Consider the following 56,176-nt stretch of genomic DNA (forward strand, 5'->3'; position numbering starts at 1 on the left):
CTCCCCACGCCGGTTTCGGTCTGGGATTCGAGCGGCTCATCATGTACCTGACCGGCATGGAGAACATCCGCGACGTCATCCCCTTCCCCAGAACGCCTAAACACGCGGAATTTTAGCTTCTTATCCCCTGCCGCCGCCAGTGAGTCGAGAGCAAGCCCCGCGGGAGCTACGTGAAATCGCTATTTTTTACTGCCATTTCACGTAGCTCCTTTGTTACCCTCCTCACATCCCACCGCAATAATTAACAATCTCCAAGATTACTACGGTCGCCAGGCCTCCCCATACGCTCTCACCGGCAAGTACAGCCGTCTCCAACATCCGTATCATGTTAACAATATGGAGCCGGACCAAGGGGTAACGGTGCGGTAGCTCGGGGCAATATACGGATTAATCGATACAGCCGGCGGTACGGTGGCACGCATCGAGCAGACAGGAACACCCCAATCCACTCTTAATTGCATCTTATCTTCAAGCAGGACCAGGTACCGGCGTATCCGCACATTTCCCCCCGGCTTTGCAGCTGGCGGGGCTGCAATTTATTGTATTTTCAGGTAGGGGCTCATGGACACGTTCAGGAACAATCGGGGCAGGGTTGATGCCGCCCTGACCGCACTCGTCGCCGATGGTTGCTTCAGCTTGGCGTTCACCTTCCATCTGCTGACGCGCCAGCCATCCGGTCTCACCCTGGTGGACTTCCTGGCGATGGGGTTTATTCTGTGCGTGCTCGGCACCGCCTGCTGGGTCATCCACCACGACCACTGGCACCACGACTCCGGCCATAAGCTCAAGGTGAAGACCCTGCGGATCAGGGAACTGGAGGAGGGGGCCGCCATCGAATTCGACGGCAAAAAGTACCGGGTCGACGACGTCGATCGCACCCGGGGCGAGATCAGGATCACGCGGGTCGGACGCCCCGGAAACATCATCGTCCAGATCGAAGGACAAAGCTGAAACATCAAAGAAAAAGGCCCCGGACAGACAAGCTGTCCGGGGCCTTTTATCTCTATGCCATTCCAAGGGGCAGGGGTGAGGAAGCCGTCACTCCTCTTGCTTCGGCCAGTAGCTCCCGCCGATCAGGACGGCGGTGATCTTGCCTATCTTCACCTTGGTGGTCATCTTGACCGGAATCCTCAAGGCGTCGTCGGTGATCCAGACCGTCACGTCGCCGGTACGGGCGAAGAATCCTTCCGACCTCAAAAGCGGCTTCACCACCAGGCACTTGAATTTCCCCAGCGGTGTCTTGATCTCCTCGCGCTTCACGATCTGAACTTCGGTCTTCCAGAGTTTCTTGCAGTCGTAGATATCGATGAATATCGACTTCCCGACCGTGAGATCCATCCCCCGCACGGCATAGATGCAGGAAAGACTGTCAAAGGTCCGCGCGCTGATGGGATCGACCTTCTCCGTCTTCTTCAGGAAATCCTTGGTCTCGACTTTCAGCTGCGGGATGTCGAAGACCGCCTCCTTGTTGGTATGGAAGCGCCCTTCGTTGATCTTCTCGCGGTAGATCTTGGGGACCACCAGGTAGTCCGAGCCTCCCCCCTTCTTCAGTATCGCTTCCGCCCGGTCGTTGACTGGAAAGAAAGGGTTCAGCCACTTGGCCGACTTGGTAGTGGACACGATGTGGACTTCGTCCCCCTTGTAATTCACTTCCTGCACGGCGGTGGCGGCGGACAGACCGGTCCAGCTGATGTCGTAGACCAGCCGTTCCGGTGTCGGGGAAAGGGCGGACGCCGGCGACGCGGAGAGAGGAAGGAGAAAAAGGGTGCAAATGGCCAGTAGAGCGAAAGTTTTCATCTTTACAGATTAGCTAAACCAGCCAGTTGTTTTCAAGGAGAAAATTAAAGGTCAGGCGCCGCCGCTCTTAGTAATCATCACGACCCCGACCGCGACCAGCACGGTACCGGCCCAGCGCAGCGGGCTCACCACCTCCTGGAGGAAGTATTGGGAGAGGAAGGCGACCAGGATGTAGTTCAGCGCCTGCATCGGAAGAGCCACCGAAAGGTCCTCCCATGAGAGGACGGCGAGCCAGAGGAAGAAGAAGATGGCGAGCATGCAGGTACCGAGGACGAGCTTCGGGGAGGTGAGCGCCTGCACGGCCACGTTGAGGATACCCTTGAGGTTCATGGTGGAGAGGTCACCCACCTCCTTCATGCCGCGGGCCAGCAGCAGATCCCCGATAGTCCCGGCCGTGACGGCCAGCAGCATGACGACGACGGTTTTAAGCATAGTTTTTAACCTCTCCACGGTAATTTCTGAGCCGGATGCCGAGCTGGGCGAGCTTGCCGGTCACTTTGCTGCTGGTGAGGGCGGCGAGCTCGTCGTCGTGGCGGTAGGTGGGCATCCAGCGGTCGAGTTCGGCGCAGGGGCGGCAGCCGGGGTGGAAGTAGATCTCGGTCAGCCCCTCCCCCACGCTGTCCAGGGCGTTCAACAGGTACTCCTCGGTCATCCGCCCGGAGTTGAGAAGCCCCTTCACCTCTCCGGCATAGCGGAGGCCGAGCCGGTCGAGGTGGGGGCGGCAGCGTTTGGCGAGCGACGCGAAGATGAAGGCGTCGGCGCATTTCCCTACCATCCGCTGGCGGTCCACCGCGAGGTTGGCGGACAGGTTCTCGCGCGACAGCCGGAAGGTAGAGATCCCGTACTTCGGCATCAGTTCGCACAGGATGTCGAAGACCACCGGGTGCATGTGAATGTTGAGGTGCCCGTCCACGTGGGAGAGCTCGATACCCGCCTCGCGGCATTTGAGGATCTGCCCCTCGATCTCCCGGTAGAGCTTCTTTCTCAACGGTTTCAGGAAGTAGTAGCGCATGCCGGCGAAGACCGGATCGTTACCGAAGGCGCCGCTGGCATCGGCAAGGGCGGGAAGGCCTTGGGCGGCGGAGACCGCCCTCCCCTGCACCAGGGTGACATGGAGTCCCACCTGCAGCCCCGGGTTCTCCTTGGCGAGGGCTACCGCCTCCTCGAAGGCCATCCCCCCCGGCATCAGCGAGGTGCTGGTTAGGATCCCGTCCTGCCAGGCACGGATGATCCCCTTGTTGGCCCCGCTAGAAAGCCCGAAGTCGTCGGCATTTATGATCAGCTCTTTCATGCGGCTCTCTTCAACATTTCGAACTAATCCCCCCCTCCCCTCGAGGGAGGGGGGCAGGGGGTGGGGGAAGCCGGAACCACGCGTCATCCCGGCTACCTGCTGTTTCCGGTGGCGGGGCCTACCTAGGCTAAAATCCCCCCTGTCCCCCCTTTGACAAGGGGGGGACGTAGGGGCGGCTTTGCTGGCCAAGGCCAGCGGAGGGCGTGTCGCAATGCCCCCCTCGGCTGAGTTACATCTTGAGCTCTTTGCGCTTTTTCATGTACTCGAAGTACTGGGCGCCTTCCTTGAGGAGCTTCTTCCGGGTCTCGGAATCGACGATCATCTTGAAGATGCTCCGGGCGATGTACTTGGGACGGAAGTAGAACTTCTTGTAGAACATCTCGACGGCGTCGAAGATCTCCTGGTTGGAGAGCCCCGGGTAGTTGATCACGCACTTCTGGTGGCCGGTGGCATCGAGGAAGCTGTCCGAGGCGATCCATCCCTCTTTCTTGGCCATCGCGTAGAACTCGGTGCCGGGATAGGGAGACGCCAGCGAGACCTGGATGGAGTCGAGGTCGAGCTTGATCGCGTAGTCGATGGTCTCCTTGATGGTCTCCTTGGTCTCTCCGGGGAGCCCCATGATGAAGGCGCCGTGGATGGTGATCCCGAGCTTCTTGCAGTTCTTGGTGAACTCGATGGCCTGGGCCTTGGTGACACCCTTCTTGATGTTCTTGAGGATCTGCTCGTTACCGGACTCGAAGCCGACGATGACGTGGTGGAGGCCGGCCTCGCGCATCTCCTTGAGGGTCTCGTAGTCGCAGTTGGCCCGGGCGTTGATGACCCAGGAGACGTTCAAGGGCTTGATCAGGCGCGCGACGGCAATGGCGTGCTTCTTATCGGCCGAGAAGGTGTCGTCGTCGAAGGAGATGTCCTTCACCTGGGGGAGGTTTTCCTTGATCCAGCGGACCTCCTCGTAGACGTTCTCGGGGCTCCTGGTCCTCATCTTGTGGCCGGAATAGGTCTGCGGCCAGAGGCAGAAGACGCAGCGGGCCGGGCAGCCGCGGCTCGTATAGATCGAGACGTACGGGTGCTTGATGTGCGGGATGATGTACTCCTCGATCGGGAGGTCCCGCTTGTAGATCTGGCTGGAGAAGGGGAGGCTGTCCAGGTCGGTGAGAATGGCGCGGTCCTTGGTATGGGTCACCTGGCCGTCTTTCAGGAAGCTGATCCCTTCCACTTCTTCCCAGGGCTTTCCTTCGCAGAGCTCCTTCACCGCGTAGTCGAACTCACCGCGGCAGACGATGTCGACCGCGCCGCTGGCGAAGCGGAGGCTCTCTTCGGGGAGGATGGTGACGTGCGGGCCGGTCAGCACCGTCACCGTCGAGGGTTTGCCGGCCTTGATCTTACGGGCAGTCTCGACATCGATGGCGAGCGTCGGGGTGGAGGTGTACATCACCACCAGGTCGTAATCTTTTGCTATCTCCAGGCAGGCCGCAAGATCGAGCCTCTGCACCGGAGCGTCCACCACCCGCGATCCCGGGATCATGCCGGCCGGGTAGGTCAGCCAGGTGGGAAACCAGAAGGAGGTTACCTCACGGGAGGCTTGGTAGCGGGCGCCGGCACCTCCGTCGAAATCCTCGAAGGTGGGTGGATTGAGAAACAGCGGTTTCATTCTATTTATCCCTCCAGGGGTTGGACTTAGCGGAAAAAACAATCCGTCACAATAGAGCCTGACGTTTTTTTTGTCAAGGCCAAAGCCCCTGTGTCTTTAGCGTTGCGATGCGGGGTTTAGCTCTGTTACAGTTGCGGCTCGCCGTCTGTGAACATCGATATCGCCTGAGAGACGGATTTACGTCTCCTCCTTTGCTAAGGGGGGACTGGAGGAATTCAGAATTGCCCTTGTCCACCAATAGTCGCTGCCTCGGCCTCGTTGCCGCCATGCCGCAGGAGGTCGCCGCACTGCGCGCCCGTATCCCCGCCCTCAAGAAGGAGCGCGCCGGAAGGCTCAACCTGTACCGCGGAGAATTCGCCGGCGCAGCCATCGTCCTGGTGGAATCCGGAATGGGTCCCGCCCACGCCGGGGAGGCAACCGGGGAACTGATCCGGCTCGCCTCCCCTGCCGCGATCCTCAATTATGGATTCGGAGGAGGCGTAGTTCCAGGGCTGAAGGTAGGGGACCTGGTGCTCGCCGAACGGGTGATGACGATAGGAAAGGGAGGAGCCATCGAAGCCCCCTCCCCCGCCCCCCGGTTGACGCAGGTAGTGGCCGGAGCGCCGTCGCCGCAGGGGATGCCGTTTAAGGCCGGAACCTTTCTGACCGCTGCCGCCATCATGAACAAGCAGGACGTAGGAGCCCTCTACTGCGCCGGCCTTGGCAACCCGGTGCTGGAGATGGAAACTGCCGCCGTCCTCGGCACAGCCGCACGATCCGGTGTGCCTGTGGTTGCCATCAGGGGAATCAGCGACGCCGCCGAAGAGGAGCTCGGCTTCTCCATCGAGGAGTTCTGCGACGCCGATCTCAACCTGCGGATCCCGCGCGTGCTGGCTTGCGTGGTGAAAAGACCATGGATCATCCCGCAACTGCTGCGTCTTTCCGCCAACACGAACCGGGCGGGGAAGCTCCTTGCCGAAGGAGTGGAACGCGCGCTAAGGGTGCTGGCGGAAGAACTGTCGCGGAACTGAGGCCTCTTAAAAATCCGGCATCGCTACCAGCTATTTGTATGAAGGCCGCACCCACCGGAAGATGGGCGCGGCCTTTCTTTTATTATTCAAAAAACCGATCCAGCCCATCCACTGGATTAATATTACCCATTAGACTTTCCTTTCTCCCGTCTGGTAGAATCCGCCTTCATTGACACCGCCACATCTTCCCGGGAGTTTCCCATCAACGTCGCCGGCATTGACATAGGTTCACGCAGCATCGAGTTCGTAGTGATGGACGCGGATACGTTCGAAGTCACCGAACGGTTTCGCGGCGCCACCTCGATCGATCTCGCGTCCCAGCTCGCCGGCATCCGCGAAAGCTATAGCTGGGACGCCATCGCTTCCACCGGGTACGGCCGCTTTCTTTCCCAGAAAGTGCTTGGGGGCGAGGCGGCCACCGAAATCAAGGCGTATGCGACCGCCGCCCATCGTTTCCACCGTGAGATCGGGACAGTGATAGATCTCGGCGGCCAGGACACCAAGGTACTCTCCATCGACCGCAACAACGGTCAGCTCCTGAAATTCGAGATGAACGACAAATGCTCGGCCGGGACCGGAAAGTTCTTCGAGATGATGGCGGCCACGCTGGGACTCACCCTCGACGAACTGGTGGCTGCGGCCTTGAGGGGGGAGCGCTCCTTCGAGATCAACAGTACCTGCACGGTGTTCGCGGAATCCGAGGTGATCTCGCTTCTGACCTCCGGCAGGTCGGTGGAAGACATCGCCCGCGCCGTGCATGAGTCGCTGCTGGTGAAGCTGGTCTCCCTTCTCTCCAGGATCCTGACCGCCGATTCGGCCTCGGTCCTCTTCGTAGGGGGAGGTGCCAGAAACGGGACGCTCGTGAAGTTCCTGGCCGACGCACTCGCCAAAGAGGTGGTTGTTCCGGAGTATCCCGATTTTTTCGGCGCCTACGGCGCCGCCATGGTAGCAAAAAACAGCCTGATGCGGCTTGGATAAGGAGGATGGTATGGGTAGCATGACCCCGCTTTTCGACGACGAGTACACCGATCTGCCCCTGAAGAGGGCCCTCGCCCAGGTGCTAAAGAGCCGGGAAGCCGGCGCGAAGGTCGTGGGAGCCTACTGCTCCTATGCACCGGTGGAGCTCGTCTGGGCCATGGGGGGAGTCCCCGCCGTTCTCTGCGCCTTCTCCAACGCCTCGATCCCCAAAGCGGAGGAAACCCTCCCGGTCAACCTCTGCCCGCTCATCAAATCGAGCTACGGGTTCATCGAGCTGAAGACTTGCCCCTTCTTCGAGGTAACCGACGCCGTGGTCGGCGAAACAACCTGCGACGGGAAGAAGAAGATGTTCGAGCTTATCGAGAAGAAGCGCCCGCTGCACGTCCTCGACCTTCCCCAGTGCCCGACCCGGGAAGGAGCCGTAGAGTACTGGCGCCACTCGATCAACGGGTTCAAGAAGTTTCTGGAGACGAGTTTCGATACCGTCATAGGGAACGAAGCCCTCGAAGGAGCTATCCGGGATACCAACAGGAAAAACGCCCTGGTGGAGAAGATCCTGGCCTTCGGCGGGCAACGGCCCGCGGTCATCACCTGGCAGGAGATGTACGACGTAACCACCTACGCCATGGTATCCAACGGTGAAGAAACCGTCGCCAAGCTGGAGGAGATCGTCGCCATACTGGCCGAGCGGCGCGAGAAGAGGGTTTTCACCTCGCCGGAAGGGGCGAAGCGCGTACTGATAACGGGGTGTCCGGTTGGTGGGGACGTCCTGAAGGTGTTGAAGCTGGTGGACGAGGAAGGCGCGGCCATCGTTGGCCTGGACAGCTGCACCGGGCTCAAGGCGTTCGCGGGAAGGATCGAGGAGGGAAGCGGCGACCCGCTGATGGCCATCGCCAAGCGCTATCTGGAAATCCCCTGTGCCTGCATGACGCCTAACACGGGGCGGATGGAGGTTCTCAAGGAGCAGGTCGACCTCCTCAAGCCGGACCTCGTCATCGACCTGGTACTGCAGTCCTGCCACACCTACAACGTTGAAGCGGTAAAGGTAGAATCCCTGGTCCGCAACGAGTTGGGTACCAACTACCTCAAGATCGTCACCGACTTCTCCTCGCAGGACCTGGGCCAGCTGAAGACCCGTATCGGTGCCGCCTTGGAGATGTGCTAGCCTGCTATTCGGGGGGGGCCACCGGCCCTCCCCTTCGTTCCACTCTCCCGCCTGATTCCTTTCCGTTTGACTCTGCAGTACCCCCAGAATTCTTTGCGGTGCCTGCCGCCCCCCAGTCCCCTTCACGATGCCTTTTCCGCGAACGTTCGCCGAATATCCGCAGATGAGCCTGCAAAGGGGACTTTTTTAGGGGCCACGGGGCGGGAGCAGTGTTTTGTTTGAAGGGCAGTCCGAAATGGGCGAACGGGATCAGTCGAAGCTTTCGGAGAAACGGGCGGAGATCTCACCCTTGAGGTAGGCATCGGCCTCTTCGGCGGTGCGGAAGCTCAGGATGCGCTCGACCACCTCACGGGCGGCCTCCATGGTGCAGCGCCTGAGGATCTTCTTGACGCGGGAGATGGAGCCGGCGTTCATGGAGAGCTCGTCGAACCCCATACCCAAGAGAACGGGGAGGAACTCGGGCTCCCCGGCCATCTCGCCGCAGATGCAGGCCTCGATCCCGGCGTGATGGGCGGCGTCCACCACCCGCTTCAAGGAGCGGAGCACCGCGGGGTGCAGCGGTTCGTACAGCGGGGAGAGATGCTCGTTGGTGCGGTCGATGGCCAGGGTGTACTGAATGAGGTCGTTGGTCCCCACGCTGAAGAAATCAACCTCGGCGGCCAACAGGTCGGCGATCATCACCGCCGACGGGATCTCGATCATGATCCCGACCTTGATCTCCTCGTCGAAGGGATGCACGCCGGCCAGTTCCTTCTTGGCCTCCTCGAAGAGGGCCTTGGCCGCCCGCACCTCGGCAATCCCGGAGACCATCGGGAAGAAGAGGCGGACCTTGCCGTAGGCGCTCGCGCGCAGGATCGCTTTGAGTTGCGCCTTGAACGCCTGCGGGTTCCTGAGCGAAAGCCTGATGGCCCTGACCCCCAAGGCCGGGTTCATCTCGTCGCAGACGTTGAGATCGTTCAGGAACTTGTCGCCGCCGATGTCGAGGGTCCTGATGGTGACCGGGTGGGGCGCCATCTGCTTCACGATGGCGGAGTAGGCCTGGAACTGCTCCTCCTCGGTGGGAAGGTGGTCGCGGTTCAAAAAGAGCATCTCGGTGCGGTAGAGGCCGACCCCTTCCCCTCCGTGTTTCTTGAGGGAGGCAACCTCCTCGACCAGCTCGATGTTCCCCTTGAGGCGCATCCGGTGGCCGTCCAGGGTGACGGCGGGAAGGTCCCGCAGCTTCAAAAGCTCGCGTTCGATGTACTCGTAGCGGTGCTTGCGGTTCAGGTACTCGCGGAACTGATCGGCGGTCGGGTTGACGATCACGACGCCGGCGGTGCCGTCGATGATGACCCGGTCGCCGTCGGCGACCTCGGCGGTGATTCGTTCCAACCCCACCACGGCGGGAATCTCGAAGGCGCGGGCGAGGATGGTGGAATGGGAGGTCTTACCCCCCAGCTCGGTCACGAAACCGATCACCTGGGACTTGTCGATCTGCAGGATGTCGGCCGGCGAGAGGTCGTGCGCAGCCACGATGACCCGGCCGTCGCCGGCGCGGATTATCGGCTCCAGCCGCTCCCCCACCATGGTCCTCAGCACCCGCTCGACCACCGTCTCGATGTCGTTGCCGCGCTCCCGGAGGTACTCGTCCTCAACGTTGTTGAAGAACGACTTGACGCGATTGAGCGTCCTCTTGAGCGCCCCCTCCGCGTTGATCCCGAGCTGCTGGATGTACTGGGTGGTCTCGCCCACCAGCGTGTTGTCGTCCAATAGGAGCAGGTGGGCGTCGATCACGCAGAGGTGCTCGGGGCCGTGGGTGGCGGCCAGCTGGTTCTTGAGGGTGGCGAGATCGAGCTTCGCGCGCTCGATAGCCTTGGCGAGCCGGGCCAACTCCACCGGGATCTCGTCGGCCCGGACGGGGTGCTCGGCCACCTGCACGCGGCGGCGGTCGGTGATCCGCACCCGGCCGATGGCGATGCCACCGGAGGCGCCGATCCCCTTCAGCTCTTTGCTGTCACTCCTCTCCGAACCCATTGCGAATCAGTTCCCCGACGGTAGCGAAGGCCTCGGCGTCGTCCGGACCCTCCACCTTGAGCACGACGGTGCTCCCTTTGCCGGCCGCCAGCATCATGATCCCCATGATGCTCTTGCCGTTGACCTCCACCCCCTCCCGCTCGATGCGGATCTCGGAGGCGAAGCGGGTCGCGGTCTTCACCAGGAGCGCGGAGGCCCTGGCGTGAAGACCGAGCTTGTTGGGAATGACGAATTCACCTTCGATCATATATCCTCTCCGGCGGGCATGCCGCCTCGTATCACTTCTTAAGGTAGTCGCCGGCCACCAGGATCCCCTCCCGGCCGCTCTCCAAAAGCTTCACGGCCAGGTCGTGTACCTGGACACGGCTGCGGTCCTGGGTGAAACGGATCAGCATGGGGAGATTCACGCCGGTCACCACCTCGACCTTCCCTTCCGCGAGGAAAGAGAGGCTCATGTTGGAGGGTGTCCCCCCGAACATGTCGGTCATTATGATGGCCCCGTCGCCGGAGACCCGGGCAACCGCCTCCTTGATGGAGTCCATGACGGTAGCTGCCGAGGCCTGCGGGTCGATCCCCACCGCCTCGGCAAGCTCCAGCTTGCCCACGATCATCTCCGCGGCGGCCACCAGCTCGTTGGCCACCCCGGCGTGCGCTACCACGACCAGTCCTATCATCTTCTATCCCTTCTCGATGTCCCTATGGGTTATTTTGATGTTCACGTTTCTCTGCCTGAAGTACTGGTACAGCTCCTGGGCGATGGCCACCGAGCGGTGGCGCCCCCCCGTGCAGCCGATCGATACCGACAGGTACGACTTCCCCTCCCGGCGGTAACCGGGAAGCAGAAATTCCAGCATGTTCCTGAAGCGCTCCAGGAAGACCACCGTCTCCTCGTGCCCCAGGACGAAGTCCCTCACCCCCTGGTCGAGCCCCGAGAACGGCCTGAGCGCCGGGACGAAGTAGGGGTTGGGGAGGAAGCGGACGTCCATCACCAGGTCGCTTTCCAGGGGAAGGCCGTAACGGTAGCCGAAGGATTGCAGGTTCACCTGCATCTCCATCCCCTTCTCGCTTCCCATCACCGTCGAGATCACCACCTCCTTCAGGCGGTGGACGTTCATCTCGGAGGTGTCGAAGATGTTGGTGGCGATCCGCCGGAGCCCGGCCAGCTGGTCGCGCTCGAAGCGGATCCCCTCGGGGACCGTCCCCCCCTCCAGGGCGGGATGGCGCCTGCGGGTCTCGGAGAAGCGCCGGATCAGCACCTCGTCGGTCGCCTCGAAGAAGAAGATCTTCAGGGTGTGGCCGGCCTTGGCGATGCTCTTGAAGACCTTGTCGTACCCCTTGATGAAGTCGCGGCTCCGGATGTCCATCACCATCGCCACGTCCTTGACGCTCTCCCGCGAGTTCTCCACCAGCTCGATGAAGGTGGAGGCGAGCGAGACCGGGAGGTTGTCGAGGCAGAAGAAGCCTTCGTCCTCCAGCGCCCGGACGGCGGTGGACTTTCCGGACCCGGAGAGCCCGGTGATGATCACGATACGCATGCTATTCGACCTCGTTCCCCAGCGGCCTGAACTCCATGCGGGCCAAAAGCTTCTCGTGGAACTCGCGGGCGGAGTGGTACCCCATCCCCTTCAAAAGGAAGTTCCTGGCCGCCACCTCGATAATCGAGGTGAGGTTTCTCCCCGGCCGGACCGGGATCTTCAGGTGGGGGAGATCGACGCCTAAAACGGTCTTCACCTGGTCGTCGATCCCCAGACGCTCGTACTCCTGGTTGGCGTCCCATTCAACCAGCTCCAGCACCATGTCGACGATCTTCTTCTCGCGGATCGAGGAGACCCCGTAGAGGTCCTTGATGTTGATGATCCCCAGGCCGCGGATCTCCATATGGTGCTGGATCGATTCTCCGGCCTGCCCCACCAGGGCGGCCGGCATCTTCTTCTTGATATGGACCACGTCGTCGGCCACCAAACGGTGCCCGCGGATCACCAGGTCGAGGGCGCACTCGCTCTTGCCGATGCCGCTTTTGCCCAGCAGCAAAACGCCCACCCCGAGGACGTCCACCAGGACGCCGTGGATGTGGGTCGAAGGAAGCAGGCTCTCCTCGAGGAACTTGGTGATGAGCGAGATGAAGGTCGAGGACTGGTGATGGGTCGAGAGGAGCGGGATCCCGGCCGCCTCGGCCGACTCCTTGATGAAGGAGGGGGGATCGAGCCCCTTGGTGACGATGAAGCAGGCGATGGGGTAGGAGCAGAGTTTCTCGATGTGGCGGCGGCCGGTCTCTTCGGGCACCTGCGACAGGTAGGAGATCTCGGTGTTGCCCAGCACCTGGACGCGGTCGGGATGGAGGTGCTCGGTGTACCCGGTCAGCGCCAGCCCCGGTTTCTGGATGCGGGAGCTGAAGAGCCGGTTGCCCAACCCCGCCTCTCCCCCGATGAGCTGGAGATCCAGCCCGTAGGCCTTGTCTTCCAGGAGATCCTTGATGCTCAGGCTCATTATCGTCACTGCATATGACCTTTCAGGGAGCCGGTGGTCCGGTGAGAGGAAGGGGGGCGCGCCCGGCGCGCCCCCCTAGCGCGGGTTAGGGATTCTCGGTGGCGATCAGCCCGTAGTTGCCGTCTTTTCTGCGGTAGACCACGCTGATGGTCTCGGTGGATGCCTCGGTGTAGACCAGGAAGTCCTTGTGGAGGAGCTCCATCTGCATGACGGCCTCTTCGACCGACATCGGCTTCATGGTGAAGCTCTTGGTCTTGACGATGACCGGCTCCTTGCTCTCGTCGATGCTTTTGGCTTCGACGATGGCCTTCTGGACGTTGCGCTCGCGGGCCTCGGACGGCTTGTGGGCCTTGATCCGCTCCTTGAAGCGGCGGAGCTGGCGCTCGATCTTGTCGGCGACCGCGTCGAGGGAGGCGTACATGTCGTTCGATTCTTCAGCGGCCTTGATGGTGATCCCCTTGGCCGTGATGGTGACTTCGGCCAGGTGGCGGATCTTCTCGACGGTAAGGAATACCTGGACGACGATGGGTTCGTCTATATATTTCTTAACCCTCTCCAGCTTTTCCTCGGCATACCCTTTCAGGGCGTCGCTGGGCTCCATGTGCCTGAATGTGGTGGTGATCTGCATACCTCGTACCTCCCTGTATTGTAATACACGCCCCAGCCCCGCGGATTCGGGGAGCGGCGTCAGAAATGCTTCTTGCGCTCCGAGGACGACCCGATCCGGAGCATCTCGCGGTACTTGGTAACGGTCCTTCTGGCAATGACGATGTTGTGGGTGGAAAGGAGTTCGGCCAGGCGCTGGTCGGAATAGGGGCGCTTGGGATCCTCCGCATCCACCAGTTCCTTGATCTTGCTCTTCACGCTCTCGGAGGCGATGAAATCCCCCTCGCCGGTGGAGATGCCGGAGTTGAAGAAGTATTTCAGCTCGAAGAGCCCCTGGGGGGTCTGCATGTACTTGTTGGTGGTGACGCGGCTGATGGTCGACTCGTGCATCCCGATGTCCTCGGCGATGTCGCGCAATACCAGCGGTTTCAGGTACTCGATGCCGCGGTCCAAAAAGTCGCGCTGGAACTTGATCAGGGACTTGGCAACCTTGAAGATGGTGCGCTGGCGCTGCTGGATGCTCTTGATGAGCCAGATGGCGGAGCGCATCTTCTCGCCGATGTACTCCTCGGCCTGCTTGTCGACCGAGCGGGAGCTCTTGGCGTCGGGGGAGTAGAGCGGGTTGATCCGGAGGTTGGGCATCCCCTCGTCGTTCAAGACCACCACGTACTCGTCGCCTACCTTGTGGACGAAGATGTCGGCCGAGATGTACTGGACGTCGTCGGAGCCGAAGAGCCGCCCGGGCTTGGGATCGAACTCGGCGATGATCCGGGAGGCGGCCAGGATGTCGTTCACGTCCACCCCGAGCACCTTGGCGGCCTGTTTGTAGCGCCGGGCCTCCAGGTCCTTCAGGTGGTCGCGTAGCAGCGCCTCCACGAGCGTCCCCCCCATGCCGAGGCTTTGCACCTGCAACAGGAGGCATTCGCGCAGATCGCGGGAACCGACCCCGACCGGGTCGAACTCCTGGATCCTCTTGAGGACCGACTGGGCCAGCGGGACCAGCACGCTCTCGGCGAAGGCGTCGGCCGACTCCTGCAGCTTCTCCTCGGGGTCGCCGGCGGTGAGCCCCGACCACTCCAGCACCTCCCCGGTGAAGGGAGCGACCCGGACGCAGGCCGCGGCCACGTCCTCGAGGCTCGCGCGGAGGTAGCCGTCCTCGTCGATGTTGCCGATGATCTCGGCCCCCACCACGGTCTCGCGCTCGGTGAGCCGGGTCAGCGAGAGCTGCCAGATGAGATGGTCGAAAAGGGTGGATTTCTTGGTGAGGAGGTTTTCGAAGGAGGGGCGGTCCTCGTCGTCGTAGTACTGCTCACCGGAAGAGTAGTTGTAGCCGTCGATGTAGGAGTCCCAGTCGGTCTCGCGGGTCTCCTCCCCCGCCCTTACCTCCTGGAAGTCGTTGGCGGGACTCTCGGGCTCCAGCTCCTTCTCTCTGATCTCCAGCTGCTCCGGCTCCCGGATTTCCTCCTGGTCCAGAACCTCGTCAAGGACGGGATTTTCCTCCAGCTCCTGGCGGACCACATCCTGGAGTTCCAGCCGGGAAAGTTGAAGGAGTTTGATGGCCTGCTGCAGCTGGGGGGTCATCACCAACTGCTGACTCAATTTCATCTGCTGGCGCATCTCTATGGCCATAAGTCCTCTTTGACTGCCGAATGGATCTGAATTTCAAGGTGCGGGGGAACCGCTCGCGTGCCCCGGAAAGGCGCCGGAAGCCCTCTGACAGCTATTATAGCCCTGCCGGAGGCGCTTAGCGAGCCGGGTTAACTCTTAGAGACGGAACTTCTCCCCCAGGTAGATCTCGCGCGCCTTCTTGCTCTGCGAGATCTGCTGCGGGTCGCCGCATTCCAGCACTTCCCCCGCGCTCATGATGTAGGCCTTGTCGCAGACCCCCAAGGTTTCACGGACGTTGTGGTCCGAGATCAGGACGCCGAGCCCCTTTTCCTTGAGCTCGGTGATGATGTTCTGGATGTCGATGACCGCGATGGGATCGATGCCGGCGAACGGCTCGTCCAAAAGGATGAAGGCCGGGTTGGTGGCCAGCGCCCGGGCGATCTCCACCCGCCGCCTCTCGCCCCCGGAAAGGGCGTACCCCTTGCTGTTGGCGATGTGCTCGACCCGGAATTCCCCGAGGAGCTCTTCGACCCGCTCCCGCCTTCTCATTGGGGAGAGCGGCATGGTCTCCAGGACCGCCATCAGATTGTCACGGACGGAAAGTTTTCGAAAGACCGAGGGTTCCTGCGGCAGGTAGCTGATGCCGCGCCGGGCCCGCAGGTACATCGGGAGCTGAGTGATCTCCTCCTCGTCGAAGAGGACCCGGCCGGAGTCCGGGCGGGCGAGCCCTACCACCATGTAGAAGGTGGTGGTCTTGCCGGCGCCGTTGGGACCCAGGAGCCCCACCACCTCGCCGCTGGAGACGTGGAGGTCGACCCCGTTCACCACCCGGCGCTTGTCGAACCCCTTGACGAGCCCTTCGGTCCGGAGCGTGCTACGGTTTTTTGCCGGCATTCTGCTCCCCGGGGTGAATCACCACCTCCACCCTTCTCCCCTGTCCGCCGCGCGCCACGCTCCGCTGCTGGTCGAGGTAATAGGTGATCTCGCTGCCGGTCACCACGTCGTTCCCCTGCACCACCTTGGGGGACTGATCGAGCACGATGGTCCGCTCTTTCGGATGATAAACGGCGTGGCCGCCGGTCGCCTGCCGGCTGCCCTGCAGCATACGGACGTTGCCGTAGGCCTCCACTTTGGAGAGCTCCTTGCCGTCACCCGAGTAGGTGATCACCAGCCGGTCCGCGTAGAGGGTCATGTCGCCCTGGCGGGCCACCACCTTCCCCTCGAAGACCGCGGTCTTTTTCTCATTATCGGCATTGAGGGTGTCGGACTTGATGGTAAGCGGCTCTTTTTTAGCCGCCGGCGCCGCCCAAAGATGCGAGGCCGTAGCCACAAGGACCAGCGCCATCAGGAAAAAGGATCGCATCATTTCCCCCTCCCCGGCCGGTAGACCGCCTTGACCTCGCTCAAAAGCCGCAGCTTGCGGCTTTGTGTCAGTAACTCCATTCCCACCCCTTCAAGTTCCAGCCCCTGGTCCACCAGCCGGACCCGGTCGCCGCTTTTGATGAGCGAGCGGGCGGCCACGTAGCTGACACTGGGGGCGAAGAACTCAAGTCCTTTACTGCTTGTGCCGTGGACCTCTCCGGTGAGGGTGAGATCCCGGGTCGTGTTGTTGTAGTCGGCGCGCTGGGCGGTGACCAGCAGTTCACCGGTCCGCTCGTTGCCGGCGACCGAGAAACGCACCCCGGAAAGCGAGGTGGTGTCGGCCTTCTTGTTGTACTCGGCGCGGTCGGCGGTGAGATCCCACCGTTTCTTCCCTTCCTTGGTCTCGGTGTAGTGGACCTTCTGCAGGGAGATGTCGACCTGCACCGGGAGCTTGGCGACCTTCACCCCGGGGAGGTTATTCGCGCGCAATTTGAAGAGTATGAAGGCGATCATGAGGAGGGTGGCCAAGATCAAGACCGCCGCGACAAATCGCCTGATTTTATTAAGTTTATCCATATTTTTTGCCGAAGTATACCATCATCAAAAAGGGGTGTAAAGCCTGTTTTTCCGGGGATGGCACGATTTGGCACAAAGATTGAAGAAAGAAAGTCCCCCTTTGAAAAAGGGGGGATTTAGGGAGATTTTCCTTGCTGCCACCGGATCACCAAATCCCCCCTGTCCCCCCTTTTTCAAAGGGGGGACCCGTTTCGGCTGCTATCCCGAATATCAAGGGGGGGAGTCCCGAAGCTAGGCGAGCTGGGAGAGGTACCAGCCGTAGGTGCTCTTCAGCCCCTCCTCCAGCTCAATCTGGTGGCGCCAGCCGAGCTCATGGATGCGCGCGACGTCGCAGAGCTTTCTGGGGGTGCCGTCGGGCTTGGAGGCGTCGAAGCGGATGTCGCCGCGGTAGCCGACCACCTCGCCGATCTTGAGCGCCAGCTCCTTGATGGTCAGCTCCACGCCGGAGCCGATGTTGACCGGCTCGTTCCCCTCGTAGTTCTGCATGAGGAAGACCGAGGCGCGGGCCACGTCGTCCACATGGACGAACTCGCGGTAGGGGGTGCCGCTCCCCCAGACCACCACCTCGGGCTCGCCGGCCACCTTGGCCTCGTGGAACTTCCGCAACAGCGCGGGGAGGACGTGGGAGGTGGTCAGGTCGAAGTTGTCGTTGGGGCCGTAGAGGTTGGTCGGCATGGCGCTGATGAAGCGGGTCCCGTACTGCCGGTTGTAGGACTGGCACATCTTGATCCCGGCGATCTTGGCGATGGCGTACGGCTCGTTGGTGGGCTCCAGCGGCCCGGTCAGGAGGTACTCCTCCTTGATCGGCTGGGGGGCCATCTTCGGGTAGATGCAGGTGCTCCCCAAAAGGAGGAGCTTCTTGACCCCGTTCAGGTACGCGCTGTGGACCACGTTGTTCTGGATCATCAGGTTGTCGTAGATGAAATCGGCCGGGTAGCTGTTGTTGGCGACGATTCCTCCCACCTTGGCGGCGGCCACCAGCACGTAATCGGGACGCTCGGCGGCGAAGAAGGCGGCGGTGGCCGCCTGGTCGCGCAGGTCCAGCTCCTTGCTCGTCCTCACCACCAGGTTGCCGTACCCCTGCCCCTCGAGTTCGCGCACGATGGCGGACCCGACCAGGCCGCGGTGCCCCGCAACGAAGACCTTCCCTCCCTTATCCATTGGCGCGCATCTCCCTTTCGGCGAGCGCCAGGTCGGTGTCGGTCATCATCTCCACCAGCCCCTGGAAGGTGGTCTTCGGCTCCCACTTGAGGACGCGCTTGGCCTTGGCGGGATCACCGAGCAGCAGGTCGACCTCGGCCGGACGGAAGTAGCGGGGATCGATCTCGATCACCACCTTGCCGGTCTTGATGTCGATCCCCTTCTCATGCGCCCCTTCTCCCTGCCACTCGAGGTGCATCCCGAGGCGTCCGAAGACCAGTTCGGCGAACTCGCGGACGCTGTGGGTCTCACCGGTGGCGACCACGAAGTCGTCGGCGGTCTCCTGCTGGAGCATGAGCCACATCGCCTCGACGTAATCGCCGGCGAAGCCCCAGTCCCTCTTGGCATCGAGGTTCCCCAGGTAGAGGCAGTGCTGCAGCCCCAGCTTGATCCTGGCCGCCGCGCGGGTGATCTTCCTGGTAACGAACGTCTCGCCGCGGCGGGGGGATTCGTGGTTGAAGAGGATCCCGTTGCAGGCGAAGAGGTCGTAGCTCTCCCGGTAGTTCAGGGTGATGTAGTAGGCGTAGGCCTTGGCGGCCGCGTACGGGGAGCGGGGATAGAAGGGGGTGGTCTCCTTCTGGGGAGTCTCCACCACCTTCCCGTAAAGCTCCGAGGATGAGGCCTGGTAGAAGCGCGGCGAGATGCCGGTTTCGCGGATCCCTTCGAGAATCCTTACCGCGCCCAGGGCATCGACCTCGCCGGTGTACTCGGGAACGTCGAAAGAGACCCTGACGTGGCTCTGGGCACCGAGGTTGTAGATCTCGTCCGGGCGTACCTCGCGCAGGATCCGGTTGATGGAGCTCGCGTCGTTCAGGTCACCGTAGTGGAGAAAGAGCTTGGTCCCCGCCTCGTGCGGGTCGCGGTAGATGTGGTCGATGCGCCCCGTGTTGAAGGAGGAGGAGCGGCGGATCATGCCGTGAACCTGGTATCCCTTGGAGAGGAGCAGTTCGGCGAGATAGGAGCCGTCCTGCCCGGTGATGCCGGTGATGAGTGCTTTTTTCATGGTGCCTCCGGTGGCGGTCGAAATTAAATCTAACGGCAAAAGGATCGGCCGGCTAGGCCGGCTCGTAATTGGCCAGTATCTTCTCGATGATGCGGCTGGTGGAGCGTCCGTCGACGAACTGGACGAGCTCCACCCGCCCGCCGTTCGACTCCACCACCTCGCGCCCCACGACGCCGTCGAGGGTGTAGTCGCCCCCCTTGACCAGGACGTCCGGGCGGAGCGCCTCGATGACGGCGAGCGGGGTGTCTTCGTCGAAGATCACCACGTAGTCGATGCAATCCAGGGCGGCCAGGATGTGGGCCCGCTCCGCCTGCTCGATCAGGGGCCGTTTCTCCCCTTTGAGGCGGCGGACCGAGGCGTCCGAGTTGAGCCCCACGACGAGGAGATCCCCCAGCGAGCGGGCCTTCTGCAGGTACTTGACGTGCCCCACGTGGAGAAGGTCGAAGCAGCCGTTGGTGAAGACCACCTTCTTCCCGCGCCCGCGCTCCGCGCTCACCAGGTGGGCCAGCACGTCGAGGTTCTTGATCTTGGTGTCGCTGTCGGTCTGGCCGTGGCCAACCTCGGCGACGATCTCGGCCGGGGAGACGGTGGAGGTCCCGAGCTTGCCGACCGCGATGCCGGCCGCGACGTTGGCGACCCAGGAGGCATCGGCCATGGAGAGGCCGCAGGCGAGTCCCAGGGAGAGGACCGAGATGACGGTATCGCCGGCGCCGGTGACGTCGAAGACTTCGCGGGCCACGGTCGGGATGTGGACCGCTTCACCCTTGGCCGGGAAGAGGGACATCCCCGCCTCGCTGCGGGTGATCAAGAGCGCGTCGAGCTGCAGCTTTCCGAGGAGAACATCGGCGGCTTGCTCCAGGCTTCCCTGGTCGGCAATGGTGATGCCGGAGGCGATCTCGGCCTCCTTGCGGTTGGGGGTGAGGAGGGTCGCGCCGGTGTATTTCTGGTAGTCGCTCCCCTTGGGGTCGACCACCACCGGGATCCCGAGGGTCCTCCCCGCCTTGCAGATCACCGAGAGGACCGCCGGGGTGAGCACACCCTTGAGGTAATCGGAGACCACGATGACGTCGAAGTTGGAGCAGCAGGAGAGGAGGTAGCCGGTCATCAGCGCCTCGGCCTCGGGCCCCACCGCGGACTTGGTCTCGCGGTCGATGCGGACGATCTGCTGGTTGGCGGCGATGACGCGGGTCTTCTTGCTGGTCTTTCTGGCCGGATCATCGAAAAGCCCCTCGATGCCGACGTTCTTCTCCTCGAAGGCGCGGCGCAGGAGGGCCCCGTTTTCGTCGGCGCCAATTACCGAGCAGACCGACACGCTGCACCCGAGTGCGGCGAGGTTGTTGACGACGTTACCGGCGCCTCCCAGGCGAAGGTCCTCGCGGGTCACCTCCACCACCTGGACCGGTGCTTCCGGCGAAATACGTTCCGCTTTCCCCCACAGGTACTCGTCCAGCATCAGGTCGCCAATTACCAGCGCCCGAACCGTGGAGGCTTTGTCAAGAAACGACTCGACTTCTCTTCTATCCATAAAAACTCCGAAACCAGTTCTGTGTTCTACTTCTGCATTTTGAAGCCTTTCGGCTATAGTCTGTGCTCCATCTTGCACCTCACAGCCGTATGACAGAGGCAAACTGAGAGAGTTTAGCAAAAAGTTGCGACGAAGCTATGACAGATGAATTTTTTATTTCAGCTTGTTCAGCACCCCGGCGGCCAGCAGCGGAATCAGTATCTCGTGATGGCCGGTGACGGTGTAGCCGCGGCTCTCGCCGCTCGTGGGACGCTTCACTACATTGGTGAGCGGACGGTAGTGCTGCTGCATGTCGAAGTTGGCGGTGGTGAAGTGATCGACGTGGTGTCCCAGGTTCTGCGCGATGGAGAGCGCCTTCAGGAAGACCTCGGGAAGGAGCACAGCGCTCCCGATGTTCAGGTACACGCCTCCGTCCCCCAGCGAGGAGACCACCGAGGTGAAGATCCTGAAGTCGGTGTAGCTCGCCTGCCCGATGACGGCCCCGTCGGCGCTCGGGTGCTGATGGGTGATGTCGGTCCCGATCGCCACGTGGACGGTGACCGGGATCTCGTTTTTAACGCAGGTCGCCATCAGGCTCTGCTCGCGGTAGGGAAGCTCGCGCTCGAGGATCATTCTCCCGAGCGATTCGCCGTAGCCGAGCCCCTTGGCGACGCCGGCCTTGAGGGCCTCGTTGATCTGCTTCCCGGTCTCCTCGGCCATCCCGAAGTTCCCGGCATGAAGTACCGCACCGACGTCCTCGCTGGTGGCGCCGATCAGGGCGATCTCGAAGTCATGGATGGAGCCGGAGCCGTTCAAGGCTACCGCGGTCACCACGTCCGCCTCGATGAGGGCCTTCAGAACCGGCTGTAACCCGCACTTGATGACGTGGCCGCCCATCGCCATCACCACCGGCTTCCCCTTCTCGCGGGCGGCCACTACCGAGTCGATGATCTTGTTGAGCGACTGCGCGCCCAGCTGATTCGGCATGGCGGCCAAAAGGTCGGCAACGGTCATCCCCGCCCGCACCGGGCCGGCAAAGTCGTCCTTCACATTGACCTTGTTGTTTCGGGTGGCGATCGGGTAGGTGGTGACCCCGGTGAAATCTAGCGGTGCGTATTTCATAAGTCAAATCCTTTCGATTGAAAGAAGTTCCAGGTTCTATGTGAGCAACAAGTCTATGAGGCGTAGGTTGCGTTGAACGGCTTCATCGTGAAACGCAACAATTAACGTTGCTGCAAAATGCCGCGTTTCGTACCTCAACGCGACCTACTACCCCCTGTTCAGAGCCCTTGGTACGCCTTGTAGAGGTACTGCAAATACGCCTGGGTGTCCTTTAACGACTCGGCATCCTGGGCGGCGCCCCGTCCCGGGTTGGTCCGCAGGATCACCTTCTTCGCCACGTCGTCGAACACCGTGGTCTGGTCGGCGGTCCGCATGGCAAAACCGGTGTGGAAGTTGTAATAGGCATAGTTCTGCCGGTTCTTGTTGAAGAGGTTGTTGCTCCAGCGGAACTGCTCGTAGGGAAGCCCGAGCTGGGCCAGCAGGGTGGCCGCGATGTCCGACTGCGAGGCGGTCTTGGTGAAGCGGGTCCCGCGGTATTCCTTCTTCAGCACCTCCCCGTAGAGAAGAAGCGGGATCCGGTAGCGCTCCGGCTGGTAGTTGTTCCGGTTGAGCGGCAGCGGATGCCCGTGATCGGCCACGAACACGAAGAGGGTGTTGGCGTACCACGGCTCCTTTCTTGCCCGCTCGAAGAAGGCCCTGAGGCTTAGGTCCGCGTAGTGGACGGCGTTTTTGAGCTTCACCGCCTCGCTGTTGCCGGGATAGACCGGGGCCATCGGGACCTCGAACGGCTCGTGGCTGCTCAGGGTGAAGAGGGCGCTGAAGAAGGGGGTTCTCTCGTTCCTCAGGTCGTCGATCACCCGGTTGAAGAGCACGCCGTCCTGCGCCCCCCACTTGGAATCCATGTCCTTCTTGTCGAACGATTCCCGATCGACGATCTTCTCGAACCCGGAGTGGTGCAAAAGGGCGATCATGTCGTCGAACCGGTCGTCGCCGCCGTAGTGGAACTGGGTGGCGTACCCCGCCTGCTTGAGGGAGCCCCCCAGGGTGGGAAGCCGCTCCATCTTCATCGGGTGGGAGAGGATGGTCCCGTCCGGGTTGGAGGGATACCCCTGCAAAACTGCGGGGAACCCGAAGGAACTCCGGTAGCCGCTGGCGTAGAAATCGGTGCAGAGGAGGCCGCCGGCCGCCAGTTCGTCGAAGAAGGGGGCGATCCCCTTCTCGGCACCGAGCGCGCCCACCACATCGGCGGTCCAGCTCTCCATGATGAACAGCACAATGTTCGGGCGCTTGGTGGTCAGCACCTCATCGGTGTCGTTGGGGATTCCTTTCCCGAACAGGCGGTCCACCCGCTGCTTGACCTCGGCGTCGGAGAGGTAGACGTAGTTGTTCCCCTTCTTCTTGAGGTAGTACTTGGTGTCGTAGATGAGGTTCCAGCTGGCGTTCAAGGCCGCATGGTTCGCGAAGGGGGTGCTCGAGAAGTAGACGAAGCTCGGGTTCATGGCCGCCACCCCCACGCTCCCGCGGATCGCGAGGAAGATCACTCCGGCGAAGAGGACGAAGAGGGGAAGCCGCACCAGCGAGCGCTGCGGGGTCCGGTGGATGGGAAGCCCGCTGCAGAAGAGCCGGTACAGGAAGCACCCGCACCACCCGAGGATCACCGCCGCCACCACCAGCAGGAAAAGGGGGGACGACGCAGTGGAGGCGAAGGCCTCCCGGGGATGCTGGAGGTAGACGAGCGCCTGGGCGTTGAGCTTGGTTCCCCAGGCCTGGTAGATCTGCAGGTCGGCGATGGTCAGCACCGCCACCACGGCGCTCATCAGGTAGCTGTACCACTTGATGAATTTGGCCACCCCCCGGAAGGGGAAGAGGGAGTTGGCGAACCAGGTGAGGTACGGAATGACGGAGAGGTAGCCGGCTGCGGAAAGGTCCGCGTAGGCGCCATAGGCCAGCGTTCCGGCCAGGGTGGAGGCACCGAGGCCGGCGGATTTTGCTCCGTGGTAACCGAGGAAAGCCAGGCGGCAGATGAGGAAGTAGGTGAGCCAGAAAAGGAGGTACCTGAAGACGAAAGAAGGGAAATCCCTGACCAATCCGGATTTCCCGGTTGCTGCCACTTTTTTACTGTCGTGCGACATCTTGCTCCTTAAGACACCTTCTCCTTTTACCCCATCCTCACCTCCGCCCTCCCCAGCTGGGGAGGGAGAGGTTGGCTAAGACGAAGATAGCTGGTGCGCCGTTACTTCCCGTAGTACTCGCGGTACCACTTGACGAATTTGCCGACCCCCTCCTCGATGGAGGTGGACGGCTTGAAACCGACATCCCTCATGAGATCGTCGACATCGGCGTAGGTGGCGGGAACGTCCCCCGGCTGGATGGGAAGGAGGTTCTTCTGGGCCGTCTTGCCGAGGGCGTCCTCGAGCACCTCGATGAAGCGCATAAGCTCCACCGGGGAGTTGTTGCCGATGTTGTAGATCCGGTACGGCGCGTAGCTGGTACCGGGGTCCGGGCTCTTCCCGCTCCAGGCGGGGTTGCCGGCCGGGATCTTTTCCATCACCCGCATCACCCCTTCGACGATGTCGTCGACGTAGGTGAAGTCACGCTGCATCTTGCCGTTGTTGAAGACGTCGATGCTCTTTCCTTCCAGGATGGCCTTGGTGAAGAGGAAGAGCGCCATATCGGGGCGTCCCCACGGTCCGTAGACGGTGAAGAACCTGAGCCCGGTGGTCGGCAGACCGTAGAGGCTCGAATAGGTGTGGGCCATCAGCTCGTTGGCCTTCTTGGTGGCGGCGTAGAGCGAAACGGGATGGTCCACGTTGTGGTGCACCGAGAACGGCATCTCCGTGTTCGCCCCGTAGACCGAGCTGGAGGAGGCGTAGACGAGGTGCTTCACCTTGTTGTGACGGCACCCCTCCAGGATATTGATGAAGCCGGTAATGTTGCTTTCGGTGTAGGCGTGGGGGTTCACCAGCGAGTAGCGGACGCCGGCCTGGGCGGCCAGGTTCACCACCGTCTGGAACTGCTCCCTGGCGAAGAGATCCGCCATCGCCTCGCGATCGGCCAGGTCCATCTTGACGAAACGGAAGCCGGGGAGCGGGGTGAGCTGGGCCAGCCGCGCCTCCTTGAGCCGCACGTCATAGTAGTCGTTGACGTTGTCGAGGCCAACGACCTCCACACCCCGGCCTAGAAGCCGCTTCGACAGGTGAAATCCGATGAAACCGGCGGCGCCTGTTACCAGAACCTTTCCCATAGAACCCCTCGTCATTGAAATAGGATGGAAACGTACCGACAAACGATAGCACAGCGAGAGTTTTCCGCCTACTTTTTAAGTCCGGCGATCACCTCGACGATCCGGCGGGCGGCCATGCCGTCCCCATAGGGATTGTGGGCAAGGCTCATAGCGCGCCAGGCCTCCTCGTTATCCAGCAGCAGCGATGTCTCGGCGACGATCCGTCCGCGGTCGGTGCCGACCAGCTTCACGGTTCCCGCCTCCACCGCCTCCGGGCGCTCGGTGGTATGCCGCATCACCAGTACCGGTTTCCCCAAGGACGGCGCCTCCTCCTGCACGCCACCGGAATCGGTGACGATCAGGTGGGCCCGGTTCATGAGGTACACGAAGGGGAGGTAATCTACCGGCTCGATGAGATGGACGTTGGCAAGGGTGCCGTCCCCGAGGATACGGCGCACCGGTTCCTGGACGTTCGGGTTGAGATGGACGGGGTAGAGGATCTCCACGTCCGGATGGGTGGTGGCCAGCTCGGCCAGCGCCCGGCAGATCTCCTCGAAACCGGCGCCAAAGTTCTCCCGGCGGTGCCCGGTAACCAGCACGAGCCGCTTCGCCGGGTCCAGGAAACCGAAGGTCTCTTCGAACTGGCGGTGCAGACCGGGGTCGCTCTCTATCTTGTGAGAGACGGAGAGGAGCGCGTCCACCACGGTATTCCCGGTCACATAGATCGAGCCGTCGGCAACCCCTTCCCGCAGCAGGTTGTTCCGCGAGGTCTCGGTGGGGGCGAAATGGAGGTCGGCTACCGCCCCGGTCACCCGCCGGTTGATCTCCTCCGGGAAGGGGGCGAACTTATCCTGGGTCCTCAGCCCCGCCTCCACGTGCCCGACGGGGATGCGGAAGTAGAAGGAGGCGATCGAAGCGGCCATGGTGGTGGAGGTGTCGCCGTGCACCAGGACCAGGTCGGGGCGCTCCTTCTCGAGCACCGGCTTCAAGCCCTGAAGGACCCGGCAGGTCACGTCGAAGAGGTCCTGCCCCGGCTTCATGATGTCGAGGTCGTAGTCCGGCCTGATGTCGAAAAGCGAGAGCACCTGGTCGAGCATCTGGCGGTGCTGCGCGGTGACGCAGACTATACTCCGGATGGTTTCCGGGTGCTTTTCCAACTCCTTGACCACAGGGGCCATCTTGATGGCCTCCGGGCGGGTGCCAAAGACGGAGAGAACAGTGATCATGACTGGCGTGCCCTCACCACGTACTGAAAGACGAGCGACTCCTTGATGCGGTTGAACATCATCACGTTCAATAGCTTGATATTCCATCCGCCGTCAACCTTGCGGGAGATCGCCTCGACGGACATGCCGTTACCGGTGAAGAGCTCCTCGACTCCGGGGAGGGTGAAGAAACGGAGGTGGGTCCGGTCGAGGATACCCGCATCGCCGTAACGCCACTGCCCCTTCATCAATCCCCGCACTACGCGGTGAAAGCCGACGTTGGGGAGGCTCGCCACGATGCAGCCGCCCGGTGCCAGCAAGGCCTTGAGCTTGCCGACCATGGCCCAGGGGTCGACGAGGTGCTCGAGGACGTCGGCGCAGATGATGCAGTCGAACTGTCCGGGCCGGAAGGGGAGCTCCACCTGCTCGAGGTTCCCCTCAACCACCTCGTCCAGCACCGCGCGCGCCTGCGAGGCGGCGTCGGGAAAAATTTCGATCCCGCAGACTTCCTTGACCCCGGTCTGCTTCAGGTGGGCACCCAGAGCTCCGGAACCGCATCCGACGTCCAGCACCGAACGGCATCCCGCCGGGATCATCTCCAGGATCTCCGGCCGCAGCAGCCCGTAGTAATCGTCCCTCATACACCCTCCGTCAGATCGACACGGCAGCCGGCAAGCTTCCGCTTGAGTGATTTTAACTGGTAATCGAAGCGCAGCCGCTTCCAGAATCCCCGCGGCCGCAGGAGCTCCGCCTTCTTGAGACGGTTTTCCACCCGGTACAGGGTGGTATCGTCCTGTCCCGAGGCCAACCGCTGCAGAGCCTGCGCGATCAGCTCGAGGTGGCGCTCCCGCGGGTGGGTGGTGCGGTAGCGCCGGATGCCGAACTTCCGTTCCAAAAGCTTCCGGTTGGCCTTCAAAAGTTTCTTGGTGGTGCCGGGCATGGCGCTGAACGAACCGCTGCCACGGTGGTAGATGAAGACGTTTTCGTTGAGGAGGAGGGTGAATCCTGCCCTGCGGACCCGCAGGCAGTAATCGTCGTCCTCGTAGAAGCCGAGGCCGTAGGCCTCATCCAGCCCCCCTACCCGCTCCACCACGTCCCGCCTGGTGGCCACGCAGAAAAAGCAGAGCCGCTCCATGGAGACCGCTTCGCTCCGTCCGGTCCCGACCCAAAGCGCGCCCTGGCCGAGGATCTCCTTGGGGGAGGCGCTTTCGACCCACACTTCCTGTTCGTTGCCGGTGGCGTTGGAAACCGGGCCGACGAGCCCTGCGGTGGGATCCTCGCGAAGCGGCCTGACCAGCTCGGTCAGCCACCCCCGGCCCACCTGGGTGTCGTTGTTCAAGAGCACCAGGAACTCACCGGTGGCAACCTTCAGTCCGTCGTTGTTCCCCCCCGCGAACCCGCGGTTCACGCTGTTGAGGATCGGCTTGAGGCGCGGCTCCCGCCCGGCGAGCTCCCGAAGGTACCCCGGGGTTCCGTCCGAGGAGTTGTTGTCCACCACGATCACCTCGTAGTCGGGGTAATCGGTATTGGCGAAAACGCTCTCCAGGCAGGGCGCGGTGGTCCCAGAGAGCGAGTTGTAGCTCACCAGGATGATGCTGGCCCGGCCGGGGATCACCGTTTTTTCAGCCACAGCGTTTTCCATGTCCGCCTTTTCTTGGGGACCAGGTCGAGCCCCCGGTCCCAGTTCGATTGACGTATCGCGCCGAGGTAGTCTTCCGCCAATATCGCCTCGGTCACCCCCAGGGCAACACTCTCCTCGTACTGTTCCTTGTAGTGGAACACCTTGAAAAGCGGCTCGATCGGGACCAGGCGGATGGGGGCATAGGCGAGGATCGCCTCACCGTACCAGAGCATCTCGCCGGGCGACAGCCCGATCAGGTCCGCGAAACTGAGGTTGCGGGGTTCGGCGTAGTTGACGGCCAGCGCCTCCCAGACCGCCGCCGAGCAGATGGTCGGAATGGGGCCGTAATTGTAGTGGCGGCCCGGCCGGTTGAAGAAGCTCTGGGCCTTCACCCGGTCCTTCACGTAGTACTCCCTGATCTTCTTCATCCCCTTGCGGGCGGCGAACTCCAGGAGATCCTTCCCCTCGTGCATGACCGTGTACGGGGTGTCGGGGTCGAGCATGAAGTCGGCGATCCCGAAGTCGCGGATGAAGTAGCAGTCGGAGTCGAGCATCAGGTAGTTCTTGCAGAGCCCGAGCCGCCAGAACTCGGACTTGACGATCTGCTGCATGAGCCCGCCCGGGAGCTCCTCCATCAGCTTCACCGGGTGGCGGGGGTTGGCCGCGAGGATCTCCTCGTCGGCGATCAGGGTGACGGCAAGGCCATCCAGCTTCTCCCTGAAAAGCGGCAGATCGGCCTCGGGCGCCGAGATGTAGAAGGGGAGGCCCTCCCGGTTAAAGCGCGCCACGCTCTCGGCCAGTACGCGGGCGCGGAGGACGTCGTTTCGGTAGGACTTGCAGTAAAGGACAAAGGTATCCATCGCCGCCTACCTCCCGATGACGCTTTCGCCCAAGGCGACGATCTTGTCCACTGCGTCCTCCACCGTGAAGGCGTAGGCCTCCTCGCGGTCGGCGAGCTCGTTACGCTGCCAGCGCGCCACCGTCCCGGCCAGCACCTCGGTCACCCCGTCCACGTCCAGGGCGTTGACCGCCTGCAGCCCCCGCTCGGCGAAGATCCGCTCCAGCTGGGGGTTACGCCAGATAAGCCCCAGGATCGGCCGCTTGGTCCAGAGGTACTCGAAGAACTTGGAGGGGATGTACTCCTCGCAGAACGGGTCGCTGCCGTGCAGAAGCAGGAGGAGGTCGGAGCGCCGCATGGCCTCCAGGACCTGCTGGCGTCCGCTCTTGCCGGTCGCCGGGTCCGCCTCCAGCCGCCCGTGCTCGACGATGACGCCGGGGAGCGGGAAGCGCTCCAGCGCCTTCTTCGAGATGGGATCGAGCCGGGAGCCGAAGACGTCGATCTGGATGAGGCCGCGGTACTCGGGACGGCGCTCGAACAGCTTGTGGAGCGCCTCGATCACCACCGCCATGTTGCGCGTCTCGGCCAGCGAGCCGAAGTGCCCGATGTGGAGCTTCTCCCTTTTGGCGTACACGGTATCGCCGAACTCCGGTTGCCCCACGCCGGGAATGATCATCACCCCCCGCTCGCCAAGCTCAGGGTTGCGCTCCTTGGCGCGGGCGAGCGCTCCTTCGGTGAACCACCAGGCGGCCGAGACGTGCCGGGAGACCAGCCTCTCCAGCCAGGCGGCCCAGCGGTAGGCCATGCGGGAGCCGCGCCAGTCGCCGTGGATCATCGGGTCGTGGAGCTCGGCGATCCAGGGGATCCCGAACTTCCTGGCCAAGAGGTACCCGGCCAGATGGGCCGAGTTGGCGCCGCCGGTGGAATAGATCAGCTCCGGGCGATGGGTCTTCACAAGCTCGGCCCCCTTGACGTAGGCCATCACGAACCAGGACCACTGGCTCTCCAGCTGGATGAAGGCCCGCTCCAGGATGAAGAAGGGGAGGATGGCGACGGCCACCACCGACTTCACCACCTTGTAGGCCAGCTGGTTCTTGAAGTGCTTCTTCAGGATGTGGCGCAGGTCGAACTTGAGGCCCGCCGGGGAGATGGCGGGGACCTGGTGATGCTCGACCACCTGGTCGCGCACGCCGGTCTGGGCGCTCACCACCACCGGGGTGATCCCGTGCCTGATCAGGAAGGGGATCTTGTCGGTGATGGTCAGGCTGGCCGCCCTGCCGTCCATGTTGAAGGCGTGGGAGATCACCAGCCACGTGCGGCCGGTCGCTTTGTCCTTGCTGCTATCGGTCAAGAGTTACTCCTCAGGGGAAATGTTCGGGGCCGCTTCCTCGGCAAAAAGCGGTTCCAGCAGCCGTACCGCCTCCAGCACCTCGTCCAGGGTGACGGCGATCAGGCAGGGGCTCTCCTTCTGCCCCGTGTCGTCGCAACCCGCCAGGCCGCAGGGAACGCACGGCATCTCCTTTTGCACCACGATGCAGTGGCCGCTCCCCGGCTCGGCCGGAGTCCCCCACCGCTGGTCGATCCCCCCCTTGTTGTTCCAGGGGAACCAGCGCTTGGTGAAGGTGGGGCCGTAGAGGGCGACCATGGGGACGCCGACGCTGGCCGCCAGGTGGCTGATGGCGGTGTCGAGCCCGAGGTAGAGCGAGGCCCGGGACAAAAGGAAGGTCAGCTGGCTCAGGTTGAGCTCGCCCTCGACGAGCACCGGCCTGGTCTTGCAGAGGCCGGCCAGGCGGAGGAGTTCTTCCTTCTCGGCCGGGCTCGGCGAGCAGCTCCAGACCGGGGTGAGGCCGTAGCGCTCGTGTACCGCGTCGGAGAGCTCGGCAAAGCGCTCGGAGCGCCAATACTTGTAGATCCAGCGCGCGAACGGATGCACGACGAAGAAGCGCCCCGAGACTCCGCGCCCGGCAAGGAGACCGAGCACCTTCGCCTCGTCGTCCGCGTTCCAGCAGACCTTGACCTCCAGCCGTCCGGCGGAAATCCCCAGGGTCTCGGCGATGAGGGCGCAGGTGCGCGCCGTGTGCGTCTCGGTCGGCAAAAGGAGCGCCCGTTCCAAAAGGAGCTTCTTCCAGAAGTCCTTTCCGGGGGCGTTGCCGTCGTAAAACCCGACCCGCATCCGTTTCCCCGCCAAAAGAACCGCCAGGTTGCCGCGGTCGGAGGCGTTCAGGTTGATGGCGAGGTCGTAGCTGCGGAAGATCGTTCCGAGGTATCCGCCGCCGCGCTTCCCCTTCTCGCGGTAGAGCACCTTCCGGACCCGCGGGTCCCGCTCCAGGTACTCGCCGGTGCCGCGGTCCACCAGCAGGTCGATGGCGGCCTCGGGGTAGGCTTCGTGCAAAAGCCCGATGAGCGGCGTGGTGAGGATCACGTCGCCGATCAGGCGGATGTTCACGATCAGTATGCTCTTGGGGGCCGGGGTCATCATGCGAGAAGCTCACGGGCGTGGGAGAGGATATCCTCCTCCTTCAGCTCCCGGATGGAAAAATCGTTCTTGTCCAGGCTCTCCTCGCGGACCACCGAGCTCGATTTCATGATCCGGCATGTGGCTCCGGGGTAGATGCGGTGGGCCGGGGTCGGTCCGAAGAGCACCACGCACGGGACGTTGTTGGCCCAGGCGATGTGGGTCGGCCCGGTGTCCCCGCCGATCACCAGGTCGGCCTGGCTGATGGCGGCCTTCAACTGGTTGATGGTGAGCTTCGGCAACACGGATACCTTCGGGGAGCGCTCGGCCAGCCAGCAGGCGGTCTCGTACTCCTTTTTGCTTCCGTGGCAGACCAGCACGTTCTCCTCAAGCCCCTCGACGACGGTCAGGAACTTTTCCTTCGGATAGTTGCGCGACTCCCAGGTGGAGCCGACCACCAGGATCACGTTCTTCTTCTCCTTCACGAAGAACTCGCGGGAAGCCTCCCGGTCCTCCTCGGCATAGAAGAGGAAGGGCTCCTTCTCCATCAACTCACTCTCGTCGAAGGTGATGTCGAGGGCGGAGGCGGCGAGCTTCGTGTAGCGAAGGACCGTGTTCATCTCCAGCGGGAGCGAAAAGGTCCGGTCGTAGCAGACGGTTGCCAACGGCTCCTTGGCGGCGTCGCGGGCGAACCCGGCGGTCTTTCTGCCGATACGGCGGGCGATCAGGGCCGACTTCAGCATCCCGTGCAGGTCGATCACCATGTCGAAGGGGCCGCTGTCGGCGATCTGCCGGTACTCGCTCCTGAGCTTTCCCCACGAGAACGAGCGCTTGAGCCCCTTCAAGTCCACCTTCACCACCCGGTCGAGATCCTGCTGGTGATCGAGGATGTCGGCGAACTTGCTGTCGGCGAACCAGGTGATGGAAGAGCCGGGCAGATGGCGCCTGATCACCTGCAGGCAGGCCATGCAGAAGATGATGTCTCCCAGCGAGGAGAGTCGAACGATGGCGATCCTCACCTCTCCTCCCCTTTCCCTTGGCCGCTTCGCCCGGCGCGGTTGAGCTCCCTCAGTTTCACGTACTTGGCGAAGGTACTGGTGGCGTTGGCGACCGAGACCACGAGCCCTTCCGCGCCGTCGAGGAAGCCGAGCCTGACCAGGTAGGTCTTCACGAAGGCGGCGGACGGCCGCACCGTCAGGTCGTACCAGGAGGCAACCTTTCCCCGCTCGGCGAGCTGGCGGGCGGAGAGGTCCGTGTAGCGGTTCATCTTGACCAGGAGATCGGCCAGCCCGACGAAGGAGTAGTGCAAAAGGTGCCCCTTGAGCCGCCCGATGGGGCCGTCGACCGCCACCGACTCGTGGACCATCTGTTCGCCGAAACGCGCCTTTTTCCGGTCGAAGAGGCGGGTCGTGCGGTCGGGATACCAGCCGCAGTGGCGGATCTCCTTGTCTCCCAGGAAGGTCCGCCGCGGCACCTGGTAAGCGGCGGCCAGCTCGCCTTCTGAGGCAAGGAGCTCCTCGATCTCGCGGCGCAACTCGGCGGTCACCCGCTCGTCGCAGTCGACGTTCAGGACCCAGTCGTGGCTGGCAAGCTCCACCGCCGCCTGTTTCTGCGGTCCGAAGCCGCGCCAGGCGACCTCGTAGACCCGGTCCGTATAGCGGCGGGCGATCTCCCTGGTCGCATCGCTGCTCCCGGAATCGACCACCACGATCTCGTCGGCGAAGGAGAGGCTCTCCAGGCACTGCGCGATCCGCTTCTCCTCGTTGCAGGCGATCAGGATCGCGCTTAAAAGGCGGCGCTCGCTCATCCCCGCCCCCCGTTGCCGTCGCCAAGCAGGAGCCCGCGGAGGTGCCCCGCGCTGTGCTCGCGCTGCAGGGCGAGGCCGCCCTGGCGCGCCCGCTCGTGATAGCCGGGGTAGTCGGCGAGGATGGTCTCCACCGCGCTAAGGAGCTCTTCCGGCGTCGGCTTCACGATCACCACCCCCGCCTGGAAGCGCTCCACCACCCGCGCCATCCAGGTCCCGGCCAGCGTCACCACCGGAGCTCCGCTGGAGAGCGCGTCGAGGGTCACCCCGCTGATGCGGTCGGCGAAGTCCACCGGGTTGTACGGCTGCAGGCAGACCGCACCGCGGAAGGTATCGAAGTAGGCTTCCTGAGACAGGGTCTCGGGGGTAAGCCGGAGGCTCGGGTAGGCGAGCCCGGCCAGCCGCTCGAGGTCGGCCTTGGTCTCGTCGTCGAACTTGTCGTAGTGGGCCGCCGAGGTCTGCATGGAGACCGGGAGATCCCTCCCCCGTTCCCGCAGCAGGGCGACCAGGTCCACCACCCGGCCGAACCCCTTGTCGGAGCGGGCCGCGCCCGCAAACAAGAGGTGCCGGAAGGGAGCGGCGGCCGGCGCGTCCTCTTTGCGCGGAGTGATCGGGTAGGGGACCACGTGGCAGTGGCGGAACCCGCACCCGGCGAAGACGTCGACCACGCTCTTGGTGGGTCCCATGATGACCAGCTCGGGGTGCTTCGCGGCCATCTTCCTGAAGAAGGCGAGTTTTGCCTCGTCGGCCCGCACCCAGTGGAAAAAGAGGAAGACCCGTCCGGGGGGAACCGGTCCGCTGGCCGCCTTATCGACCAGCGCGAGATCGACGCGCCCGGCGGTGGCGATGAAGACGCGGCTCCCCTTTCTCAAAAGACGCCGCAGCAGGAAAAACTCCTGGACCCTGCGCACCCGCCGGAAGAAGTGACGGCGGACGGTAACACCGGCGGCTTCGGAGAGCTGTGCGCCGCGCCCGCCCCAGACGGTGATCTCCACCGGCGCCCCGGGGGCGTCCACGACGCTATCGAGGAAACTCCGGCAGTGACCGGCTTCGCCCGACAGGGTCGGCTCGATGATGTGGAGCGGGTTCATTTTGTCAGGCAAGGAGACTCTCCACCGCGGCCAGGACCGCCTGCACCTTGATGCTGTCGCGGCACTGGGCATCCTTGTCGCAGCTGGTCTTGAAACAGCGGGTGCAGTGCATGGGCGACTGGATGACCACGTGGTTGGCTCCCCGGGGGCCGCTCGACTTGCCGTCGCTCGCCCGGTAGAAGGAGACCGTCGGGGTCCCCACCGCGGCCGCGAGGTGAACCGGTCCGGTATCGCCGCCGACCACGAGGTCGACCTTCTTCATGAGGGCGGTGAGCCCCTTGAGGCTGTAACGGTCGAGCACCCGGGCGCCGGGTCCGATCCCTGCCGCGATCCGGGTAACCGCCTCCCGCTCGGAATCGTTCCCCCACGGGAAGAGGATGGTGGAGTCGGGGAAGGAGGAGAGGACCTCCTGGCCCAGCGTAATCCAGCTCTTCTCGCTCCAGAACTTGGTCTGCCAGGTCGTCCCGTACTGGAAGAGGAAGACCAGCCCGTCCGAGAGGGTCGCCAAGAGCACCTCCGCCCGCTCGTCGTCCTCCGGGGAGGTCTCGATAGTCGAGGTGAGGATCATGGCCCGGAAGTCCTTGGCGAAGGGGACGCTGACGAGCCGCAGGTACTTTTCGGTGACGTGGTAGTCCTGTCTCCTGAGCGGAATGCGGCGGGTGGTGAAGAGGGCGTTCACCGACTCCTGCAGGTCAACCTTCTCGAAGCCGATCCGGTCCGGGCAGCCGGTACACCAGGTGATGATGCCGCTCTTGAGGTTCCCCTGGATGTCGAAGACCAGGTCGTAGTTCCGCTCCCGCAGGATCCCCTTCAGCTCGCCGATCTCGCGCCAGGTTTCGCGGGCGAACGGCTTCTTGCGCCAGACCTTGGTCCGCACCACGTGGAGCTGGTCAAGGAGAGGATTCCCTTCCAGGATCTCCTTGAACTGCTCCTCCACCACCCAGTCGATCTCGATCCCGGAGCTGGCCTGCTTCAGGTAATCGAGCAGCGGCAGTGAGTTGATTATGTCTCCCAAGGCGGACGCCTTGACTATAAGTACGCGCATAAGAGTTCGAAAACCGGTCCAGGTTCTAGGTAGAAGTAACTTCCTGGCGCCGCTCGGCGCGCTCGCGCACCCGCCGCGCCGCGGCGGCCACGTCCCCCGCGGTGACCGCGGTCATGCAGCGGTGGTCGGTCGGGCATTCCCGCAAGAGGCACGGCGCACAGTCGGTATCTTTCCTGACCACCACGCTGTTGTCGGAGAAGGGATAGGTCGTCCGGTGATCGGTCGAGCCGAAGATCGCCACCAGGGGGACGTGAAAGGCGGCCGCGATGTGCATCGGCCCCGAGTCGTTGCTGATGAAGAAGTTGCAGCGGGCGATCAGCGCCATCAGCTCGCGCAGGGTGGTGGTCCCCGCGACGTTGAGGCATTTCCCGCCGAGATCCTTCTCGATGGCACCGGCTATCTCCGCCTCGGAGGGGCCGCCCAGCACCAGGATCTTGGCGTTCCACTCCTTTGCCAGGGTGGCCGCGGCTTCGGCGAAACGGTCGGGATACCAGCGCTTGGCGGAGCCGTAGGCGGCACCGGGATTGACCCCGATGAGAAAGTCGCCGGGTGCGATGCCTGCCGCGGCGAGCCTCTCCGCCGCCGCTGCCCGCTCTTCGTCGCTGACGCAGAGGAGCTGCCGGTTGACGCTCCCCACGATCCCGAAATACTCGAGCATCCGGAGGTAGTTCTCCGTGTGGTGCAACTCGCTCCCGAGCGGTCGGTGATCGAAGCCGTGGGTGAGGAGGAATCCCCTGCCGTCGCTCTTGTTGCCCATCCGCCGAGGGATCCGCGCCAGCCAGGCGATCAGCGCGGCGTCGAAGGCGCTCTGAAGGAGGATGGCCAGGTCGAAGCGGTGGGAACGGAGCTCGGCCGCCATCTTCAGCTTCCCGGCAAAACCGGCGTGGCGCCCCTTCTTGTCGTAGACGAGCACCTCGTCCACCCACTCGTGCGCGGAAAAGAGACCGGCCACCTGCGGGGTGGCCAGCACCGTTATCCGGGCCTTCGGGAAGCTCTCGCGGATGGCCAGCAGGGCCGGGGTGTTCATTACGGCGTCGCCGATCCAGTTGGTGACCCGGACCAGGATCCGATTGATCTTTGCGTGCTCTACTGTTCTTTTCACGGCCGCTCTTTTTCCGCCTCGCCCGGGAGCAGGACCGGGATCCCCTCCCGCACCGCAAACCGCAGCGAACAGGCAGGGCAGCAAAGGTGGCCGTCACCTTCGGCAAGGGCACCGTGACAGTTCGGGCAGGCAAGTATGTCTCGTAAGGCTTTGGGTATTGCCATTGTTGTTCCAGTTGTTCAGCGGGGGGCACTGGCTTGAGAGAGAAGCCTATTGACAGGAAACTCCCATGAAAAACGCCACAGCGGCCGGATTACACATATCGGCGCATTCTGCCACAGTTGCACCGCTTTATTAAAGCAGTTTTTTCACTGCCTGATCCAGCGGCGACCAGTCGTCGCTCGTCAAATCGAGCTGTGCAACCAGCACGGGAGCCAATGAGGTGGCATGATCCGCGAGCTTGATAGCGTCCTTCTCGGTGGTGATGAGTACCGAGGAGCGGGAGGCGTCTTTGAGCCGCTTGATGGCAGCCAGCTCCTCCTCGCCGTAGGATGTGTGATCGGGGAAGGAAAGGGCAGCGATGAGGCGCACACCGCAGGATTCCAGGAGGTCGAAGAAGGCGGCGGGATCGGCGATCCCCGAGAAGGCGGTCACCCGGTTACCCTGCAGCGACGCGAACTCCACCCGCTCGCCCCCCTCGAGGGGAACCATGCCGGTGAGGGTGTGATCGGTCCAGATCTTCGGCCGGTCCGGAAAGAGGTCGGGACGAAGGTCTCCGCAGCGGGTGTAGACCACCAGGTCCGCGCGGCGGCAGGCACCCTTCCCTTCCCTTAAGAAACCGGCGGGAAGCGTGTGGCCGTCGGCAAAGGGCTTGGCCGCGTCGACAAGGAGCAGGTTCAGGTCACGCTTGAGCCGCAGATGCTGAAAACCGTCGTCCAGGATGAAGACGTCGGGGTTGAGCTCCTTCATGGCCAGCTGACCGGCCCGGTAGCGGTTGGAGCCGATCACCACCATGAGCCCCGGCACCTTCCTCGCCAACTGGCACGGCTCGTCCCCCGCCTCTTCCGGTGTAGCGAGAAGGCGCTTGCCGTCCGAGACGATCCTGACCGTCCCCTCGGCCGAACCGCCGTACCCGCGGGAAAGCACCGCCACCCGCAGCCCCTTCCCGATAAGCATCGATGCGAGGTGGGCGGTCATCGGGGTCTTGCCAGCCCCCCCCAGGGTGACGTTGCCGACCGAGATCACGGGACGGGGAAGCCGGTAGGAGCGCAGAAGCCCGGTGCGGTAGGCGAGGGCCCGCGCGGAGAGGATGGCTCCGTACGGATGGGCGGCGAGTCGCAGAGCAGCCAGCAGCAGGCGGTCTTTAGCCCCCTTGCGCTCTCCCGCGACGAGTTCTTTGAAATAGGTAGCGAGATCAGCCACGGGTCCTCCCTTGTGCGGCTTCGCTGGCCGTCCGCTCGTTCAGACAGCGGTCGACGGCCGCGAGGTGGCGGTCGGTGGCGCCCGAGTTGTCCTGGAGGATCTTCAACCCCTGCCCCCCGATGGTTTGCCTGAGCTCGGCGTCCCGGGCGAGCGTCACCACCTGTTCGGAGAGCGCGTTGCCGTCGGCGACCTTGAGGGCGGCGCCGTAGGAAAGAAAGCCGGCGGCTATCTCGCGGAAGTTCTCCATGTGGGGACCGAACAGCACGGGAACGCCGCAGGAAGCGGGCTCCAGCGGGTTGTGCCCCCCGGTGGGGACCAGGCTCCCCCCCATGAAGACCAGGTCGGAGAGGGAGAAGATCTTCATCAGTTCGCCGACCGTGTCGAGCAGGAGGATCTCGCCGGGACGGGCGGCCGGCACGCCGGTGACGAGGGAGCTGCGTAACCGGAAGGAGAGCCCCCGCTTGCGGATCAGTTCCGCTACCGACGCTGCCCGTTCGGGATGCCGCGGGACCAGCACCAGGAAGTTATCCCCTCCTGCGGCCAAAAGCGCCTGGTAGGCGTCGAGGACCAGCTCCTCCTCGCCCGGGTGCGTGCTCGCGCCGGTGAAGACGAAGGCCTCGGGGGGAACCCGGTATTCCGCCTTGAGGGCGGCCGACTGCGCGGCGGAAATTTCCCGCAGGGGGATCTCGTACTTGAGGTTACCGGCGACCGACACCTTCCCGGCGGGAGCGCCGATGGCGATGATGCGGCTGGCATCTTGGGCGGTCTGCATGCAGAGGGCGGAGAATGTGCGGAGGACGGGAGCGAAGAACCAGGAAAGGCGCTGGTAACGTCCGAAGGAGCGGTCGGAGATGCGGCCGTTGGCGAGCACCACCGGGATGCCGAGGCGGGCGGCGTGGTGGTTGAAGTTCGGCCAGATCTCGGTCTCCATGATGACCACCAGCCGGGGTTTGAGGCGCTCGAGCATGGTGGCAACCGCGAAGGGATAGTCGAAGGGGAAGTAGATGCAGAGGTCGGGGACCCCGCTCTTGAGGGCGACGGAGCGGCCGGTCTCGGTGCCGTTGGAAAGCACCACCCGCTTGCCGGGGTAGCGGGCCTTGAGCGCCTTCAAAAGGGGAAGGACGGCGATGGTCTCCCCCACCGATACCGCATGGACCAGGAGGACCTCGGCGCCGCGGACCCGGTCGAGATCGGAAGCGGGAATGAAGCCGAACCTTTCGGCGAAGGCCATTCTCCTCCCGCGGCTGACCGAGCGGTAGGCGTGGTAAAGGGCGATGACCGGCAGCAGCAGCCAGAGGAGCAGGTTGTAGAAGAAACGGATCATCCGGTTGAACCCTTTGCCTTTTTCAGCCCTCGCCCCTCCCCTTGTACAGGCATCCCCCGCCTTGCAGGGGAGCGGGTACCCGAAGAGCGGGTGAGGGAGTCTTTACGAGAGGAGAAGGATGGAGGCTTGGCCGTCCCTTAGTCAGCCGAAGCTTCCCCGGCCGCCAGATCCGCCGAGCCCGACGGCACCGGCACGGCATCCTCATCCATTCCCAGCAGGTGGTAGAGCGCGACCCCGGTCAGGTAGACGATCCCTCCCGCCCACAGGACGTCGCTCGGGAAATGCCCCCCCTGCGCCATGCGCGCCACCCCCATGAAGAGGCCGTACCCGATCCCTCCCGCCAGGGCCAGCCGGGCCTTGGCGGGCGAGCGGCGCCGCAGAAGGAAGTAGGGAAACATCAGGTAGAATGCCGCCGAGGAGTGGCCTGAGGGAAACGAGTGCCCGGTGCCGGATTCGCCCCGTTCCCAAACCTGGTGATAGGAAGCCATCTCTTTGCCGTTGAAGATCTGCAGCTGGGTCGGCCGCGGTCTCCCCCAGTGGTCCTTGAAGACCGTGTTGACCAAAAGGCCCGGTCCGATGACCAGCAGGAGCACCACGAAGAGTGCCCGCTTTCTATAGAGGGCGAGGTTGGCCTTGAGGTAGCCTCCCGCCAGAATCGCCAGCGCCACCCCCGCGCAGATGTAGGCGGGGGCGACCCCGTGCCGGTACAGGAAGCGCCACGGGTTGAGGTCCTTCCCGATCCAGACCCCGTTCCGATAGAAACTGCTCTCGATGCGTATGTCGAGACCGGTGATCGCGATGAGGGCCGTGCCGATCACCAGCAACGCCACCGGCACCAGGAAATCCTGCAGCTTTGCCCTACTCACTGGCCGCCTCCCTGCCCTGCGTCTGCGGCATCCGTTCGGGTGCCCGTTTCCATTTCTTGTGAATCCAGTACCACTGCGACGGATGCTCCACCACGTAGCGCGCGATGAAGCCGTGCAGGCCGCTGACGTCCTCGTAGGCAGCCTGCTCGGGGTCGGGATTTTCCGAGGGGCGATACTCGGGGCTTATGGTTATGATATGGGTGTCTCCCTCCCGGTGGATGAAGGCGGGGAGCATCGGCGTGCCGGCCTTGCGCCCGATGAGGACGGCGATCCGTCCCGCCCAGGCCGGGCGGCCGAGGAACTCGATCAGCACCCCTTCGTCGGGAGTCACCGCCTGGTCGATCAAAAGCCCCACCACTCCCTGTTTCTTGAAGAGGGAGAACATCCCGCGGATGGCCCCCTCCTTGTAGATGATCCCGTTGCCGTAGGTCTTGCGGATCCTTTCCAGCACCGCGTTCAGGTGCCGGTTGTCCTGGCGCCTGGCCACCACCGACGCCTCGTGGTAACGGGTGCCGAAGGCGAGCGCGAAGAGCTCCCAGTTGCCGGAATGGGCGGTGATGAAGACCACCCCTTTCCCCTTCTTCATCGCCTCGTGGTAGTGCTCGATCCCGCGGAACTGCACCGCGTCGATCAGGTCGCGCCCGCGGCCGTGATAGATCCGGCAGTTCTCGACCACGCTGCGGCCGAGGTTCTCGAAGGTCTCGCGGGCGATCTCCTCCGGGGTCCCCCCCGCCCAGCCGGGCTGACGCTCCAGGTAGGGGAGCGCCTTCTCGATGTTGTCGATGGCGATTTCGCGCCTTCTCTTGAGGATCCGGTAGAAGAACCTCCCGAGCCCGCGCCCGAACCCCATGGCGTACCGGTGCGGGATGCGCGATACGGCCCAGGAGATGGAGAGAAATAGCGCTGTTTCCAGGTACCAGCGGATCTCTTTCACGACGCGTCCCCCACCGTGCTAGGCCCGGAATTGCATGCCGTGCAGACGGCTGTAGAGACCGTCGCTCTCGAGCAGGGAGTGGTGGTCGCCGATCTCGGCGATGGTCCCGTTGTCCAGCACGACGATGCGGTCGGCGTGGGTGATGGTGGAGAGGCGATGGGCGATCACGAAGGTGGTGCGGTTTTCCATCAGGTTGTTGAGGGCAGCCTGCACCATCTGCTCGCTTTCGGTGTCGAGCGCGCTGGTCGCCTCGTCCAGGATCAGGATGGGGGCGTCCTTGAGGATGGCGCGCGCGATGCAGACCCGCTGGCGCTGGCCGCCGGATAGACGCACGCCGCGGTCGCCGATCGATGTCTCATATCCTTGGGGAAGCTGCATGATGAAGTCGTGGGCGAACGCCGCCCGGGCCGCCTTCTCCACCGCCTCGTCGCTCGCATGCTCGTTGCCGTAGCGGATGTTGTTGGCGATGGTGTCGTTGAAGAGAATGGTCTCCTGATCCACCAGGGCTACCTGATTCATGAGGCTCTTCAGGGTCACCGTCCTGATGTCGTGCCCGTCCACCAGCACGGCACCTTCGGTGGGATCGTAGAAGCGGGTGATGAGCGACACCAGCGTGGTCTTGCCGCCGCCGGAGGGGCCGACCAGCGCCACCACCTCTCCCTTGTTGGCCTTGAGGTTGATGTCGCGCAGCACCCAGTCGTTCTCGTAGCGGAAGGAGAGCTTGCGGAACTCCACTTCGCCGCTCGCCCGCCCGAGGTCGACGGCTCCGGGGGCATCGGCGATCTCCGGGACTTCGTCGATGATCTCGAAGACCCGCTCCGCGGCACCCAGCGCGCGCTGCATGACGTTGAAGGAGTTTATGAGGCTCTTGACCGGGCGGTAGACCAGGATCATACCGGTCAGGAACGAGAAGAACTCGGAGGCGGTCATCTCGCCGTGCATGACGCTGCTTCCGCCCACCCAGATGACGGCCGCCACCCCGAAGGAGGAGATGAACTCGGTCAGCGGCCCCGAGGTCCCCTCGTACCTCATGCTCTTACGCATGAAGTAGTAGAACTCGCGATTGGACTCCTTGAACTGCTCGAGCTTCCTGTTCTCCAGGCCGAAGGCCTTGATCACCTTGATGCCGGAGAAGGTCTCCTGCAGGATGGCCGCCAGATCGCCCATCTTCCCCTGCCCCTGGCGCGCCATGTTCTTCATGAGCTTGCCGAGCCGGGAGGCGGGGTAGACGGTCAGCGGAATGACCAGGAAGGTGATGAGGGCGAGCTTCCAGTTGCGGTAGAAGACGATGCCGAGCAGGGCCACCGCCGAGAAACCGTCGCGGAAGAGGCCGGTGATGATGCTCCCCACCCCGTCCTGCATCAGGTTGACGTCGGTCATGACGCGGGACATGAGCGACCCGGTCGGGTGGCGATGGAAGAAGCCGATACTCAGGCGGAGGTTCTTCCGGTAGATGTCGTTCCTGACATCCTGGACGGCAAGTTGCCCTGCGGTCCGGATGAAGTAGTCGTTGGTGAAACGGCAGATCCCGCGGATGGCGTACAGGATCACCACCCCGATGGGAAGCAGCACGAAGATCTGCCGGTCCTGACCGGAGAAGATCCTTTTGAGGACCGGCTCCACCAGGTAGGTAATGGCACCGTCGATGCCTCCGACGCCGACGGAACCGATGGCGGCCAGAATGATCCGCCACAGGTACGGGCGGCAATATTCAACCAGACGAGCGAACTTCCCCATATATCTTTAGCTTCCTTGTTTGTGTTCCAACATGTTGAAGGCGACCCGGGCCAGCCGGTCCAGGGCGCCGCCGCTGCCGAGTTTCACCCTTACGTCGGCGAGTTCGCCGCGCATCGTCTCCGCGTAGGCGCGGTCGTCCAGGATCCTCTCGATCTCCCCCGCGATGACGGGAGGTTCCGCCTCGTGCTGGATCAGCTCCCGGACGATCCGTTTCCCGGAGATGATGTTGCAAAGCCCAATGTGGTCCACCTTGATGACCCGCTTTCCGATCTCGTAGCTCAACGGGGCCACCTTGTAGATCAGCACCATCGGAATCCCCACCAGGGCGAGCTCGAGAGTGACCGTGCCTGAGACCGCGATGGCGGCGTCGCAGGCGCTCATGACCTCGTGATTCCTCCCCGATACCACCGCGACCGGGAAACCGGCCGCAGCCAGGTAGGGGGCGAGGTCCTCGCTGCGCAGGGAGGAGGCGAGCGGAAGCACGAACTGGAGATCGGGGCGGCGCTCCTTCAGGAGGGCGGCCGACTGGAGGACGGTGGGGAGGAGTTTCTTGATGACCGAGCGGCGGCTTCCCGGGAAGAGCCCGATGGTGGTGCGCCCCGCGTCGAGCCCGAGGGCGCTCCGCGCCGCTCCCCGCCCCGCCGCCGGCGCGACCATGTCCAGAAGCGGGTGCCCTACGAAGGAGACCGGGACGTTGGCCCTCTCGTAGAAGGGGACCTCGAAAGGGAAAAGGACGGCCATCATGTCGACCACCTTGCCGATCCCCTTGACCCGGCCGCTTCTCCAGGCCCAGACGGTGGGGCTCACGAAGTGGAGCACCTTGACGCCGGCCCGCTTGGCCACCTTGGCGAGCCGCAGGTTGAAATCGGGATAGTCGATGAAGATGACGAGCTTCGGGCGTTCGGTGAGGATCCTGCGCTCCAGGATCTTGAACCCCCTGACGATGGTGGGAAGGTGCCCGACCACCTCGACGAGCCCCATGACAGCCATCGTGTTGGCGTCCACCAGGGTCTCCACCCCTACGCGGCGCATGCCGTCGCCCCCCATGCCGGAGAAACGAAGCGAAGGGTCGAGAGCGCGCAGGCGCTCCACCAGGATGGCGCCGTACATGTCGCCCGAAGCCTCGCCGGCTACCACCATCACTGTCCGAGCAGTTTCCAAAAAAGCGTTACCTTTGCCCGCTCCGGGCTCATAAGAATAATCTTAAAAACTAACCGGCGTGTTAAAGCAGATCGAGGCCAAAGCCGGGGCGGGAAGTTCCCGCCGCCGGACCTTAGCCTCATTGTCGATGCCGAATAGCTGCTATCTTTCCAACCCCAGCCAACCGCTACCGCCCGGGTATCCCCCGCTTGGCGTTCTCGATGAAGGAGATGAAGTTCACCACCTCCGGCAGTTGCGGAACCTCGTTCTTCATCCGTTCCACCGCCTCGTTGAGCTTAAGCCCGGAGAAGGTCAGGATCCGGTAGGCCTTTTTCAGGCCGGAGACCGTCTCCTCGGAGAAGCCCCGCCTTTTCAGGCCGATCAGGTTCAGGCCGCGCAGGGAGTTCTCCCTCCCCTCACCGGTCACGATGGTGTACGGCGGGATGTCGTTAGCAACCATGGTGCCACCGCCGATCATGACGCTCTCCCCGACCGTGCAGAACTGGTGGATCGCACAGAGCCCACCCAATATGGCGTAGTCCTGGACGGTGACGTGCCCGGCCAGGGTGGCCGAGTTGGCCATCACCACGTGGGAGCCGATGTGGCAGTCGTGGGCCACGTGGCAGTAGGCCATGAAGAGGTTGCCGTCGCCTACCGTGGTCTCGCCGTCGCCGGTGACCGTCCCCAGGTGCAGGGTGGCGAACTCGCGGATGGTGTTGCCGTTGCCGATCTTCAGATAGGTCTCCTCCCCCTTGTACTTCAGGTCCTGGGGAACGGCTCCCACCGAGGCCATCTGGAAGATGGTGTTGTTCTCGCCGATCTCGGTCCACCCTTCGATGACGGCGTGGGGACCGACCTTGGTCCCCCTCCCGATCTTCACGTTGGGACCGATCACGGCGTAGGGGCCGATTTCGGCGTCGTCGGCGATCTGGGCGCCCGGATACACGATTGCAGTGCTGTGGATCATACAGTTGTTCTCCCGCCCTGGCCTATTTGTCGGCCAGGGTAGCCTTGAGCTCGGCCTCGGTGACCAGGGTATCGCCCACGTAGGTCTTCCCTGCCACGCTCCAGATACCGCGCTTGTTAAAGATGGTCTCGACCTCGATCCTCAGGGTGTCGCCCGGCTTGACCGGCTTGCGGAAACGGGCGTTGTCGATGGCCATGAAGTAGCTCACCTTCTCGCTGGCGCCATCGCCGGAGGCGAGGTAGGCCATGATGGCGGCCACCTGGGCCATGGCCTCGATGATCAGCACCCCCGGCATGACCGGGTGCCCCGGGAAGTGCCCCTGGAAAAAGGGCTCGTTCATGGTGACGTTCTTGATCGCCACGCACCGCTTCCCAGCCTCCAGTTCGAGGACCTTGTCCACCATCAGGAACGGGTAACGGTGCGGCAGGATCTCCATTATTTGGACTGTATCGAGCATGCCGACTCCTAGATGTAGTTTCGCGCCGAGGCCCGTCAGGTCCGGCGCGCTATCAATTAATTGAAGGTTGGGGGGGAAGGCTACTCCTCCCCCTCCGCCGGTGCGCTCCCCGTGAGGGCCGCTACCATCTTCTCCAGTTCGGCGATCCGCTTCTCCAGCGAGTTGACGGTCTTCCTGAACTCGGGAAGCTTCGGCACCAGCCCGGAGACCCGCAGCCACTCGCGGTGCGGGATGGCCGGGATGCCGCTCATGATCTGCCCGGCATCGATGGAGTTATGAACCCCGGACTTGGCGGCGACCATGGCGTTGTCGCCGATCTTGATATGACCGGCCACCCCGACCTGCCCCCCCATGGTGACGTGATTCCCCACCTTGGTGCTCCCGGAGATGCCGACCTGGGAGACGATCATGCAGTTCTCGCCGATGATGCAGTTGTGGCCGATCTGCACGAGGTTGTCGATCTTGGTCCCCTTGCCGATGCGGGTCACTTCGAGGGCGGCCCGGTCGATCACCGTGTTGGAGCCGATCTCGACGTCGTCTTCGATGACCACGATGCCAATCTGGGGGATCTTGTACCAGGATTCGCCGTCCGGCGCGTAGCCGAAGCCGTCGCTCCCGATCACCGTTCCGTCGTGGATGATGACGCGGTCCCCGATCCGGCAGCGCTCGCGCACGCTTACGTTGGCACGGATGGTGACGTCGTTTCCGACGGTGACTCCGGGGTAGAGCACCACGCCAGGGTAGAGGGTGACTCGGTCGCCGATGGTGACCCCGGGGGCGACGCAGGCGCCCGGATAGATGGTCACCCCTTCGCCCATCTTGACCCCGTCCGCCACGAAAGCGCCAGGAAGAACCCCGAGCGGTACGGCGGGAGCAGTGTAGAAGAGGGTGAGGAGCTTGGCGAAGGCGAGGTACGGGTTGGGATGGAAGATGGCGTTATGGCCGTGGGCATTCCCCCCGGCCGGGAGGAGAACCGCCGACGCCTTGGTGGTGGCCACCTTGGCCGCGTATTTCGGATTGGCCAGGAAGGTCAGCTGCCCCTCCCCGGCGTCGTCCAAAGTCGCCAGCCCGCCGATCTGGGTCCCGGGGTCGCCGGAAACGGTCCCCCCGAGGTACTGGGCGATCTCTGCGAGAGACTTTTTCATGCTACTTCTTTCTGGAGGCGTTGAAGGACTTCAACACTTCGTCGGTGAGGTCGGCGGAAGGATCGAGGTAGATGACGGTCTCGCTCCTGACCAGGATGGCGGTGTAGCCGTGGGAGCGGCCGTATTCCTGGGCCACCTTCACGATCTCGTCCACGATCCTGCTGGTGAACTCGTCGTTTTTCCCCTGGAGGTCTTCCTGGGCGTCCTTCAGGAAGCGCTGGTACTCCTTGAGGCGCTGCTGGTAGTCGCGCTCCTTGGCGCTTCTGGCGGACTCGTTGAGAACGATACCCTGGCTTTCCAGCTCGCCCTTGAGCTTCTTGAGCTCGGCTTCCTTGGCGGTCTTGTCGGCCTCGTACTTGGCAGCCTTCTGGCTAAGCTGCTCCTTGGCCTCCTTCCCCGCGTCCGACATCAAAAGGACCTTCTGGATGTCGACGGTCCCGATCTTGGAACCTTCGGCAGCCAGGGAGGTGAGGGGAAGTGCGAGTAACAGCAGTAATGCGAAAATCAGACGTTTCATGACCTGCTCCTTGCTGGGGTATTAGAACATAGTTCCGATGGAAAATTCCAGCTTTCCGCTGGCACTGTCGATTCCTGAACGCGGGTTGATCGGGATGCCGTACTCGAGCCTCAAGGGCCCGATCGGTGAGAACCAGCGGACACCCGCGCCGTAGCTGGTGAGGACCTTGCTGAAGGTGTCCTTGAAGGTGTCCTGCGAGTTGCCGGCATCGAAGAAGACGACCGCCTTGAGCCCGGCCTCTTTGAGGAGCGGGAAGGTCCACTCGAGGTTGGCCACCGCCTCGACGTTGCCGCCCAGGTAGACGAAGTCCTGGCCGGTGGTCCCGACCCCGAGGCCGTCCGTGAGGGAGACCGCGGTCACCTGCCTGGTCGTGCAGACCGTGCGGGAGGCATAGCCGCGCAGGGAGTTGATCCCGCCCAGGTAGAACTTCTCGTCGATCGGCACCTCTTTCGAGGTGTAGGTCTGGATGTAACCGAGCGACGCCCTCACCGAGGCCACCGTCGACCACCCGGTCGGCATGAAGAGGGTGTGGTCGGTGATGTAGCGGATGAAGTGGTTGGTCCCGCCGATACCGGCAAACTCCACGGAGAGGGAGTCCATCATCCCCGAGGAGGGATCGATGCGGTAGTCGGTGGTGTTCCGGTTGATGCTCGCCGTGATGGAGCTCGTGGTGGTATGGGTGTCCGGCGGGAGCACCGAGCCGGCGTGGATACTCTCCAAAAGCGCCTGGGACTCGTCCAGGATCTCCTTCTCCTCGTACTTGTAGATCCAGAAGGTCCCCATGTTGTCGGAGATCGGGTAGCCGGCCTTGATGTCGCCGCCGGTGGCCCGCCTCGTGTAGTCGACGTACTGGCGCTCGTTGCGGTAGACGTCGGCGCCGACGTTCCACTTGCTGTCCAGGAAGTAGGGGTCGGTCAGGCCGAGGTTGTAGGTCTTGGACTTGGAACCGAAGGCCACCGAGGCGGTCGCCTTGAGCCCGAGGCCGAGCCAGTTGGCCTGCTGCACGGAGCCCTGGCCGATGACGCCGTCGAGCGAGCTGTAGCCGGCGCCGACGCTGAAGGTCCCGGTCGGTTTTTCCTTCACGTCCACGTTGATGTCGAGCTTGTCGGGGGCGGACCCCTTGGCGGTAACCAGGTTGGCCTCTTCGAAGTAGCCGGTGTTCATCAGGTTCTGCTTGCTCCGCTTGAGACCGGTGGCGCTGTAGAGCTCGCCCTCGTCCACCCGTATCTCGCGGCGGACCACCTTGTCGCGGGTCTTGGTGTTTCCGGCGATGTTCACGTGGTCGATGTGGACGAGGTGCCCCTTCTCCATGTCGAAGGTGATGTCCATGGTCTTGGTATCGGGATGGACGCTCGTGAGCGGGGAGGCGTTTGCGAAGGCGTACCCCTTGTCGGCGTAGAAGTCGGTCAGGGCGATGACGTCGTTTCGCAGCGCGCTCCGGCTGAAGATCTCGCCGCTTTTCTCCTTGAGCTTCTTCATCAGCTGGTCGGCACTCTCCAGGAGCTCCCCCTTGACGCCGAGGGTGCCGATCTTGTACTGATCGCCCTCGGTGATGCCGATAAAGACCTTGAGCCCCTTCTTGTCCGGCATGAGCTCGACCTTGGGCTCGCCCACCTTGACGTTGATGTAGCCGTTGTTCATGTAGAGGTCGGCGATCAGCGCCTGGTCGTTTTTGAGCACCTCTTCCTTGTAGGTACCGGCCCCGGTCAGCCAGGAGAGCCACCACTTCTCGCCGGTCTCCATGGTTTTCTTGAGCTTACGGTCCGCGAAGGCATGGTTGCCGTCGAAGACGATCTGCTGGATGAGGACCTTCTCCCCCTCCTTGATCTTTACCAGGACGTCGAGCTCAGTGTCGGAGCGCTTGGTGGTGGTGATCTCCACGTCGGCGAGGTAGTACCCCTCGTCGGTGTAGAGCTTCTTCACCTTCTTGACGCTCTTTTGCAGCTCCTTGTAGGAGTAGATGGCGTTCGGCTTGATCTCGAGGGCGCCCTTGACCTTGTCGACCGAAAGCTCCTTGGCCCCCTCGACCTTGATGTCGCGGACGATGGGCTTTTCCTGCACCACGTACTCGAGCGCGAGCCCCCCCGGTACCGTCTCCACCTGGGCGGTGACGTCGCGGAAGTAGCCGAGCTTGTAGACGGCCCGCACGTCGGCGTCCACCTTGTCGCGGTCGAGCTGGTCGCCGGGCTGGACCCGTACCGCCTGCATGATGGCGGGGATCTCGATCCGGCGGTTACCCTTGATCTTCACCGACTTGATGAGGGCGCTTTCCGCAGCCAGTTCCGTGGCCGGCGCGCTGGACGCCGCTTGGGGGGCGGCCGGAGCCGGGGCCTGGTTGGAGGCGGGAGTGGCAGGCACGGAGGAACCGGCGGCCTGGGCGGCGGACGGCTTGTCCGCCTCGGCCCACGAAGTGGCCGCAGAGGCCAGCACGGTTACGGCGAGCATGGCTGAAGAGATTGTACGGAGCAATGTTCCCCCAGAAAAAACCAAACGTTGCAATGGCAAAAAAACTACTCGCGCCGCAGCAGGATTGCCGTCAGCGCTCCTCGACGATCCGCCCGTCCACCAGCCGGATGATGCGCTGCATCCCGGCGGCCAGCTGCTCGTTGTGGGTCACGATCACCAGGGAGATCCCGGTGCTCTTCTGGATCGAGTAGAGGAGCGTGTGGACCTCCTCGCTGGTCTTCATGTCCAGGTTGCCGGTCGGCTCGTCGGCCAGGAGCAGACGGGGCGAACGGACCAGGGCGCGGGCGATGGCCACCCGCTGCTGCTCGCCGCCGGAGAGCTCGCCCGGCCGGTGGGTGATCCGGTGGGAGAGCCCCACCTCCCCCAACAGCTCCTTGGCCCTCGGCTCGGCCGCCGCACGCTTGTCGCCGCCGATCAGCATCGGCATCATGACGTTCTCGAGCGCCGTGAACTCCGGCAGCAGGTGGTGGAACTGGAACACGAAACCGATGGAGCGGTTTCTGAAGGCAGCCAGCGGCTGGTCGGAGAGGTTGAAGATCTCCCGGCCGTCGAAGGTGACCTTCCCGGAGGTCGGCCGGTCGATGGTCCCCATCACGTGCAAGAGGGTGCTTTTGCCGGCCCCCGAGGGGCCGACCAGGGCGATGGTGTCCCCCCCCTTGACGTCGAGATCGATCCCCTTGAGGACCTCGACCTTGGTCCCGTTGCCGTAGGACTTGTAGAGGTCCCTGACCTCGAGGAGGTTACTCATAGCGAAGCGCCTCCGCCGGGGCCATCCGCGAGGCGGCCCACGAAGGGTAGAGGGTGGCGACGAACGAGATGACGATGGCGGTCACGCTGATCAAAAGGACGTCGGAGGGGATGACCTTGGACGGAAAATGGTCCAGGTAGTAGATGTCCTTGCTGAAGAGCTCGAAACCGGTCACCTTCTGGATCACCGTAACGATCGGCTCCAGGTTGAGCGCCACCAGAAGTCCCCCGAGCACGCCGATCGCCGTCCCGAGGACTCCTATGATCACCCCTTCGAAGATGAAGATCCTCATGATGCTGCGGCTGGTCGCCCCCATCGACTTGAGGATGGCGATGTCGCGGGTCTTCTCCATGACCACCATGAAGAGCGTGGAGGCGATCCCGAAGGCCGCCACCAGCACGATCAGGGTGAGGATGATGAACATGACGCTCTTCTCGGTCTTGAGCGCGAAGAGGATGTTCTTGTTCATCTGCATCCAATCCCGGGCGTGGTAGGGAGGGCCCAGCTCCTGGTCGATCCTGGCGGAGAGCTGGCCGGTCTTGTAGACGTCGCGCACCCTGAGCTGGATGCCGGTCACCACGTCCCCAATCCCCAGAAACTGCTGCGCCTCGCCGAGCGACACGTAGGCCAGGGTGGAGTCGTACTCGAACATACCGGTGTTAAAGATCCCGACCACCTTGAAGCGGCGCATCTTGGGCATCATCCCAAGCGGCGTTATATTCCCCATCGGGGAGATCACGTCGATGGAATCGCCCACGAAGAGCCCGAGGTTCTTGGCGAGCTCCTTGCCGATCACGAGCCCCGGCGTCTTGGCGGTCATGTCGTCCAGGGCGGTAAGGTTCCCCTCCACCATGGACTTGTGGAGGTTGGTGACCTTGGCGTCGGTCGCCACCTCGACCCCGCGGAGCACCACGCCGGAGACGTTCTTGCCGGAGGAAAGCATGACCTGGTTATAGATGAAGGGGGTGGCGGCGACGACGCCGTCCATCGACTCCACCTTCTTCAGGAGCTTCTGGTAATCCTCCATCGGACCTTCGCTGTTGAGGATCACGATGTGGGCGTTGGTCCCCAGGATCTTGTCCTTGAGGTCCTCCTCGAAGCCGGTCATCACCGCCAGGACGATGATGAGGGCCATGACGCCGAGCGCCACGCCGGCCACCGAGATGAGGGTGATCAGCGAGATGAAGGTCGATTTGCGCTTGGCCTTGAGGTATCTAAGCCCAATGAAGAGCTCGAAGGGCATCTACTTTGCCTCTTTACGGAGTTGCGGGAACAGGATGACGTCGCGGATGGACGGGGAGTCGGTCAGGAGCATGACCAAGCGATCGATGCCGATCCCCTCGCCGGCGGTCGGCGGCAGCCCGTACTCCAGCGCCCGGATGTAGTCCTCGTCCATGAAGTGGGCCTCTTCGTCCCCCTTGGCCTTGGCGGCCACCTGGGCGAGGAAGCGCTCCTTCTGGTCGCGCGGGTCGTTCAGCTCCGAGAATGCGTTGGCCATCTCGCGGCCGGCGCAGAAGAATTCGAAACGGTCGACGTACTCCGGGTCGTGGTCGTTCTTACGGGAGAGCGGCGAGACCTCGGTCGGGTACGAGGTGATGAAGGTCGGCTGCATCAGCTTGGGCTCGGCGATCTCCTCGAAGATCTCGGTGATGAGCTTGCCGTAGCCGATGTCCTCGGTGAGGTCGAGGCCGATCTTCTTGGCGTAGGCGTAGGCCAAGTCGCGGTCCTCGAGCGACTTGGCGTCGATGTCGCCGAAGTGGACGATGGCCTCCTTGACGGTGAAACGCTGCCAGGGGCGCTGGAAGCTGATCGGCTCGCCGCCGTAGGTGAAGTCGAGGGTCCCGAGGACTTCCTGGGCCACGTGGCAAAGGAGCTCCTCGGTGAAGTTCATCAGGTCCTCGAAGGTGGCGTAGGCCTGGTAGAACTCCATCATGGTGAACTCGGGGTTGTGGCGGACGGAGATCCCCTCGTTCCTGAAGTTGCGGTTGATTTCGAAGACCCGCTCGAGGCCGCCGACCACCAGGCGCTTCAGATACAGTTCGGGAGCGATCCTCAGGTAGAGCTGCATGTCGAGCGCGTTGTGATGGGTGATGAACGGCTTGGCTGTGGCGCCTCCGGGGATCGGCTGCATCATCGGAGTCTCGACCTCGAGGAAGTCGTGACGGGTCATGAATTCGCGGATAAGGGAGACGATGCGGGAGCGCTTGAAGAAGACCTCGCGCACGTCGGGACTGACAATGAGGTCAACGTAGCGCTGGCGGTAGCGGGTCTCGACGTCGGTGAGGCCGTGGAACTTCTCCGGAAGCGGCAGGAGCGACTTGGTCAACAGGCGGATGGTATCGCAGTTGACAGTGAGCTCCCCTTTCTGGGTGCGGAAGGGGATGCCGGATACGCCGACGATGTCACCGATGTCGTAATTCTCGAACTCGGCGAACAGCTCCTCGCCAAGGGTGTCCTTTTTAAGGTAGAGCTGGACGCGCCCTTTGCGGTCCTGGAGCTGAACGAAGGCGGCCTTGCCGAAGGAGCGGCGGGCCAGGATGCGGCCGGCCAGCACGAACTGCTGCGGGTTCTCTTCGATGACATCCTTGTCGCCATAGGCATCACGGACGTCGGCCGAGGTGTGTTCGGGTCTGAAATCGTTGGGATACGGGTTGATTCCCGCCTCCCAGAGTGCATCGACTTTGCGCCTTCTCTGCAACAGCAGTTCGCTCAACTCTTCCATATTTTCTTTCAACCTTTCTTCGGTATCTGGGCTGTGGAACAATCCGTCAAATTAGCCCAACAGTTTTAGGCAGTCAAGGGAAAAGGGGCTGAAACCGCCCTCAGCGCGAGGAGAGCAGCGCCCCTTTTTCCGGAGGCAAAATCACCACCCGCACCAGGTGGGGATCTCTTTATTGAGGCATGGGAATTGCCATCGGCTCCAGCAGGTAGGCGACGGCGTTGTTAGGCACCGGCAGGCCGAGCTGCCCCCAGCCGTAGTCCCCCCATCCGTACCAGGTGCCGGCGACCTTGGCCAGCGAACTGTCGCCGACCGCGAGGATGTCGGTGACACCCGGGAACCCCTTGGTGTCTGCGATGGCATTAATCGTTTTGGCCGGCACGGCGTAGGTGATGTTCAGCTCGTTGGTGCCGGTGCCGAGCTGCCCCTTGAGGTTGTATCCCCAGGCGTAGACCCCGTGGTCGGTGAGGGCAAGCACGAACATGGTGCCGGCGGAGATCTTGGTCACGCCGGTCAAGGGATTGCCTGCCGCATCGACTACCAGGGTGGGGGTGGCGTTGGCGGTCGTCGAAGTGTGGCTGTTCCCCAACTGGCCGTAACCGTTGAACCCCCAGGCGTAGACCTCTCCGGTGACGCCGGCGTTGGCGTCGTCCACCACAGCGAGGCTGTAGCTCCCCGCCGCGGCGATATCGGTCACCGTGGTCCCCGAGGGGAAAGCGATCTGGGTGGGGATGGCGACGTTACTGCCGTCCGCCTTTCCCGTCTGGCCGTAGCGCCCGTACCCCCAGCCCCACACCGTGCCGTCCGTTTTGAGGGCTAGGCTGTGCCCCCCACCGGCGACCACTTTTTTGACCCCGGTGAAATTGACGGCGGTATTGGTATTGGGATCCATCACCTGGACCCGCACCGGAGTGGAGGAGGATGCGATGGCGAGGTTGTTGATCCCGAGCTCGCCGTAGGAGTTGTCCCCCCACGCCCAAACGCTCCCCTGGCTGGTCCCGGTGGGAGCAGCCAACGCGAGGGAGTGTACCCATCCTGCCGCGACACCGGTCACCGGGGTCTGATCCAGGATGGTCTGGTTGATCACCAACGAGTGGGGAGTCGGGCTGAATGCGCTGATGCCGGTGGTCGGCGGGTTATCCCCCACGCCGAGCCGCCCGTTGAAGTTGCACCCCCAGGACCAGACGGTGTAGTTACGGAAAGCGAGCGAGTGGTTGGCGCCGGCCGAGTACCCCGAAACCGTGGTCATCCCAGTCGCAGTGGTCACTTGGTGAAAAGAGGAGGACCCGTTGAGAGAGCCATCGCCCAACTGGCCATAGGCGTTATACCCGCTGGCAAGCAGGGTGCCGTTGTTGCCGGGGAGGAAGGTGTGGGCGTAGAAGATGGTCTCGGTGAGGGGGATGGTCTGGGTGGATGAGCTCCCGCACCCGGTGAGGGGAAGGGAGATCAGCGCCGCAAACGCCAGCAGCAGGGCGCTTTGTATGATTTTCATGTAGGTCGGCCTCATTGGGTTAAATATCAGCGGATTTAACTATACCTCTGTGAGAAAGTCAAGGAGGGACTGGTCCATTCGGCAGTTGACACTCGACACCCCTTCAAGGTAAGAATGACACTTCATTTCATAACTTACGGAGGCTGCGAGGCGGCATGGCAATCGAACCAAACAAGGTTATCTACTCCATGATTGGAGTGAGCAAGTTTTATGACAAGAAACCCGTCCTCAAGGATATCTATCTCTCCTATTTCTACGGCGCCAAGATCGGCGTACTCGGTCTCAACGGCTCGGGCAAGAGTTCGCTCTTGAGGATCCTGGCCGGCGAAGACAAGGAGTTCAACGGCAAGACCATCCTCTCCCCCGGCTACACGGTCGGGATCCTGCATCAGGAGCCGCGGCTCGACGAGAGCAAGACGGTACGCCAGTGCGTGGAGGAGGGGGTCCAGGAAGTGGTGGACCTCGTGAACGAATTCAACGAGATCAACATGAAGTTCGGCGAGGAGATGAGCGACGCGGAGATGGAGAAGCTCTGCGACCGCCAGGCGAAGGTCCAGGAGAAACTCGACCACCTGGACGCCTGGGACCTCGACAGCCGGCTTGAGATGGCGATGGACGCCCTGCGCTGCCCGCCGGGCGACACGCCGGTAAACGTGCTATCGGGTGGCGAGAAGCGCCGCGTGGCACTGTGCCGCCTGCTTTTGCAGAAGCCGGACATCCTGCTCCTCGATGAGCCGACCAACCACCTGGATGCCGAGTCGGTGGCCTGGCTTGAGCAGCATCTGCAACGCTATGCCGGCACCATCATCGCCGTCACCCACGACCGTTATTTCCTCGACAACGTGGCCGGCTGGATCCTCGAACTGGACCGCGGCCAAGGGATCCCCTGGCAAGGCAACTACTCCTCCTGGCTGGAGCAGAAGCAGGCCCGCCTCGCTCAGGAGGAAAAGGCCGAGAGCGAGCGCCAAAAAACCCTCAAGCGCGAGTTGGAGTGGATCAACATGTCCCCCAAGGGACGCCACGCCAAGGGGAAGGCCCGCATCACCTCCTACGAGGAACTGCTCAATACCGAGAGCGAGAAGCATGCAAAGGACCTTGAAATCTACATCCCGCCCGGGCCGCGTCTGGGGGGCGTGGTCGTCGAGGCGGAGAATGTCCAGAAAGCTTTCGGCGACAACCTCCTCGTGGAGGGAATGTCTTTCAGGCTCCCGCCGGGCGGCATCGTCGGCGTGATCGGCCCCAACGGCGCGGGTAAATCCACCCTCTTCAAGATGATCACCGGCGAGGAGAAGCCCGATGCCGGCAGCTTCAAGATCGGGGAAACCGTAAAGCTCGCCTACGTGGACCAAAGCCGCGATGCCCTCGATCCCAACCAGTCGATCTGGGAGGTCATCACCGGCGGCCAGGAGCAGTTGCAGCTCGGCAAACAGCTGGTCAACTCCCGCGCCTACGTGGCCCGCTTCAACTTCTCCGGCACCGACCAGCAGAAGAAGGTAGGGATGCTCTCCGGCGGCGAGCGAAACCGCGTCCACCTGGCCAAGATGCTCAAGGACGGCGGCAACGTGGTGCTGCTCGACGAACCGACCAACGACCTCGACGTGAACACCATGCGTGCGCTCGAAGAGGCGCTCGAGAACTTCGCCGGTTGCGCCGTGGTCATCTCCCACGACCGCTGGTTCCTGGACAGGATCGCCACCCACATCCTCGCCTTCGAAGGCGACAGCAAGGTGGTCTGGTTCGAAGGGAACTACTCCGAGTACGAGGAAGACCGCCATGCCCGTCTCGGCACCGCCGCCGACCAGCCCCACCGCATCCACTACCGCCAGCTGACCAGGGTGTAATCACGTCACAAAGCTTGCACAATAAAAAAAGGGACGCCCAAGCGGGTGTCCCTTTTTTTGTAGCTACTTTTTGCCCTCACCCCTTCCCGCTCTTCCTCCCAATCCCGTAGATGACCTCGTAAGTAGCCGGGATGCCGCTCTCGTCCCCGAACTTCCTTCGATAGCTCTCCATCATCTCCAGCATCACCCGCCGCTCCGACAGCCCCTTCCTCGCTACCGGAGCGGTCGTATTGGCGCCGATCCGCTTGATCGAGCGAAGAAGATCCGGAACGTCCGCGTGCCGTTCCACCTCCAGGTCAGAGAAGACGTTGACCGCCGAGAAGCCAGCCTTCTCCATGGAGAAGCGGACATCTTCCGTCGTGAAGAAGTCGAGGCTACGGTCGGGACCGCCGGAAAGGGCCGACCGGTACGACTCGCGCAGCTCAAACAGGGTCTTTTCTCCGAAGAGGGCGAAGCAGAAGAGCCCCCCCGGCAGAAGCACGCGGTTCATCTCGCTGAAGGCATTGTCGAGGGTGGAGAGCCATTGGAAGGTCGAAGTCGAGACGACCAGGTCAAAGGAGGCGGTGCCGAAGGGGAGCCTTTCCGCGTCGGCGTTTACCACGCAGACCTTGCGGTCGGCCAGAACAGCCGAGGCGGCCTGGCACATTCCGAAGGCGAGATCCGCCCCGACCGTCAGCGCATCAGGATAGAGCTCCGCCAGTCTGCCGAGGAGCTTTCCCGTTCCGGAACCGACGTCCAGCAAACGCCGGGGATGGAGCTCTTCC

General features: G+C 63.2%; 54 protein-coding genes (2 of these 54 only partly in view). 6 read left to right on the forward strand and 48 right to left on the reverse strand.

Features of this window, described 5'->3' with window-relative positions:
- Both asnS and L4X63_RS14375 read left to right on the forward strand, forming a co-directional pair.
- On the forward strand, positions 1 to 116 hold the final stretch of the coding sequence (asnS, locus tag L4X63_RS14370) for an asparagine--tRNA ligase (protein WP_250679335.1). 1,270 nt of this gene lie to the left of the window's left edge; only the last 116 of its 1,386 coding nucleotides appear in the window; its start codon lies beyond the left edge, outside the window; its stop codon occupies positions 114 to 116.
- A 445-nt stretch (positions 117 to 561) separates the two neighbouring features.
- Positions 562 to 951, forward strand: a complete 390-nt coding sequence (locus L4X63_RS14375) for a hypothetical protein (protein WP_250679336.1) — start codon at positions 562 to 564, stop codon at positions 949 to 951.
- A gap of 87 nt (positions 952 to 1,038) precedes the next feature.
- On the opposite strand, the gene L4X63_RS14380 is transcribed toward L4X63_RS14375, so the two are convergent.
- The 4 genes from L4X63_RS14380 to hpnJ form a co-directional block, all read right to left on the reverse strand.
- Positions 1,039 to 1,797 carry a DUF3108 domain-containing protein gene (locus tag L4X63_RS14380; protein ID WP_250679337.1) on the reverse strand — a complete coding sequence of 253 codons (759 nt, stop codon included), beginning with the start codon at positions 1,795 to 1,797 and terminating at the stop codon, positions 1,039 to 1,041.
- Between the two features lie 51 nt (positions 1,798 to 1,848).
- Complete coding sequence (locus L4X63_RS14385; RefSeq protein ID WP_250679338.1) at positions 1,849 to 2,229, reverse strand: EamA family transporter; 381 nt, start codon at positions 2,227 to 2,229, stop codon at positions 1,849 to 1,851.
- Entirely contained in the window at positions 2,222 to 3,088 is an 867-nt protein-coding gene (hpnK, locus tag L4X63_RS14390; protein WP_250679339.1) for a hopanoid biosynthesis-associated protein HpnK, read from the reverse strand. The genes L4X63_RS14385 and hpnK overlap by 8 nt, the downstream gene beginning before the upstream one ends.
- Before the next feature lie 229 nt (positions 3,089 to 3,317).
- Positions 3,318 to 4,739, reverse strand: coding sequence for a hopanoid biosynthesis associated radical SAM protein HpnJ (gene hpnJ, locus L4X63_RS14395; RefSeq protein ID WP_250679340.1), 1,422 nt, complete (start codon positions 4,737 to 4,739; stop codon positions 3,318 to 3,320).
- 227 nt (positions 4,740 to 4,966) lie between these two features.
- Between hpnJ and L4X63_RS14400 the strand changes: the two genes are divergently transcribed.
- The 3 genes from L4X63_RS14400 (at position 4,967) to L4X63_RS14410 (ending at position 7,892) form a co-directional block, all read left to right on the forward strand.
- Entirely contained in the window at positions 4,967 to 5,749 is a 783-nt protein-coding gene (locus L4X63_RS14400) for a phosphorylase family protein (RefSeq protein WP_250679341.1), read from the forward strand.
- A gap of 222 nt (positions 5,750 to 5,971) precedes the next feature.
- The gene (locus tag L4X63_RS14405) at positions 5,972 to 6,727 is read left to right on the forward strand and encodes an acyl-CoA dehydratase activase (protein ID WP_350339194.1); all 756 of its coding nucleotides are present in this window, start codon (positions 5,972 to 5,974) and stop codon (positions 6,725 to 6,727) included.
- 10 nt (positions 6,728 to 6,737) lie between these two features.
- Complete coding sequence (locus L4X63_RS14410; protein WP_250679343.1) at positions 6,738 to 7,892, forward strand: double-cubane-cluster-containing anaerobic reductase; 1,155 nt, start codon at positions 6,738 to 6,740, stop codon at positions 7,890 to 7,892.
- A gap of 249 nt (positions 7,893 to 8,141) precedes the next feature.
- Here L4X63_RS14410 and ptsP read toward each other — a convergent pair whose 3' ends face one another.
- From ptsP to L4X63_RS14625, 43 genes are all read right to left on the reverse strand, one after another.
- Positions 8,142 to 9,905: a phosphoenolpyruvate--protein phosphotransferase gene (gene ptsP / locus L4X63_RS14415; protein ID WP_250679344.1), complete on the reverse strand. Its 1,764-nt coding sequence runs from the start codon at positions 9,903 to 9,905 to the stop codon at positions 8,142 to 8,144.
- On the reverse strand, positions 9,886 to 10,152 hold the full coding sequence (locus L4X63_RS14420; RefSeq protein ID WP_250679345.1) for an HPr family phosphocarrier protein: 267 nt from the start codon (positions 10,150 to 10,152) through the stop codon (positions 9,886 to 9,888). The genes ptsP and L4X63_RS14420 overlap by 20 nt, the downstream gene beginning before the upstream one ends.
- 31 nt (positions 10,153 to 10,183) lie before the next feature.
- Positions 10,184 to 10,579 carry a PTS sugar transporter subunit IIA gene (locus L4X63_RS14425; protein ID WP_250679346.1) on the reverse strand — a complete coding sequence of 132 codons (396 nt, stop codon included), beginning with the start codon at positions 10,577 to 10,579 and terminating at the stop codon, positions 10,184 to 10,186.
- Between the two features lie 3 nt (positions 10,580 to 10,582).
- Positions 10,583 to 11,440: an RNase adapter RapZ gene (rapZ, locus tag L4X63_RS14430; RefSeq protein ID WP_250679347.1), complete on the reverse strand. Its 858-nt coding sequence runs from the start codon at positions 11,438 to 11,440 to the stop codon at positions 10,583 to 10,585.
- A 1-nt stretch (position 11,441) separates the two neighbouring features.
- Positions 11,442 to 12,392, reverse strand: a complete 951-nt coding sequence (gene hprK, locus L4X63_RS14435; RefSeq protein ID WP_250679348.1) for an HPr(Ser) kinase/phosphatase — start codon at positions 12,390 to 12,392, stop codon at positions 11,442 to 11,444.
- A gap of 85 nt (positions 12,393 to 12,477) precedes the next feature.
- Positions 12,478 to 13,020, reverse strand: coding sequence for a ribosome hibernation-promoting factor, HPF/YfiA family (gene hpf / locus L4X63_RS14440; RefSeq protein WP_250679349.1), 543 nt, complete (start codon positions 13,018 to 13,020; stop codon positions 12,478 to 12,480).
- 59 nt (positions 13,021 to 13,079) lie between these two features.
- A complete protein-coding gene (gene rpoN, locus L4X63_RS14445; RefSeq protein WP_250679350.1) occupies positions 13,080 to 14,627 on the reverse strand; it encodes an RNA polymerase factor sigma-54 in 1,548 nt (515 codons plus the stop codon).
- A 135-nt stretch (positions 14,628 to 14,762) separates the two neighbouring features.
- Positions 14,763 to 15,500, reverse strand: coding sequence for an LPS export ABC transporter ATP-binding protein (gene lptB, locus L4X63_RS14450; RefSeq protein ID WP_250679351.1), 738 nt, complete (start codon positions 15,498 to 15,500; stop codon positions 14,763 to 14,765).
- Positions 15,481 to 15,972, reverse strand: coding sequence for a lipopolysaccharide transport periplasmic protein LptA (gene lptA, locus L4X63_RS14455; protein WP_250679352.1), 492 nt, complete (start codon positions 15,970 to 15,972; stop codon positions 15,481 to 15,483). Before lptA ends, lptB begins: the two co-directional genes overlap by 20 nt.
- On the reverse strand, positions 15,969 to 16,502 hold the full coding sequence (gene lptC / locus L4X63_RS14460; protein ID WP_250679353.1) for an LPS export ABC transporter periplasmic protein LptC: 534 nt from the start codon (positions 16,500 to 16,502) through the stop codon (positions 15,969 to 15,971). Before lptC ends, lptA begins: the two co-directional genes overlap by 4 nt.
- Before the next feature lie 273 nt (positions 16,503 to 16,775).
- Positions 16,776 to 17,705, reverse strand: coding sequence for a GDP-L-fucose synthase (gene fcl / locus L4X63_RS14465; RefSeq protein WP_250679354.1), 930 nt, complete (start codon positions 17,703 to 17,705; stop codon positions 16,776 to 16,778).
- Positions 17,698 to 18,747: a GDP-mannose 4,6-dehydratase gene (gmd, locus tag L4X63_RS14470; protein WP_250679355.1), complete on the reverse strand. Its 1,050-nt coding sequence runs from the start codon at positions 18,745 to 18,747 to the stop codon at positions 17,698 to 17,700. The genes fcl and gmd overlap by 8 nt, the downstream gene beginning before the upstream one ends.
- A 52-nt stretch (positions 18,748 to 18,799) precedes the next feature.
- Positions 18,800 to 20,272: a bifunctional D-glycero-beta-D-manno-heptose-7-phosphate kinase/D-glycero-beta-D-manno-heptose 1-phosphate adenylyltransferase HldE gene (gene hldE / locus L4X63_RS14475; RefSeq protein WP_250679356.1), complete on the reverse strand. Its 1,473-nt coding sequence runs from the start codon at positions 20,270 to 20,272 to the stop codon at positions 18,800 to 18,802.
- A gap of 153 nt (positions 20,273 to 20,425) precedes the next feature.
- Positions 20,426 to 21,373, reverse strand: coding sequence for a GSU2086 family protein (locus L4X63_RS14480; RefSeq protein WP_250679357.1), 948 nt, complete (start codon positions 21,371 to 21,373; stop codon positions 20,426 to 20,428).
- Between the two features lie 158 nt (positions 21,374 to 21,531).
- Positions 21,532 to 23,445 carry an LTA synthase family protein gene (locus L4X63_RS14485; RefSeq protein ID WP_250679358.1) on the reverse strand — a complete coding sequence of 638 codons (1,914 nt, stop codon included), beginning with the start codon at positions 23,443 to 23,445 and terminating at the stop codon, positions 21,532 to 21,534.
- A 101-nt stretch (positions 23,446 to 23,546) separates the two neighbouring features.
- A complete protein-coding gene (locus L4X63_RS14490) occupies positions 23,547 to 24,557 on the reverse strand; it encodes an NAD-dependent epimerase (protein ID WP_250679359.1) in 1,011 nt (336 codons plus the stop codon).
- Positions 24,558 to 24,625: 68 nt separating this feature from the next.
- Positions 24,626 to 25,762, reverse strand: a complete 1,137-nt coding sequence (gene wecB, locus L4X63_RS14495) for a non-hydrolyzing UDP-N-acetylglucosamine 2-epimerase (RefSeq protein ID WP_250679360.1) — start codon at positions 25,760 to 25,762, stop codon at positions 24,626 to 24,628.
- Positions 25,759 to 26,382 (reverse strand): class I SAM-dependent methyltransferase, encoded by a 624-nt coding sequence (locus tag L4X63_RS14500; RefSeq protein WP_250679361.1) that lies wholly within the window; start codon positions 26,380 to 26,382, stop codon positions 25,759 to 25,761. Before L4X63_RS14500 ends, wecB begins: the two co-directional genes overlap by 4 nt.
- The gene (locus L4X63_RS14505) at positions 26,379 to 27,383 is read right to left on the reverse strand and encodes a glycosyltransferase family 2 protein (protein ID WP_250679362.1); all 1,005 of its coding nucleotides are present in this window, start codon (positions 27,381 to 27,383) and stop codon (positions 26,379 to 26,381) included. The genes L4X63_RS14500 and L4X63_RS14505 overlap by 4 nt, the downstream gene beginning before the upstream one ends.
- Positions 27,353 to 28,222 (reverse strand): DUF6492 family protein, encoded by an 870-nt coding sequence (locus L4X63_RS14510; protein ID WP_250679363.1) that lies wholly within the window; start codon positions 28,220 to 28,222, stop codon positions 27,353 to 27,355. The genes L4X63_RS14505 and L4X63_RS14510 overlap by 31 nt, the downstream gene beginning before the upstream one ends.
- A gap of 6 nt (positions 28,223 to 28,228) precedes the next feature.
- Positions 28,229 to 29,551 (reverse strand): glycosyltransferase, encoded by a 1,323-nt coding sequence (locus L4X63_RS14515; protein ID WP_250679364.1) that lies wholly within the window; start codon positions 29,549 to 29,551, stop codon positions 28,229 to 28,231.
- Positions 29,552 to 29,554: 3 nt separating this feature from the next.
- A complete protein-coding gene (locus L4X63_RS14520; protein WP_250679365.1) occupies positions 29,555 to 30,679 on the reverse strand; it encodes a glycosyltransferase family 9 protein in 1,125 nt (374 codons plus the stop codon).
- Positions 30,676 to 31,674: a lipopolysaccharide heptosyltransferase I gene (gene waaC, locus L4X63_RS14525; protein WP_250679366.1), complete on the reverse strand. Its 999-nt coding sequence runs from the start codon at positions 31,672 to 31,674 to the stop codon at positions 30,676 to 30,678. Before waaC (L4X63_RS14525) ends, L4X63_RS14520 begins: the two co-directional genes overlap by 4 nt.
- The gene (locus L4X63_RS14530) at positions 31,671 to 32,462 is read right to left on the reverse strand and encodes a glycosyltransferase family 2 protein (protein WP_250679367.1); all 792 of its coding nucleotides are present in this window, start codon (positions 32,460 to 32,462) and stop codon (positions 31,671 to 31,673) included. Before L4X63_RS14530 ends, waaC (L4X63_RS14525) begins: the two co-directional genes overlap by 4 nt.
- Positions 32,459 to 33,562 (reverse strand): glycosyltransferase family protein, encoded by a 1,104-nt coding sequence (locus tag L4X63_RS14535; RefSeq protein ID WP_250679368.1) that lies wholly within the window; start codon positions 33,560 to 33,562, stop codon positions 32,459 to 32,461. The genes L4X63_RS14530 and L4X63_RS14535 overlap by 4 nt, the downstream gene beginning before the upstream one ends.
- Entirely contained in the window at positions 33,555 to 34,595 is a 1,041-nt protein-coding gene (gene waaC, locus L4X63_RS14540; RefSeq protein ID WP_250679369.1) for a lipopolysaccharide heptosyltransferase I, read from the reverse strand. Before waaC (L4X63_RS14540) ends, L4X63_RS14535 begins: the two co-directional genes overlap by 8 nt.
- A 25-nt stretch (positions 34,596 to 34,620) precedes the next feature.
- Complete coding sequence (gene waaF / locus L4X63_RS14545) at positions 34,621 to 35,697, reverse strand: lipopolysaccharide heptosyltransferase II (protein WP_250679370.1); 1,077 nt, start codon at positions 35,695 to 35,697, stop codon at positions 34,621 to 34,623.
- A complete protein-coding gene (locus L4X63_RS14550) occupies positions 35,694 to 35,861 on the reverse strand; it encodes a Trm112 family protein (protein WP_250679371.1) in 168 nt (55 codons plus the stop codon). Before L4X63_RS14550 ends, waaF begins: the two co-directional genes overlap by 4 nt.
- A 130-nt stretch (positions 35,862 to 35,991) precedes the next feature.
- A complete protein-coding gene (gene lpxK, locus L4X63_RS14555; RefSeq protein ID WP_250679372.1) occupies positions 35,992 to 37,059 on the reverse strand; it encodes a tetraacyldisaccharide 4'-kinase in 1,068 nt (355 codons plus the stop codon).
- Positions 37,052 to 38,383: a 3-deoxy-D-manno-octulosonic acid transferase gene (locus L4X63_RS14560; protein ID WP_250679373.1), complete on the reverse strand. Its 1,332-nt coding sequence runs from the start codon at positions 38,381 to 38,383 to the stop codon at positions 37,052 to 37,054. Before L4X63_RS14560 ends, lpxK begins: the two co-directional genes overlap by 8 nt.
- Before the next feature lie 137 nt (positions 38,384 to 38,520).
- The gene (locus L4X63_RS14565) at positions 38,521 to 39,249 is read right to left on the reverse strand and encodes a phosphatase PAP2 family protein (RefSeq protein WP_350339192.1); all 729 of its coding nucleotides are present in this window, start codon (positions 39,247 to 39,249) and stop codon (positions 38,521 to 38,523) included.
- A complete protein-coding gene (locus L4X63_RS14570) occupies positions 39,242 to 40,183 on the reverse strand; it encodes a lysophospholipid acyltransferase family protein (RefSeq protein ID WP_250679374.1) in 942 nt (313 codons plus the stop codon). Before L4X63_RS14570 ends, L4X63_RS14565 begins: the two co-directional genes overlap by 8 nt.
- Before the next feature lie 18 nt (positions 40,184 to 40,201).
- Positions 40,202 to 41,920: a lipid A export permease/ATP-binding protein MsbA gene (gene msbA / locus L4X63_RS14575; RefSeq protein WP_250679375.1), complete on the reverse strand. Its 1,719-nt coding sequence runs from the start codon at positions 41,918 to 41,920 to the stop codon at positions 40,202 to 40,204.
- 6 nt (positions 41,921 to 41,926) lie between these two features.
- A complete protein-coding gene (gene lpxB / locus L4X63_RS14580) occupies positions 41,927 to 43,060 on the reverse strand; it encodes a lipid-A-disaccharide synthase (RefSeq protein ID WP_250679376.1) in 1,134 nt (377 codons plus the stop codon).
- Positions 43,061 to 43,247: 187 nt separating this feature from the next.
- Positions 43,248 to 44,027 carry an acyl-ACP--UDP-N-acetylglucosamine O-acyltransferase gene (gene lpxA, locus L4X63_RS14585; RefSeq protein ID WP_250679377.1) on the reverse strand — a complete coding sequence of 260 codons (780 nt, stop codon included), beginning with the start codon at positions 44,025 to 44,027 and terminating at the stop codon, positions 43,248 to 43,250.
- Between the two features lie 22 nt (positions 44,028 to 44,049).
- On the reverse strand, positions 44,050 to 44,484 hold the full coding sequence (fabZ, locus tag L4X63_RS14590; RefSeq protein ID WP_250679378.1) for a 3-hydroxyacyl-ACP dehydratase FabZ: 435 nt from the start codon (positions 44,482 to 44,484) through the stop codon (positions 44,050 to 44,052).
- A gap of 80 nt (positions 44,485 to 44,564) precedes the next feature.
- Positions 44,565 to 45,629 carry a UDP-3-O-(3-hydroxymyristoyl)glucosamine N-acyltransferase gene (gene lpxD, locus L4X63_RS14595; RefSeq protein WP_250679379.1) on the reverse strand — a complete coding sequence of 355 codons (1,065 nt, stop codon included), beginning with the start codon at positions 45,627 to 45,629 and terminating at the stop codon, positions 44,565 to 44,567.
- Position 45,630: 1 nt separating this feature from the next.
- Positions 45,631 to 46,146 carry an OmpH/Skp family outer membrane protein gene (locus tag L4X63_RS14600; protein WP_250679380.1) on the reverse strand — a complete coding sequence of 172 codons (516 nt, stop codon included), beginning with the start codon at positions 46,144 to 46,146 and terminating at the stop codon, positions 45,631 to 45,633.
- A 21-nt stretch (positions 46,147 to 46,167) separates the two neighbouring features.
- On the reverse strand, positions 46,168 to 48,591 hold the full coding sequence (bamA, locus tag L4X63_RS14605; RefSeq protein ID WP_250679381.1) for an outer membrane protein assembly factor BamA: 2,424 nt from the start codon (positions 48,589 to 48,591) through the stop codon (positions 46,168 to 46,170).
- Positions 48,592 to 48,682: 91 nt separating this feature from the next.
- A complete protein-coding gene (locus L4X63_RS14610; protein WP_250679382.1) occupies positions 48,683 to 49,360 on the reverse strand; it encodes an ABC transporter ATP-binding protein in 678 nt (225 codons plus the stop codon).
- Positions 49,353 to 50,603, reverse strand: coding sequence for a lipoprotein-releasing ABC transporter permease subunit (locus L4X63_RS14615; protein ID WP_250679383.1), 1,251 nt, complete (start codon positions 50,601 to 50,603; stop codon positions 49,353 to 49,355). The genes L4X63_RS14610 and L4X63_RS14615 overlap by 8 nt, the downstream gene beginning before the upstream one ends.
- On the reverse strand, positions 50,604 to 52,082 hold the full coding sequence (lysS, locus tag L4X63_RS14620) for a lysine--tRNA ligase (RefSeq protein ID WP_250679384.1): 1,479 nt from the start codon (positions 52,080 to 52,082) through the stop codon (positions 50,604 to 50,606).
- Positions 52,083 to 52,251: 169 nt separating this feature from the next.
- Entirely contained in the window at positions 52,252 to 53,571 is a 1,320-nt protein-coding gene (locus tag L4X63_RS14625; protein WP_250679385.1) for an RCC1 domain-containing protein, read from the reverse strand.
- Between the two features lie 155 nt (positions 53,572 to 53,726).
- Between L4X63_RS14625 and ettA the strand changes: the two genes are divergently transcribed.
- Positions 53,727 to 55,412, forward strand: coding sequence for an energy-dependent translational throttle protein EttA (gene ettA / locus L4X63_RS14630; protein WP_250679386.1), 1,686 nt, complete (start codon positions 53,727 to 53,729; stop codon positions 55,410 to 55,412).
- A gap of 76 nt (positions 55,413 to 55,488) precedes the next feature.
- Here the strand turns inward: ettA and bioC are convergent, their stop codons facing one another.
- Positions 55,489 to 56,176, reverse strand: partial view of a malonyl-ACP O-methyltransferase BioC gene (gene bioC, locus L4X63_RS14635; RefSeq protein WP_250679387.1) — the 3' portion only. It continues 122 nt past the right edge of the window; only the last 688 of its 810 coding nucleotides appear in the window; its start codon lies beyond the right edge, outside the window; it ends in the stop codon at positions 55,489 to 55,491.

This window comes from Geomonas sp. Red32 (assembly GCF_023652955.1).
GTDB lineage: Bacteria > Desulfobacterota > Desulfuromonadia > Geobacterales > Geobacteraceae > Geomonas.

What these genes read in the sequence shown, in the direction of transcription:
- L4X63_RS14625 (WP_250679385.1), bottom strand. Translation starts at nt 53,571, where the DNA reads ATGAAAATCATACAAAGCGCCCTGCTGCTGGCGTTTGCGGCGCTGATC.
- lpxD (WP_250679379.1), bottom strand. Translation starts at nt 45,629, where the DNA reads ATGAAAAAGTCTCTCGCAGAGATCGCCCAGTACCTCGGGGGGACCGTT.
- L4X63_RS14420 (WP_250679345.1), bottom strand. Translation starts at nt 10,152, where the DNA reads ATGATCGAAGGTGAATTCGTCATTCCCAACAAGCTCGGTCTTCACGCC.
- rpoN (WP_250679350.1), bottom strand. Translation starts at nt 14,627, where the DNA reads ATGGCCATAGAGATGCGCCAGCAGATGAAATTGAGTCAGCAGTTGGTG.
- ptsP (WP_250679344.1), bottom strand. Translation starts at nt 9,905, where the DNA reads ATGGGTTCGGAGAGGAGTGACAGCAAAGAGCTGAAGGGGATCGGCGCC.
- L4X63_RS14520 (WP_250679365.1), bottom strand. Translation starts at nt 30,679, where the DNA reads ATGATGACCCCGGCCCCCAAGAGCATACTGATCGTGAACATCCGCCTG.
- L4X63_RS14560 (WP_250679373.1), bottom strand. Translation starts at nt 38,383, where the DNA reads ATGATCCGTTTCTTCTACAACCTGCTCCTCTGGCTGCTGCTGCCGGTC.
- hldE (WP_250679356.1), bottom strand. Translation starts at nt 20,272, where the DNA reads ATGGATAGAAGAGAAGTCGAGTCGTTTCTTGACAAAGCCTCCACGGTT.
- L4X63_RS14385 (WP_250679338.1), bottom strand. Translation starts at nt 2,229, where the DNA reads ATGCTTAAAACCGTCGTCGTCATGCTGCTGGCCGTCACGGCCGGGACT.
- hpf (WP_250679349.1), bottom strand. Translation starts at nt 13,020, where the DNA reads ATGCAGATCACCACCACATTCAGGCACATGGAGCCCAGCGACGCCCTG.
- L4X63_RS14610 (WP_250679382.1), bottom strand. Translation starts at nt 49,360, where the DNA reads ATGAGTAACCTCCTCGAGGTCAGGGACCTCTACAAGTCCTACGGCAAC.
- L4X63_RS14510 (WP_250679363.1), bottom strand. Translation starts at nt 28,222, where the DNA reads ATGGATACCTTTGTCCTTTACTGCAAGTCCTACCGAAACGACGTCCTC.
- hpnJ (WP_250679340.1), bottom strand. Translation starts at nt 4,739, where the DNA reads ATGAAACCGCTGTTTCTCAATCCACCCACCTTCGAGGATTTCGACGGA.
- msbA (WP_250679375.1), bottom strand. Translation starts at nt 41,920, where the DNA reads ATGGGGAAGTTCGCTCGTCTGGTTGAATATTGCCGCCCGTACCTGTGG.
- hpnK (WP_250679339.1), bottom strand. Translation starts at nt 3,088, where the DNA reads ATGAAAGAGCTGATCATAAATGCCGACGACTTCGGGCTTTCTAGCGGG.
- fabZ (WP_250679378.1), bottom strand. Translation starts at nt 44,484, where the DNA reads ATGCTCGATACAGTCCAAATAATGGAGATCCTGCCGCACCGTTACCCG.
- wecB (WP_250679360.1), bottom strand. Translation starts at nt 25,762, where the DNA reads ATGATCACTGTTCTCTCCGTCTTTGGCACCCGCCCGGAGGCCATCAAG.
- L4X63_RS14615 (WP_250679383.1), bottom strand. Translation starts at nt 50,603, where the DNA reads ATGCCCTTCGAGCTCTTCATTGGGCTTAGATACCTCAAGGCCAAGCGC.
- rapZ (WP_250679347.1), bottom strand. Translation starts at nt 11,440, where the DNA reads ATGCGTATCGTGATCATCACCGGGCTCTCCGGGTCCGGAAAGTCCACC.
- L4X63_RS14480 (WP_250679357.1), bottom strand. Translation starts at nt 21,373, where the DNA reads ATGAAATACGCACCGCTAGATTTCACCGGGGTCACCACCTACCCGATC.
- lysS (WP_250679384.1), bottom strand. Translation starts at nt 52,082, where the DNA reads ATGGAAGAGTTGAGCGAACTGCTGTTGCAGAGAAGGCGCAAAGTCGAT.
- L4X63_RS14490 (WP_250679359.1), bottom strand. Translation starts at nt 24,557, where the DNA reads ATGGGAAAGGTTCTGGTAACAGGCGCCGCCGGTTTCATCGGATTTCAC.
- L4X63_RS14530 (WP_250679367.1), bottom strand. Translation starts at nt 32,462, where the DNA reads ATGAGCGAGCGCCGCCTTTTAAGCGCGATCCTGATCGCCTGCAACGAG.
- L4X63_RS14505 (WP_250679362.1), bottom strand. Translation starts at nt 27,383, where the DNA reads ATGGAAAACGCTGTGGCTGAAAAAACGGTGATCCCCGGCCGGGCCAGC.
- lpxA (WP_250679377.1), bottom strand. Translation starts at nt 44,027, where the DNA reads ATGATCCACAGCACTGCAATCGTGTATCCGGGCGCCCAGATCGCCGAC.
- ettA (WP_250679386.1), top strand. Translation starts at nt 53,727, where the DNA reads ATGGCAATCGAACCAAACAAGGTTATCTACTCCATGATTGGAGTGAGC.
- L4X63_RS14375 (WP_250679336.1), top strand. Translation starts at nt 562, where the DNA reads ATGGACACGTTCAGGAACAATCGGGGCAGGGTTGATGCCGCCCTGACC.
- gmd (WP_250679355.1), bottom strand. Translation starts at nt 18,747, where the DNA reads ATGAAAAAAGCACTCATCACCGGCATCACCGGGCAGGACGGCTCCTAT.
- lptA (WP_250679352.1), bottom strand. Translation starts at nt 15,972, where the DNA reads ATGATGCGATCCTTTTTCCTGATGGCGCTGGTCCTTGTGGCTACGGCC.
- L4X63_RS14425 (WP_250679346.1), bottom strand. Translation starts at nt 10,579, where the DNA reads ATGATAGGACTGGTCGTGGTAGCGCACGCCGGGGTGGCCAACGAGCTG.
- L4X63_RS14380 (WP_250679337.1), bottom strand. Translation starts at nt 1,797, where the DNA reads ATGAAAACTTTCGCTCTACTGGCCATTTGCACCCTTTTTCTCCTTCCT.
- L4X63_RS14550 (WP_250679371.1), bottom strand. Translation starts at nt 35,861, where the DNA reads ATGGCAATACCCAAAGCCTTACGAGACATACTTGCCTGCCCGAACTGT.
- L4X63_RS14600 (WP_250679380.1), bottom strand. Translation starts at nt 46,146, where the DNA reads ATGAAACGTCTGATTTTCGCATTACTGCTGTTACTCGCACTTCCCCTC.
- L4X63_RS14485 (WP_250679358.1), bottom strand. Translation starts at nt 23,445, where the DNA reads ATGTCGCACGACAGTAAAAAAGTGGCAGCAACCGGGAAATCCGGATTG.
- bamA (WP_250679381.1), bottom strand. Translation starts at nt 48,591, where the DNA reads ATGCTCGCCGTAACCGTGCTGGCCTCTGCGGCCACTTCGTGGGCCGAG.
- hprK (WP_250679348.1), bottom strand. Translation starts at nt 12,392, where the DNA reads ATGAGCCTGAGCATCAAGGATCTCCTGGAAGACAAGGCCTACGGGCTG.
- lptB (WP_250679351.1), bottom strand. Translation starts at nt 15,500, where the DNA reads ATGCCGGCAAAAAACCGTAGCACGCTCCGGACCGAAGGGCTCGTCAAG.
- lpxB (WP_250679376.1), bottom strand. Translation starts at nt 43,060, where the DNA reads ATGGTGGTAGCCGGCGAGGCTTCGGGCGACATGTACGGCGCCATCCTG.
- waaC (WP_250679369.1), bottom strand. Translation starts at nt 34,595, where the DNA reads ATGCGCGTACTTATAGTCAAGGCGTCCGCCTTGGGAGACATAATCAAC.
- L4X63_RS14410 (WP_250679343.1), top strand. Translation starts at nt 6,738, where the DNA reads ATGGGTAGCATGACCCCGCTTTTCGACGACGAGTACACCGATCTGCCC.
- fcl (WP_250679354.1), bottom strand. Translation starts at nt 17,705, where the DNA reads ATGGATAAGGGAGGGAAGGTCTTCGTTGCGGGGCACCGCGGCCTGGTC.
- L4X63_RS14500 (WP_250679361.1), bottom strand. Translation starts at nt 26,382, where the DNA reads ATGAGGGACGATTACTACGGGCTGCTGCGGCCGGAGATCCTGGAGATG.